This window comes from Pseudomonas sp. SWRI179, assembly GCF_014268705.1.
Classification (GTDB): domain Bacteria; phylum Pseudomonadota; class Gammaproteobacteria; order Pseudomonadales; family Pseudomonadaceae; genus Aquipseudomonas; species Aquipseudomonas zanjanensis.
Genome location: NZ_JABWRA010000020.1, coordinates 1 through 55026, shown reverse-complemented (window position 1 = coordinate 55026; position 55026 = coordinate 1). Strand labels below are relative to the sequence as shown.

Sequence of the window (55026 nt, the reverse complement as noted above, 5' to 3'; positions counted from 1 at the left end):
GGTGAGCAGCAGGTTTCCATCGACCCGGACAACCACTACAGCCGCGACAACCTGGCCCATGAGTGGGAGATTTTCCGCGTCGCCCATTCGGTGCCCTTCGAACTCATGGAAGCGGCGATTCTCACCGCCGTCGGCCACAACCTGCCGGTCATTGCCAGCGAGGGCTTTGCGCCGCTTTTGCCGACCCTGGTAGGGCGCGAGTTCGCCCTGATCGACCTGGGAGTGCTGAGCCCGCATTTCGAGGCCGGCAATTGGGAGCAGCCGGGGATCGACCAGCGCCTGCTGGATGAAGCCGCGGGTGTTCACGGCCTGGCGGCCAGCCGCTATGGGCAGTACCGCTTGTCTCGCACTCGGCCGGACAGCGCCGTCGAACCCGACACTTATCCCTTGCACGTGGCGTTGAGTGTGCCGCGGGGAACGCCGCTCGAATCTCCGTTCGCCGGGGTTGTGCACACGTCTGCCGACGGCATGTTGCAACTGGACAGTGCACAGTTGAGCGTGCGCTTGTGGGGGGTGACGTCGCCGCTGCATTCCGGCGCGGCGCTGGTCAAGGGGCAGGTGCTGGGCGAAGTGACGGGGTCGCTGTGTGTCCAGTTGTGCCGGGGCGCCCACGTGAATCCGCCACTGTTCTGCACGCCCTCCAGGGCCCTGGCCTGGCAGGCGCTTTGCCCTTCGCCGGCGGTGCTGCTGGGGCTGGCGTGCGATGCCGAGCCGGAGACCGATCCCGAGGCGCTGCTGGCTCGTCGCGATGCGAGCTTTGCCCGTTCGCAGAAACACTATTACGTCGATCCGCCGCGCATCGAGCGTGGCTGGCGCAACCACCTGATCGACATGCAGGGGCGCTCCTACCTGGACATGCTCAACAACGTCGCGGTGCTGGGCCATGGCCATCCACGCATGGCGGCGGTGGCTGCCCGGCAATGGTCGCTGCTCAATACTAACTCGCGTTTCCACTATGCGGCGATCGCCGAGTTTTCCGAGCGCCTGCTGGCGCTGTCGCCCTCCAACATGGACCGAGTGTTCCTGGTCAACAGCGGCACCGAGGCCAACGACCTGGCGATCCGCCTGGCCTGGGCCTACAGCGGCGGACGGGACATGCTCAGCGTGCTGGAGGCTTACCACGGCTGGTCGGTGGCCGCCGATGCGGTATCGACCTCCATCGCCGACAACCCCCAGGCCCTGAGCAGCCGCCCGGACTGGGTGCACCCGGTGACCGCGCCGAACACTTATCGCGGCGAATTCCGCGGCCCAGACAGTGCGCCGGACTACGTGCGCAGCGTCGAACACAAGCTGGCGAAAATTGCCGAGAGCAAACGCCAACTGGCCGGTTTCATCTGCGAGCCGGTCTACGGCAACGCCGGTGGGATCGCACTGCCGCCCGGTTACCTGAAGCAGGTCTACGCGATGGTGCGCGAGCGCGGTGGGGTCTGCATCGCCGACGAGGTGCAGGTCGGTTACGGGCGCATGGGCGAGTTTTTCTGGGGCTTCGAAGAGCAAGGCGTGGTGCCGGACATCATCACCATGGCCAAGGGCATGGGCAACGGCCAGCCGCTGGGCGCGGTCATCACTCGCCGGGAAATCGCCGAGGCGCTGGAGGCCGAGGGGTATTTCTTCTCGTCGGCCGGCGGCAGCCCGGTCAGTTGCCAGATCGGCATGGCGGTGCTGGATGTCATGGAAGAGGACAATCTCTGGGAAAACGCCCGGGTGGTTGGCGGGCATTTCAAGGCTCGACTGGAGGCCTTGATCGATCAGTATCCATTGGTCGGCGCAGTGCACGGTTCAGGGTTCTACCTGGGCGTGGAGCTGATCCGCGACCGCGACACGTTGGAGCCGGCCACTGAGGAAACCACTGTGCTGTGCAATCGCTTGCGGGAGCTGGGCATCTTCATGCAGCCGACGGGTGATTACCTGAACATCCTCAAGATCAAACCGCCGATGGTGACTACGCGCCAGAGTGTGGATTTCTTTGTCGATATGCTGATGAAGGTATTGGACGAGGGGCTGTAATCGATCTGGAATGCCGAGCTGTGAAGCTGTATTCCCCCTGTGGGAGCGGGCTTGCTCGCGAAAGCGGTGGTTCAGATGGCATTGATGCTGAATGTGCCGCCGCCTTCGCGAGCAAGCCCGCTCCCACAGGTTTTCTCGTCATAAAATCGATTTTTGTCGATGTTTTAAGAGGATTTTTGATTGATTTCGGTTTTTGTGACTTTATTAGTCGATATTTATCGTCTATAAAGTGACCACTGCCTATCGCCCAGGAGATGACCCATGACAACGTTGCACAGCACTCCGCGCGCGGATGGTTTCCACATGCCTGCCGAATGGGCGACCCAGACCCAGGTCTGGATGATCTGGCCAGAGCGCCCGGACAACTGGCGCCTGGGCGGAAAGCCCGCACAGGCTGCCCACGTGGCGGTCGCCAAGGCCATCGCCCGTTTTGAACCGGTGACCGTGGCGGTGTCCGCGGGCCAATACGAAAATGCCCGGGCGCGCCTCGACGTGCCGAATATCCGCCTGGTGGAAATGTCCAGCGACGACGCCTGGGTCCGCGATACCGGCCCGACGTTCGTGATCAACGACAGCGGTGAAGTGCGCGGTATTGACTGGGACTTCAATGCCTGGGGCGGCTTTGACGGCGGCCTGTACGCGCCGTGGAACCGTGATTCGCAAGTGGCCGGCAAGATCCTCGAGCTCGAGCGCAGCCCACGTTATCGCACCGAAGGTTTCGTACTCGAGGGTGGGTCGATTCATGTGGACGGCGAAGGCACCGTGATCACCACCGAGGAGTGCCTGCTCAACCGCAATCGCAACCCGCACATGAGCCGTGAGGAGATCGAGGCGGTGCTCAGTGCGCAATTGGCCGTGGATAAGATCATCTGGCTGCCGGACGGTCTGTTTAATGACGAAACCGACGGTCATGTGGATAACTTCTGCTGTTACGTACGGCCTGGCGAAGTCCTGCTTGCCTGGACCGACGACCCGCAAAACCCGAACTACACCCGCTGCCACGCGGCGTTGGACGTGCTGCAAAACAGCACGGATACCAAGGGGCGCTCGTTTACAGTGCATAAAATGCCGATCCCGGGGCCGTTGTATGCCACCGCAGAGGAATGCGCGGGCGTGGATGCGGTGGAGGGTTCCCAGGAACGCAACCCAAGCGTGCGACTGGCCGGTTCCTATGTGAACTTCCTGATCGTCAACGGCGGCATCATCGCGCCGAGTTTTGACGACCCGCTGGATGCACCGGCCAGGGAAATCCTGCAGAACCTGTTCCCGCAGCACGAAGTGGTCATGGTGCCAGGACGCGAACTGTTACTGGGCGGCGGGAATATCCATTGCCTTACCCAACAGCAACCCGCGCCGCGGGCAAAGTGAGTGGCGATGTAACAGCCTGGTGATATCGCCAGCGCCGGCTCTAAACCGGTGATTTTGGATCCATCCTGGCAAGCCCGCGGCCCGATTGGGTCGCGGGTTTTTTTGTGTCCGTTCGTGGGTGGGCAGGGATGGATTGGCATAGCTCTTGTATTGGATCAGCAGCAGTTCCGGGGAGGGAACTGAGTTGTTTTGTCATAAACCTTGGATAAATTAGCCGCTCATCAACCAGGAGAGGGCGCTGGAATGAATATGACAAGCGAGCGCACATGCCATCCCTTGGCCGTTAATGGTGAGTCGCTTCAAGCGTTGGCGCAGTGGTTGAAGTCCAACGGAACGCGTCAGATCAGAGAACCTGATCCGCGCCGGATGATCGTTGAGCGGTACCCTGCTGGCCTGTTCAGCGAGGCTGAGCTGGAAGCACTGTGGGATGTGATGCAAGGATAGAATTCGACGGATTGATAAAAAGCGCTGGCCGGGATGGCAGCGCTTTTTTTGTGTCCGCTGGATTTGTGGATTGATGCAATTTCCCTGTGGGAGCGGGCTTGCTCGCGAAGGCGTCGGGTCAGCTACCTATGCGGTGACTGACACACCGCTTTCGCGAGCAAGCCCGCTCCCACAGAGGATGGTGTTCAATTCTGGGCATTCGCCCGATCCACGAAACACACTGAAAGCCGTTCCGGCGTTTTTCCGCAGCGCTCGCGAGGCTACCCTGCTGCCATCGAATCCCCATGGCTAGCGGAGTTTCCCATGACCACTCTCCATTATATCTACGACCCGCTGTGCGGTTGGTGCTACGGTGCCAAACCGCTGGTGCAGGCGGCCCAGGCTGTATTGCCAGTGATCGCCCATGGCGGCGGCATGATGACCGGCACCAATCGCCAGCAGGTCTCGCCACAATTGCGCAATTATGTGATGCCCCACGACCGGCGCATCGCCGAATACTCCGGGCAGCCCTTTGGCGAGGCCTATTTCGACGGTTTGCTGCGCGACCACAGCGCGGTGTTCGATTCGGCGCCGCCGACCGCCGCCGTCCTTGCGGCCGAACAGCTCGGCGGCCATGGCCTGGAACTGCTAGGACGGCTGCAAACCGCACACTACGTCGAAGGGCGGCGCGTTGCGGACGAAACCGTCCTGCTGGAGCTCGCTCAATCCATTGGCCTGCCGGCCCAGGCGTTCCTGGCGGCGTTCCGCGCGGCTGATGTGCAGAGGCATATCAAGGCCAGTCGCGCCTTGCTCGCTCAGGTTGGCGGTCAGGGCTTTCCAACCTTGGCTCTAGAGCGGGACGGCCAGTTCACATTGATCGACATCGGCTCCTGGCTGGGCAAGCCCGAGGCATTCGCCCAATGGCTGAAGCGAGCCGTGCCGGAGCAGGCATCGGCGCCATCAGCGACTTGCGGTTTGAACGACTGTTCGCTTTGATCGATTCTTAGATGTTTTTCGCCTAATTACAGACGATTCACGAAATTGACACACCGTTGAGGGCGCGACTACGATTCGTCCTACGCCTGTGGCTGACAGCCATGACTCTTAAATAATAAAAAGGCCCGACACGATCAGACGTGGGCGGGCCTTTTCATTATTTCCAGGAGCAAGAGTCCGAAAAAGAGCGCAAAGCGCCATTTCGGCTGCTCGCCGCGGTGCGTATCAACCCGTACAAGGAAAATAATCATGTTGAACAAGCGCATCAGTTTGATCGCATTGGGGATCTTGAGCACGACACACGCCATGGCCAATGACCAGGCGGAGTCAAAGGGGTTCGTTGAAGACAGCAGCTTGAAAGTGCTGTTGCGCAACGCTTATATGAACCGCGACTACAAGGACGGCAGAGAAGACAAGGCCGAATGGGGCCAGGCGGCCATCGGTACGTTCTCGTCCGGTTTCACCCAAGGCACGGTGGGCGTGGGTGTCGATGCCTTTGGCCTGTACGCGTTGCGTCTGGATGGCGGCAAGGGGCGTAGCGGTGCGCAAGGCATCGACTTCTTCAAGCAAGGCGACAGCGGCAGCGCGGCCGATGATTTGTCCAAGTTCGGTGCGGCGGTCAAGTTCCGCGTTTCCAATACCGTACTGGCCTACGGTGACCAGATGCCGGCCCTGCCGGTGCTGAGCTATGACAATTCGCGCCTGCTGCCGGAAAGCTATACCGGCACGCTGATCACCTCCAAGGAGATCAAGGGGCTGGAACTGAACGCCGGCCGTTTCACCGCCGAATCGCGCAAGAGCGCCGAAGGCCATGACAGTGGTGGCCTGAAGTCGATCAACGTGTTGGGCGGCAGCTATCAGTTCACCGAGCAGTTCAAGGCTTCGCTCTACGCCTCGGATGTCGAAGATGTATTGAAGAAGCAATACGTAAACGCCAACTACGTGTTCCCACTGGCCAAGGATCAATCCCTGACCCTGGACTTCAACGGTTATCGCACCAAGCTGGACGACAGCTACGTTCGTGAAAACAACGTCACCGGCGACGACAACAAGATCTGGAGCCTGGCCGCTACTTTCGCCACCGGCCCTCACAGCTTCACGCTCGCCCACCAGCGCAGCACCGGCGACAGCAACCTGGGCTACGCCTACGGCGGCTATCAGCGCGAGCAGAACCGTGTGGGTGATGGCGGTAACACGATCTACCTGGCCAACTCCTACTGGTCCGACTTCAACGCTGAGGACGAGCGCAGCTGGCAGTTGGGCTACGGCCTGGACTTCACCACCTTCGGCGTACCGGGCCTGACCTATAACGTCGCTTACGTACGTGGCGATAACATCACCACGTCCACCAGCGAAGGCGGGACCGAGCGCGAGATCTTCAACCAGTTCAAGTACGTGGTCCAGAACGGCCCGGCCAAGGACTTGAGTGTCAGGTTGCGCAGCTCTGTGTTGCGGGTGTCGCAGAAATCCAGCGAGTACAACGTCAGCGGCAATGAGCTGCGGGTGTTCGTGGATTATCCGATCAGCGTCTTCTGATGCCTGATCAGGTTGTAAGTCGATAACGGTGGCGAGGGAGCAAGCTCCCTCGCCACCGTTGATTCATGCCTGCCTGAAGTGAACAGCATGGCGACGCCAAGCTCGGGTTCTTTTTGCTTTTAGCTCAAGAAAAGCCGCTGGAATCGCCTGTTTCCCCGAGAAAAAGTCGTCTTTATGTAACGTTGCCCGCCGTTTCAAGCGCCGCTTGAAATGCCTCAAATACTTTCTCATGGACGTAAATCCTGCACCTACTAGATTAGGCCGCTCAACGCAGTGGAGACCTATGAAAAATGATCGTTCTGAACAGGGAAGTGGGCGAAGCGCTGAGACGTGACAAATACGTCAACGTTCGCGGTGGGGACTTCAACCTCTACGGTCATTTCGGCGACTTTGTCCGGCTGACCAAAAGCTGGGAAAACATGGAGCCCGACAGTTACTACGGCCAGGCCGACTCAGGCATGCGTTTTCGCCGCTACAGCGACTTCGAATACAACCCAACGACCCGTGAGCTCACGCAGCTCGAACACCGGGCCTACGTTCAGTCCAAGGCCAACAACAGCTATGTCGGCGGACTGGAGCGGCACTTCGAGGACTTCTCCAACGAAGTGATCAACTCGCCGGTGATGCGCAGCCTGATCGACACGGACTTCGAGGTGTACAAGAACGTCCTGCCGCAGGAACTGCACGATGAAATCTGGCAGTGCCAGATCCATCAGATCCGCATCGAAATCAAGCCGGGCAAACAGCTGGAAATCACTCCTGAAGGGATTCACTGCGACGGTTATCCGTTCAGCGGCGTGCACTTCTGGGGCCGTCAGAATGTGGCGGGGGCGGAAAGCCGCTTGTACACCGCCCAGGAAGAACAGCTGGCGGCGACGACCTACGAGGACATTCTCGACACCACGTTTTTCCTGGATCGCGACATGCGCCATTACGTAACCCCGGCGCGCAACACCCATAGCCATGACATGGCGTACCGGCAGATCCTCGCCATTTCCTTCTCGCGGCCCGGGACCGCTTTCGACATTGTTCGCTGAACGGCTCGAACCCATGGACGACCTGACGCAGCAAGTCCTGTTGCGTCGGGCCATGGTCCGGGACGCCGAGCGGCTGGAGCGATTCTTTCGCGGTTTCGACGAAGTGTCGTTCTGCGAATGGCAGGATGCCCGATTCTTGCGCGGCGTGTTGTTGCAGGACACCACCACCGCGTACCTGGCCATCGATGCGAGCGGTGAAGTGGTGGGCGCGGTGATCGGCGGCATGCTCGGCACCCGCGGCACGATCAATCACCTGGCGGTCAGCCCGCAGCATCGCACCAAAGGCCTGGGCCAGCGTCTGGTCGAAGCGGCATCGGCAGACATGAAGCGGGTGGGCGTGCTGCGCATGTTCCTTTTCGTCGACGATGCTAATCTGGCCGGCAAGCGTTTCTGGGCCGCCCAGGGGTTCTGTGAGCCTCGGGGTGAAATCACCTTCGAGAGGGATTTATGAACAAGACTTCCAGCCAGCCGCTGGCGGTCGAACCACAAGCCTCGCGTACCTTTGCTGAAGCCAGTCCGGTGGTAGCGGGTTATTTCACGGTTTCGTTTGTGTTCGGTCTGATGGCGGTCAACGCCGGGCTGCCCCTGTGGTTGCCGGTGGCGATGTGCCTGTTCGTCTACGCGGGCGCTTCGCAATTCGCGGCGCTGGCGTTGATTTCCAGCGGTGCCTCGCTGACCACGATCGTGCTCACCACGTTTCTGATCAATGCCCGGCACATGCTGATGTCGGTCTACATGGCCAAGGCCCTGCGCGCGCTGGGGCTCAGTCGTTTCGAACGCTGGTGCTACGCGGCGGGGCTGACGGACGAGTCATTCGCGTTCCACAGCGTCAAGCTCGGCAGCGGGGCGCCGGTGAGCGTGCGCTACCTGGTCGGCTTCAACCTGTTCTGCCATACATCCTGGGTGCTCGGTGGCTTGCTGGGCGCAGTGTGTGCGCAATACGCGGCGCACCTCATCAAATACCAGCTCGACTATGCCCTGACGGCGATGATGCTCTATGTGCTGGTTTCGTTGTGCGACACCCGCAACAAACTGATCGCGGCCCTGGCGGCTGTCGTCTGCATGGGCGGGCTGAGCCTGCTGGGCAACTCGCCGTTCAACGTCTTCATCGCCACGTTCGTTGGCTGCGGGGTAGGCGTATGCCTGACCAAACGTTCCTGATCCTGGTCGTGGTCCTGATGATGGCCGTGACCTTCCTGCCGCGCGCCCTGCCGTTGCAGATCAATACCGACCACTGGCCGCCCTTCGTCGCCCGTGCCTTGGAATACCTGCCCGTGGCAATCGTCGCTGCCATCAGCCTGACCCCGTTGTTGATCAAGGACCAGCAGATACAACTCGATCGCCCTGAATTTTATGCCGCGATCCCGACGCTGTTATGTGCGTATTTCAGCCGCAACCTGTTTCTCAGTGTGGCGCTGGGCACGGCGGCGTACATCGCGCTCGGTTCGTTCCTGTAGCCTCAGGTCCACCACATCGTGCAGCGCCTGCCCAGATAACTCGGGATTGTTCACCGCCAGGCGGACCTCAAGGAAATCCTCGAAGTCCGGGAAAATCGCCAGGCCGTTGCCCAGCGCGGCCTCCCGGGACACCAGGCCCAGGCCGTCGAGCTGCGTGATCAGCGACAACGTCAGCGTTTCACTGCAGGAATAGACCATGCGCTGGCTCGACCCGTATTCGCCCAGGCCAGCGTCGAGAAAACGCAGGAAGCTGTGGGAATACGGACATTCTTCTGCCGGACGCACCTGGAACTTGTCACCGAGCAGGCCAAGGGAATCGTCCTCGTCGCCACAATGGGCACCGACCACCCGCACCTGCACATCCGGCATGGTGATGCTGGTAAAACCACCCTGTTGCTGCCCGATCAGGATCGCCAGGTCAAAATCTTCATTCCTGAGCTTGCTCAGGTTCTCCATCGACTCGGCGTAGCTGAACTCCAACTGATACTGGGGAAACACCGCGATCAATCGGTCGATCATCCGCCGGTTGAACTCCGCCGGCAGGGTGGTATTGAGCGCCACTTTGAGCGTGCGCTGTCGCGGCGTCTTGAGCGCTGCGACTTTTTCTTCCAATTGCCGGGTGGCAATCAGCACCTGATCCATGAAGGGGGTCAGTTCCGAGCCCTGGCTCGTCAACGTCAGGCCTTTGTTCGAACGCCGGAACAACCGGAAACCGAACTGCTCCTCGACCTTGTTCAACTGCGCCGCCAACGCCTGCACCGTGAGGCACGAATGCTCGGCCGCTGCCGACAACGAGCCGGTCTGCACGATACGCATGAGGTTGCGTAGGGTTCTGCTATCCATGAGGTAATGCCCTCTGCTTAAGTGGGCTCGCTATTGTTATGCATCTGAACCGGGCCAGATGGTCATGCTGGCTATCATCATGCACCTTGCCACGCTTGTCGCGATTTTGTGCCAAAAAGCGCCGGGAGGCGATGGTTGGAGCTTATGCGGGATTTGGGGGGTTTGCCGGTTTGGCGTGAATTGGCTTGCATCGTTCGCCTGGTTACCGCTTTGCCTGCAACTTTGTCAGAAATTTCCCAGGAAAGAAAAGACTCTGGCTGATATCCGCGCGTTGTTCGAACGGTTGAAATGTGGCGCTTACATTAAAGAGGCATCGCCACGTCTGGATCGGTTGGATAAAGGCAATTGCCGGCGTCTACGAAACATGCAAGTGGTTGCTGAAGGTCACTTGCATGAATCTTCCTGGGACGAAGGAGGTGTCTGGGCAAACAAGCTGGAAAGATCTTGGCTTGCCCGATATTCGAGATATTTCGATCGCGCCGACGGCCTCCCCAGTACGGGAGTTACCCGGTGCTGTTGACTTCGACAGTGCCCTGAAACAGGTAGCCTTGGGTTTTGGGCTGCAAGAAGATATGGATACCGTCTGGATAGATACACCATATGTGCCGGTGATTGTCAGGCGGCGCTACCTTTTACATATCGTGGAGAAACGACCCAACGCCCGGGAGCGCTTCACGGAATTTGCAGTGGATACGGTGCGCAACCCTTTAGAGATTTGGCGGGTTCTTTACTCTGACGGGTCGTATCGCCTCGCGTTCATAGGCGTGTACGCGGCGAAATACCAGATGCTTGTGGTGATCAATGTCGATCATGGGCACGTGCTCTGGAATTTCATGAACTGCGATAAGAAGGCGCTTAACAAGCACAGGCATGGCCATTTGGTTTATCAGCGAGGCTTGGGCCTCCATGAATAAAAGCAGCCCAAGGGCTGCTTTTATTAAAGAGTCGCTTGATATTGTGCTCCCTCAAGCAGGGGAGAAGAGGTCTCACCCGGGCGCTAATGTTCAGGTCATCAACGGGGTTCCTAACGCCGACTGTTGCCACCTGAAGGCAGTCGGTTTCGCGCTCTTGAAGCTGATTTTCTGACATGGTTAAGGTTTATGTCAATCCGTGCCGTGTTCTTCTTCAAGTCAGAAATGTAACAAGGGGAAGCCTGGAGAATTTATCCATTCAAGCTTTTTTGTTCGCATAAGAATAAAAACTTAAAAATAATCCATATCTGTACTATCCTCTAAGCACCACCCCGTTACAAAGGAGCCCAAACCCATGGCGACTTCCTCCATCACCCTCAACGCACAGCAACAATTGGATTCCCCGGACGCGGGTCGAGTCGCGTTGAAGTTTTTCTTCAACCTCATGGCGCTCTGGGGTTGCAGCGTCGAGCAGCAGCGCACCTTATTGGGCAAGGTGGGCAATACGACCTTCTACAAGTACAAGCAATTGCCGGAAAACGTGAGGCTGCCTCGCGATACGCTGGAGCGCATTTCCTACCTCATGGGTATCCACAAGGCGCTGAGCATCATCTTCAGCAACAGCCGGGACCGTGCCTATCAGTGGGTCAGCAGCCCCAACACCGCGGCCCCGTTCAACGGTCAGTCGGCGCTGTCCTACATGTTGACCGGTCGGGTGGTGGACATCGCTGATGTGCGGCGATACCTCGACGGAGTGCGCGGCTGATGGTGCCACCACTGGCGGACTCGCAATGGAAACGGGCCTATCGGATCGTCAACAGCAGCTTCCCGCCGATTTCGCTGTTTGAAGACGTACTCGACCCCGAAGACCTGCCCACCGCCTACGCCCTGGAAGCGTTGACCAACGATCGGCTGATGGAACAGGCTGGGGTGCTGTCCCGGGTACGCCCCGAGGACCGTATTTCCGGGCCCGGTTCCTCGCCGGTGATGGCGGCGTTTACTCACATCGGCAAGAGCAGCCGCTTCAGCGATGGCACCTTCGGCGTCTACTACGCCGCCAGCAGCCAGGAAGCGGCCATCGCCGAAACCTGCTATCACCAGGCACGATTCCTCGGCGCGACCAACGAGCCCGACCTTGAGTTGACCATGCGCACCTACGTCAACAAGGTCGTCAAACCCTTGCACGACATCCGCCACGACTATCTCCACCTCCACGACCCGGACCCTACCGCCTACGGTCCATCCCAAGTGTTCGCCCGACAACTGCGTGAAACCCTGTCATGGGGGCTGCTGTACAACAGCGTCCGATTGCCCGGCCACGAATGCGTGGCCGCGTTTCGCCCGCCGGCGGTTTCGATTCCGGTGCAGGGTAAACATATTCGGTATGTCTGGAGCGCCCAGAAGCGGGAGATTTCGTTTGTGTTTGAGGTGAGCGAGGTGTGAGGCAGGGTTTTTAGAGTGTTTTATGGCTGGGCAATAATTATTGCCCAGCCATAATTTTCAATAATTCGCGATTATTGAAACCAGAGGCTGCTATGCAGCCCACGGGAGCAAGCTCCCTCGCCACAAGAGCGTCTATTGATCAAATCTTGAACTGCTGCACCGAAGCCTGCATCGACCCCGCCGCATCGTTCAATTGATCCGCCGTTTGCGTCAGGTTGTGAATGGAACGGGTGTTCTCGCGAGACTGCTCGGCAATCGACTCCACACGCTGGGCCATTTCATCACTGGCTTTTGATTGCTCGGCAATGGTCTGGGAAATTTCCTCCACCACTTCGGCCGCATGCCGGGCACCGGTGCGGATTTCGCTGATGGACACCCCGGCCTGCTGGGCCAGGTTGACGCCTTCGTCCACACGGCTGACGCAGGCCTGCATGTTCGCCACCGCGTCCCGGGCGCTGGACTGGATGCGCTCGATCATCGCAGTGATTTCCTGGGTGGACTGCGTCGTGCGCGCCGCCAGGTTGCGCACCTCATCGGCCACCACCGCAAAACCACGGCCCGCCTCACCGGCGCGAGCGGCCTCGATGGCGGCGTTGAGGGCCAGCAAGTTGGTCTGTTCGGCGATGCTCTTGATCACCTGGATAATCGAATGAATGTCTTCGGATGAGGCGTCCAGCGCCGTAATCTTGCTGGATGATTGGTTGACCACCTCGGCGATCCGGTTCATGCCTTCCACCACCCCGAGGATCACTTGGCCACCGCTGCTCGCCAAATGCTCGGACTGCGCTGAAATCGTCCGGGCGCTGTCGGCGTGCTGATGGATCTGGCTGATGTTCGCCATCATCTGCTCCATGCTCGCGGCCATGCTGGTCGCGCTCTGGGCCTGTTGATCGGCGCTGGACACAATCTGCCGCGCCGTATTACCCAAATTCTGGGAGGTGCCGTGCAACTCATCGCTCTGGCTGCGGATCGTGGCGATCATCTGCCGTAGATTGGTCTGCATCTGCTCGATCACGCCCTGCAACTGACCCAGCTCGTCCTTGCTCTGGGCCCCCATCGAGCGCTGCAAATCCCCTTGGGAAATCGCCTGGGTATTGAGGATAATCTTGTTCAGCGGCGTCAGCACCGCCTTGAGCAGGCTCCACGACAACAGCGCCAGCGCCACGCAAGTGGCCAGCAACGTCGCGATCAGCCAGCGCTCCGAGGTGTGAATGCTGTGATCCTGATGCTCGCGTGATGACTGCGCCTGGTTCTCGATCAGCTCGCTCACCGCTTCGTTGCGCTCCTCCAGCGCCGAAAACGCCCCGTCGAACTCCGCCCGCAATGCCTGGCCATCCTGGGCGCCGTTCAGCGCCTTGCCAATGACTTGCTTGGCTTTATCGATGTAGGTTTCGACTTGGGGCTTGAGCTCGCCAATCGCCTTGGCGACATCCCCCGGCAACTTCGCCTCGGCATTTTCGGCGATGACCTTGCGCATTCGCTGCGTGTGCTCATCGAACGCCTCCAACACTTCCTTCGCCCCCTGGGCATCCCCCGGCTTCACCAGCAGGGCGGCGAGCACATCGGCACGAATGGCGTCGTGCATCATGTCCGCCTCCATGTGCTTGCGCATGGCCGAAATACTGGTCTCGTTCTGCACCAGGGCCTCGGTCATCGTGTGATAACCCCACAGCCCGATACCGCCAAGCAACAGCGCAAAAGAAAGACTGACCAACCCCGAGCCTATGACCTTGGTGCGGATTTTCATCGCTTACTGCTCCTTGGAGCGGGGGAATTCTGGGAAGTGTAGTTGAGCGCAAGCGGAGCCTTGGAACAGGCAATGCCCTTATTCGAGGCTATCGGCGGGGGGAATGATTAGATGAGCCGTGGCGAGGGAGCTTGCTCCCGCTGGGCTGCGCAGCAGCCCTTCTTTATTTCGTGGTGACTGAGGAAAGCCCAACGCTGCCCCGCTCGTGAGCAGCATTGCGCCTGCGGCCCTTAAGCCGGATTGCTCCCCGGCGCCTCCAGCACCTTCACCACATCATCGATGACGGCCTTGCTCATATCCTGCAAATAACACGACGCCCAGGCATACCGATCCGTACTGCGAATCATCGCCGCGTCCTCGGCCAGGACCTTGGCAACGTGGAGCAGGTCGGAGGCGTGGGACAGGGCTTCGCCGATGGGTATGCCGCTGTTGACGCGGAAGAGCGGGCGGTCGGAGTGGTAGCAGAAGGGGGTTAGGCCTGGGGTTTTGAGGTCTTGCGGATTTGGCATTGTCTGGCTCCTTGACTGTGAGAGCCGCAACCGTCCTTTCCTACGGGATTGGGTGGCGGCCATGCACGGGGTAGGAAAACCGGGAATCAAGGCACCCGGCACACCCGAAGGTGTCCCGCGCACAGCCGCCATAACGCATATCGCAGACACAAAAAAAGCGCCTGCAATAGTAAGCGAGGCGCAGCTGATGCGCCTTGATTTACTTCGGGTTTCCTACGCCCGGTCGCTGAATTGGCAGCGACGGTTGGAGAGTAGCTGGCGATTGGGGAGGGTGCAATCGTGGCGCGATGCTGGCGGGTGAGGTTTAGGTACGCTCAGGTAATAGTTTGGCTCTCCATCGAGATCGATCCGACGTCGGATGCAAGAAAAACGGGTGAAAAAACCAGCAATAGGGCTTGCTCGCATCCATGCATAATCTGACAGTCGAAAAACGGATCATCTGACTGAGCGAGTTGAAACAGAGGACCACAATGGAAAAGAATCTATTCAAGCGTCTGGTCGAGAGCATGACCCAGATGAGCGAAATTGAGCGTGACGAGCGCCCAGCGGCTCGGGTATCCCGCGTCGAAGTGAAGCGAGTCGACAGGCTCCTGGGTCTTCCCGGCTCCCGTGAAATAGACGAATGTTCATCCGGTGATTCCCAAGCAGGCGCTGCGAAGCAGATGAGCCTGAAACGAAAAGCGCCGTGAGCACGAGTTGGAAATTCAAGCGAACGTCCGCAGCCCCGCGGCGGGTTAAGGTTTCGCTAGACGACTTATAGCCTCGCCTGTTTGGTTGATGACGATCGGACACGTGGCCTATTTCATTCCTCGCCGGTGATCTCGATATCCGATGGTCATTTGGACCATCGGAGACTGACGGGCGTCGCCCGGCGAATCGATGCGCAACATAAATGTTGCTGGTGCAACTTTTTTGTTGCACGATTGCTTCGCTGAAACGGCGAGGTATGCAAATGAAATACAGCGAGTTTCGGCGATGGTTGAAAGCCCAAGGGGTTGAGTTTCAACCCGGGAAGGGCAGTCATTTCAAGGTTTCCTTGAATGGCAGGTCAACTGTGTTTCCCGACCATGGAGCCAAGGAAATGGGCGAAGGGTTGAGAAAGTCGATAATCAAACAACTGGGCCTCAAGGACTGAGGCCTAGCTGTACGTAGTTGAGGCAGAGGAGAAGCGGCATGTTTGAATATGCGTTGGAAATTCACGAGGAGCCGGGCTGCGTCTGGCTGTCGTGCGCGGAAATTCCGGAAATGCACGCCGCTGGCGATAATCTCGCAGACGCCTTGGACGGTGCCCTTGATGCGATCGAGACAGCACTGTCCATCTACGTCGATGAACGTCGGGCAATCCCCGACGGTAAGCCAGATGGGAAGACAGACCATTTCCTGCTCCGCCTGCCTGCTCTAACTGCAGCCAAGGTTGGGCTGTGGAATGCGCTTCTGGAGTCTGGAATGAGCAAAGCCGAACTGGCGCGCCGCCTGGACGTACAAAGGCCTCAAGTAGATCGTCTGGTCGACTTCTTGCACCACTCCAAGATCGAGAACGTCGAGCGCGCCTTGGAACAACTCGGTCGCCGCCTCTCGCTTTCAGTGGAAGCAGCCTAGGCCCAGTGGCTGATCGCTGGTGACAAGCCCCCACAACGCCGCTGTCGGGGGCATTTTTGTACCTGGACATTGGGAGGCGGGTGCTTCGATTGCCATTGTGGGTGAGGATCATTGGCAAAAGATGCTGTTAGGTTGAGCGGGTCCAGGAAAGGCTGCCCGTTGTCTTGGCTGGAAGATTGTCGATGGGTTTGATGGCCTTATCGCGAGCAAGCTCGCTCCCACAGGTTTTCAGGGGGTGGATGAAAAGTTGAATACCCAGAAACAACAAAGCCCTCGCATTTCTGCGAGGGCTTCGTCTTGTATGGTGGCACCAGACGAACGGTATGTTTCGGCGAGAGTAGGTTTTTCGGGCATCTGGTGTTTGCTGGAAAATTCGGCGTACCGCTCGTATGGCGACTTCGACACGTTCGATAGCATCCATGGTGATGCGCCGCAATGAACCATCGAAGCGGTAGATGTCGACGATTGCCTTCAGTGTGCTGCCGGGCTTGAAAGTATGTTCAGGGCCTGGCTCCTGAAAGGGGCGCATGTAGGGACTCAGGCGAAACAGCGTGACCACTTCGGGAAAACGCATGGCTCGATCATCGTTGGCGATGTGCAAGCCTCGTTGTTTTAGCAGTTCCAATTGCTGTTCTACGCTGAGGGCCGGTTTGTCGAAGGGCCTCATGTAGTTTTCTCCAGGCAAAAAAAAACCGCACGATTTGAGCTTGCTGACTGGGTCAACCTAGGCTTGGCGGGTGTGTTGGGATGCATTATAGGTAGGTGTAAGAGACCGTCAACGTTGCACTGACGTGAAATTGTAACGAGCAGACGGTCGAGCAACGCTGGGCTGTCGATGCTGATAAGGCGGTGTTGGCCTTTATCCGGCTTTCAGGAGATTTGAATTCTTCCAGAAACAACAAAGCCCTCGCATTTCTGCGAGGGCTTTGTTTTGTATGGTGCGGCACCAGACGAACGGTAGCTTGCTGCGAGGCCAGGTTTTCTGCGGATCTGGAATTCGCTGGAAAATTCGGCGTACCCCAACTAGTAACTATAAATAAATCAGCTAGTTATGGCGTTCGGTGGAATCGAACTCGGAATTTTTTAGAGATCAGCACGTTGTCAGTCTGCAAGTAATTCAGAGCCACATACGGAATGGTAAGCCTCCTGAACTCGAACGTTGTCGATCATCCCCTCCGTAGAGAATAGGCAGGAATCCGCCAAAAACTGCCGTGGTGACAGACAGCAGACGGCCATGAGCGGACGTCCAGATTCGGGAAAAATAATTCTGTCCCCGCTTGCTACCGTTTGCTGCTGCCGTGGGCATCGGCTCTGCAGGCGTGCCGAGTAAGGTCAGAGCGAAGCACACTTGCATCTCCGCTTATCACAAGCGAGGATCCACGTAGGCACATCGCCATCAACGGAGCATCACCTATGCCTCTTCAGACACGGAACGTTTTCATTGACACAGAGTTCTTCGTAAAAGCAGGACTAGAGCTCCTCCAAACAACTTCATATATTAGTAGCCTATTTGATTCGAGGGGCAAGTAGTGGCAACATCAAACCTGGAAAGACTTGAGAAGATTCTTGAGGGTTTAGGGCCTGGGATGGAGTCTATTCCTATATCGGTGAGGGAGTTGATAAGCTGGTTTGGAGCAGAGCGAAGAGGCTATATGGTGGCCTATAAAATCCGTAAAGTTCTAGATGCGTTAGGGGTAATAACTAAACCGGACTTCGATAGCGTACCCTTGGACTCAAAAGTGACACTCTATGCACCACTCCAAGAAGAAATCCAGACGCCGATAACTGATCAGAGCAATAATACAGCAGCGAACATCGAAAGCTCCCCAGTAGAACAAACTGAGGACACGACTCCTCCTCAAAATGAGTTTATATCTGGGGCTATTTCTGAACCTGCTTTTCGAGTAAGCCGGCTTGAAGCCGCAGATGTAAAGCTTATCACGGTCAAACCCGATAGCAGTCTTATCGAGGCTATCACGCTGATGTTAAGACATGACTTCTCTCAGTTGCCTGTGATGACAAACGAACGAGATGTGAAAGGTGTTATCAGCTGGGAAAGTATCGCACCAAGGCTTGCGTTGACAAATACCGAGTCTGATCGTGTACGAGATTTTATGAAACCTCATAGAGAAATAAATTCTACCGATTCGATTTTTGCGGCTTTACCTAGAATAGTTGAATACTCATACGTTCTTGTGCGCTCAACCGATCAACGTATTAGTGGAATCATTACTACTACTGACCTTAGCATCCAATTCAAACAGCTATCTGAACCATTCCTTCTGCTCGCGGAAATTGAGAATCACATCAGAACATTGATAGATGGAAAATTTACAAAGGAGGAGCTATCCAAATTAGTCAACCCCTCTGATAGCGAACGCACAATAGAATCAGTTGCAGATCTTACTTTTGGTGAGTACATCAGGCTCTTTGAAGATCCGGCTTTATGGTTAAAAACAAAACTGCAGGTTGATAGAAAAACGTTTATCAAAGAGCTCGACAAAGTTCGTATCATTCGTAATGACGTAATGCACTTCGATCCTGATGGCATATCAGAGGAGGATCACGAGCTACTGCATCATTTCGTGCGATTTATTCATACCATACAAAGTTTGTCGAACAGTAGTTAAAAAACACGACGTACGAATCATGTTGACTTCGTTCCTGATGGCAGGGTGCCCTTACTTAGAATGGGCGCTTGGGCCATAGCTAACCAATAATTCTGGCTCATCTTGCTCCTAGCTCAAGGAAAATATATGGGTAAATATCATATACTTAAATCAAGCAACGGTAACTATTATTATGTTTTGCGAGCGCCAAATGCCGAAACAATTTTAGTAAGCGAACAGTTTGAAAGCCACAGCGCGGTTAAGTCTGCCATTCAACAAGCCATGGCCAGCGCCAACAATCCTGAGAGGTTTAGAAAAATTGAGTCGCGCGATGGGAAATTGTACTTCCAATTGATCGGCGATAATGGCGGCTTGCTAGGGTCAAGCGCGTTATATTCAAGCATGAAATCTTTAGAGCGTGGAATCGCGGCAGCTATAAAGTATGGAGCAACTGACGCAACGATACATGATGCACTAGCAAGCTCTAAAACCGCACAAAAAATTGGTAGTGTAAGAACGTATATAACCTCTATTGAGTTGTTGCCTCAAGAAGCTGAGGCGGTAATTTTTTACAGAGGGCATGGGGACGTTGCCTACAAGCTTGTGCCAAGTCTTTATAGGAACCCAGGATGGATAAGGAATGAGCATATAATATTTCAAGAGTTGGTTCTGCGCTGCTCAAATGATTTCAAGTTGTCCGGGCCGACCTTTAATGCCCTAGTAAAAATGCAACATTATGCGCTGCCAACCAGACTCTTAGACATTACCACAAATCCATTAATCGCCTTATACTTCGCATGTGCTGGCGGAGGCTCAGCTGATGCCGAAGTTATCGTTTTTAAAATTCCAAAAAATGAAATCAGATACTATGATAGTGATCGAGTTAGCTTGATTTCCAACATTGGCCGCCTCCCTGAGCACACCCGCTTCCCTAAAGATCTGGATATTGAGCATTTTAACCAAAATGAAGACGTAGTTAAGCTTGTCAGGGAGACGCAAAGAGAGAAGCCATACTTTGAAGCAAGAGTTAACCCAGTCGATATCTCATCAGTGGTTTGTGTTAAGCCAGTACTGGATAATCCAAGAATCATAAAGCAGGATGGCGCCTTTCTACTTTTCGGAGTCGATGGGGGAAAAGGAAAGCCTGCTTCCGTCCCAGAAAGATACTTATTGACAAGCGACGAATTCAAAATAATTGTTCGAGGTGGTGACAAAATTAAAATACTGGAACAACTAGAGTCACTGGGGATAACTAGATCCACTAGGTATCCTGAGATTGAACATGTTGCGGGATTCCTAAGGGATAGGTACGGGGACAAATAAAACGTAACGATTTTCTAGCCCTAGAGTGCGACTGACTGCTTCTGGCCGATTTTTGCCGTTTGTGACGGGCAGCAATCTGCCAAAAGCGACCGTTCAAAAAGTGTCTAGTTAAAGCCAGGCGATCCTTAGTGGCATGCCCTCAGAACATCCCGCCCGGCCTATAATTCGTGCTCGCCCAAGCGACATCCCCAGTTTTCAGCTAAGGCATAGGCCACGGCACTAGAGTAGTCCTATGGTGTAACTACTTTCATTAGTTCATCATAGACAAGTTTCAAATGCTGAGAGCTGCTTTCATCAACACAAGGCTTCCAATTAGACACTACACTATGAGCTTCTCGCAGGTCGGAAGGTTCAACGCTTTTTAACGTGTCGATTACAAACATGGCGTGACCATAAAACTCCAGCCAATAATTGACATGACTCCCTTTTACGCCTTGGTAGTACTCGATGCCCTGATAACCTCTCATTTCAAAGTACATCCCGAGAACTTCACACCAAGCCTTATTGGTCTCGTTCTTTGAAAGCTGGAATTTTTCTGGGATCGCCTCCCAGTTCAGCTTGCGTAGAGCCATATTGAGTTCTGCGTACTCGTATGCTGTGAATTTCGGTTTTAGATTTATCTTTATACGATACTTCTCAACTTCATCATAAGCCTCTCGAATTGTTTTAATCCCTCTCAAGGGCTCGCCACTATCATCTTGTAGCCTGCTCCTGTATGAGTCCAACGCCTGTTTCAGGTCGCTAGCAAATTCTGCGCATATTGCTTCTGTAATTGTGACGCACAGCGAACTAAGGAAAAACATATCTGCAATAGAATTTGGATTTTCCTGATTCCTGGTGTAATCACTAAGCAAAATAACTTCTTCCTTATTTTTTTCCTCTCTAAAGTTGTGGGCGGCAAGTGCGTTTCTATAAGATCTCAAACCCTTCAGCTCTTCGATTCTTTCCAGTGCCGGCTTGGTGATTCTACATAACTCCTTCACTCTTTCACTATCTTTTGCCAATGATCTGAATGCTCTAAATTCATCCAAAAACGCACATACATCAATGACTTGCTTTAAGAACAGCGATCGCTTGAGCTCTTCATTGAAGTGATCAAGATCCTTGCATCGCCTACCATATTTTTTCGCCAAGGAAACGGATGACTCAATTAAATAAAAGTCTCTTTCGAACTTTTGCTTAAGTAGGTTGAAAACGATCAAGCTGTCATATATTTTTTTCATTCAAATCCCTTTAAGATAATTTTAAATATTTAACCAAACGATTGTTTAGTTGTAATGATGCTCTGCCTATAAATTCCAGAGCTAAACGTCGCTTATACGCTAATCGGAGAGGCTACCAGAATTCGACAACACGTAGCTAGATGAATCGGCACTCTTCCGTAGACGCTTTCAAAAGACTGCTCCTGGCCGATTTCTGCCCGTCACCAAGGGTCGTATCGACCCAAAAAGGTCGCTGAGAAACGGCTATTTTCGACCTAGAACTGCCTTTCAAAGAGATAAGGCTGAGGTGTCAGTCGTCAGACAGAGTCCAGCCATGGAAAATGCAGTCAAAGTCTTTTGCCGTAGAAAATAACACAAGTTCCTCTGGGTCAAATTTTGTGTACAGCCAGTACCCAGGAAAAGGGCCTCTCGTTATCATGTATTCCAAGCGGTACTTTTGAACAGCTACAGAACTGAGAGAAGCTGAATTCAACTCAAATCTGTCACCTTGATTGAGCGCCTATAGCTTTAGAACGAGGCTATCATCAAGTACTACCTGTTCAGCTGCCTCCATCAGATGCCGTGTATGCAGTTTCTTTTGAAGCCTAACGCTTCTGGCCATAGATCAACCTATCTATAAACAGTCCTAAGATCGCCATAATAATACTGGAACGCGGAGATGACCGTTTTAGGGCGATTTCAGCCGATTCCGACAGGCAGCTATTGGCCGTTTTCTAACCTTCGTTTAGCGGTTGAACTGCCAAGGTTTTCCTAAGCGATGAGTGAGTAATTGCATGGTCAGCAAATAGTAATACCGCGTCGATTCAGCGTGCTGGTTTAGGTGGTGATTCAAAAACCACGCCATGTGTTTTCTTTGCCAAGTCCATGGATTGTCGCGTTGCCAGCGCTCAGCGATTGCTGTTTGGATAACCTTCGCATGACGTAGGTGGCGTTGGCGGGTGGTATGCGACCCGGTCAGGACGCCTGACAGGAACAGCTCCATATCGAATGGCTTGCTCATGCTCGACCACCAATGTAAGCCGACACCACGTCGATACGGCCATGCCCCAGCTCATAGCTGATTTGTACTCGGGCATCCTGATCTAGGCGTCGGTCGAGTTGATAGCAATGGCCTCCGTTGATGGGGGCGGGATGGCGGGTGATTTGCTCATAGCGTTCGCACGCATAAGCCGCGCGCAGTTCGTGGAAGCCTTTGAGGTTGTGCGTATGGAGGATATCTCGGGCGGGGCGGACGATCCCCTGCAAGAAATCGAGGTAGCTTTCGTTCGGTGCCAGCAGGTTGCGGCCACCATCGGGCGAAACCTGTTCGGCAAACCTCAGAGCTTCTCGAATATGGTCGTCCACCGTAATCCAGCGAGGTGCTGACGCACCGGATCGGCCGCCTTTGGTGCCGTCCTGGATGTTGATCTTGTCGTAGTGTTCGGCTTCACGCTTGAGTCGCGGTAGGTCGGCCAGAATCGCTTCGCGCAGACGCATGCCAGTGGCTCGCGTTAACTTAGCGATGGCCGCGGCGCGCGGCTGCTGATGTTTGCAAAGTACCTCTACGATCCGCTTCACGTGTTCGCGGTCTTGGCCTTGTGGCACCGAGCAACGAACGCTGGTGCGCCGCGTTCCCAGCGCCTTGCTCGGACTCGGTACTTTCACATACTGATCACCGCGAAGCGCGGCCATGGTCCGGTTGACGCTGGACAACCGGTTTAGCGCGGTGGCGATGGCGAGCTCACCTTGGTCAACTTGCTGACGCAGATGTCCGGCGTAGTCCAGCAAGGTCTGCCAATTAATTTGCCGTGCATCGTTAAACCCCGGCCCTTCCTCCGACCGACACCAGCGTACAAACGCTTGCCACCGATCACTGTGCGCCTTGACCGTGCCGTAATGCCCGCCGCCAAACAGGTCTTTCAGTGCCTGCGGTCCTGCATAGCTCAGTTGCCGGCCATAGCCAAAATTGCGCCCATCTCGTCTAGCTACTAATCCCATGACCATATTCCTCTCGAAGCCAAACCTTCGAAACCATCCCCACGTCATCCCGCCAAGAATGTTGAGTGTTATCAGGGATCAAGGCCCCTGCGACCTGTGAGGGTTGTCCACTAACGCGGGACTGACGGCTCTTTACGACCGGGAGCTTGGGCATCTCAAGATCTGTAGCCTCCTGAACACTTCCGAAGAAGTGGGCGGGTGGAGGCTGCGCTGGCTGACGAGACCAGCGCCGCGAGATCCTGAGTCGTGTGAAGGTAGTGAAGCGATGACCGGGGCATGCCCGACTGTCAGTCAGGTGCAGCCCATTCCTGGGCTGCGGCACCATCATCGGCATCCCTGTTGCTAGTGACTTCGGTGTTTGTCACGCCGATTGTCACGAGGGGGAATGCCGCAAAGCCTTGTACGAGTTGGGCTGCAGCAGCGGTTGGAGCGCCCGTCTCTTTCCGGGAGAAAGAGACGGGCGCAGGTTGGCGCAATGAAATGGCCAAGCGGATAGGTTGCTGCAGGGCAGTTGGGGAGGGGGATGTATTTGCCGCAATGGCAATGATCTGAAGTAGGCATCCATCACTCGGTGAGTGACCGTGCGAGCCGCCGGACGCTAATCGCACTTTGGGAGAACCACCACGGTGTGGCGTAACCTTAAAGGTCCTGGCTACCTGGGTTGCTGTCAACGACAGCGCTTGCCCGATCTTTTCTACGCCTGTGGATAATTTGGGTCAAGGCTCGGATTTTCGGGAATTCTGCGGCTGTGGATGAAATTATCCACCGGTGGAAATCTATGGTTTTCCACAGACAATTAGCGTGGGCTTTAGATTTTTTAAGTGAGGTCCATCCAAGCAGGGCGGCTTTGCAGCCCCGCTTGGATGGACCCGCGTGGAAGGGCGGACAACGGTGATCTCACAGGCTTACCCACGTTTGGATGCGCCACGGCTATTTTGTAGGGCCGTGATGTTGTCGCCGACTGGGTGAGCGAATTCGTGGGGTGTCACATGCCCATGGCGGTTGGCGTCGATGTAGTTGCTCCACCACGCCATGATTAGCCTGCGTTGTTCGAGGAATTCAGCCTTGTGGATATACGCGGCGCGCACGCGGTTGCGTTCCTTATGGCTCATTTGTCTTTCGATGGCTGCGTCGGTCCATAACCCGGACTCCAGCAGGGCGCTACAGGCCATAGTCCTGAAGCCGTGGCCGCACACGTCCTTGCTGGTGTCATAGCCGACGTTGCGGAGCACGGTGTTCACCGTGTTCTCGGACATGGGCTTCCAGTACTTGTGGTCTCCCGGTAGCACTAACTCTGAGAAACGACTGAGGCTGCGCAGGCGCTCCAGTATTTCCATGACCTGCGGCGATAGCGGAACCATTTGAATGTCGCCGTTCATCTTGGTCCCACGTGTGGAGTTGCGTACCCCTTCAATCGGTGCGCGTGTATCGGGGATTTCCCACATGGCGCGTTGGAGGTCGAACTCACTCCATCGCGCGAAGCGCAATTCGCTGGAGCGGACGAATACATGCAGCGTGAGCAGCACGGCAAGGCGGGTCAGCTCGCGGCCGTTGTAGTTGTCGATACGGTGTAGCAGTTCGGGTAGGCGGTTGAGAGAGAGGGCCGGGCGATGGATTGTGCGCGGCGCGTGAATCGAGCCTGCCAGATCCAGTGCAGGATTCATGGTGATCTGCCGAGCCCTTTTGGCCCCGCGCATGATGGTGGATAAGTAGTTCTGTACCCGTAACGCCACATCCATGGTGCCGCGTTCCTTGATGCGTTGGGTGATCTCTAGCAGGTCATGGGTATCGAGTTCAGCGATGGGTCGTTGGCCGATCAGCGGGAAGACGTGGGTACGTAGTCGGCTCATCACGGTTTTTGCGTGTCCTTCGGTCCAGCGACGGGACATGTCGGCATGCCACTCCAGAGCAACGGTTTCGAAAAGCAGTGCCGCCCGCTGGGCTACGATCTTGGCCTTCTTCTTTTCTTCCATTGGGTCGAGGTTGTCGAGCAGCAACGCCTTGGCTTCGTCTCGCTTACGTCGTGCGACGGAAAGGGTAACGATGGGGTAATTGCCGATGATGAGCGTACCTTCCTTGCCGCTGGGCTTGGTGTACTTCAAGCGCCAGGTCTTCACGCCATTGGGTTTGACGAAAGGTACATGCCGCCGCCGTCGAACAGTTTGTAGGCGCGTTCGCGGGGTTTGGCCGTGCGGCATTGCAGGTCGCTGAGGGGGATCGCTAGACGTGGCATAGGGGTACGCGCTCCTGACCGGGAAATCGCAGTACCCCTAACATACCCTTGGGGAAGGGGGATTTTGTTGGATCCCGACAGAGGGTCCTGGAACGAAAAAACCCGCCAAAGGGCGGGTTTTCGGGGCTTCCAGAGCATTCAGTAGAATGCAATGGAGCCTAATGTGGTGCCGGCACCAGGAGTCGAACCCGGGACCTACTGATTACAAGTCAGTTGCTCTACCAACTGAGCTATACCGGCGTGTGGGCGACGATTATAGCGATTGGGCGCGTTCTGTAAACCCCTGAATTCTGACTATTTTTGCATGACCCATGCTCAAGCGCGGCGCAGCAGGGTGCGTACTTTCTGCAAGGCTCGCCACGCACGGCTGTTTTGCATGGCGTGAAGTTGGGCTTCGGCCTGTTCCGCCCGTTGCACTGCGGCGCTGAGCTGTAGGTCTGCATCGTCGACGGGGTGGCTGAGTTTGTGGCCTTTGCAAAGTTGAAAGCCGTCGAGGTTGCACGGGGGGATGTCGAAGGCGGGTTTGAGGGCCAGGTGTTCTTCGGCGAGGTAGTAGGTGTTGATGCCGTCGAACAGGATGGATTGGTAGCCGGCGTCGGTTACCAGGTTTTCCCAGGTCTGGTCGCGGGCCCATGGGGTTTCGATGAGGATGATCCAAGGGCGCCAGCGGCTGAAGTCCATGCCGCGCAGCACGGTTTCTTCATGGCCCTCGACGTCGATTTTCAGGAAGTGGATGGGGCGGTCCTGGGCGTATTGCTCGCAGATGGAGGCCAGGGTGCGGGATTGGACGGTCTGGGTACGCACGTCCATGCCGGCGTCGCGGTGTTGTTGGGCGACGCTGGTTTCTACTGTGGATAAGCCTGTGTCGGCGATGGTGTAGAAAGTCAGGCTGTCGGCGTTTTCGCCGGCCACGCATTGCAGGTTGATGTCGTCCGGGCGTTGTTGGCAGAGTGCGTCGTGGTAGGCCGGTACCGGTTCGATGTTGATGCCGCGCCAGCCACGATCGTAAAACGCGCGGGTGACCGAATCATCTGTCGGATGGTTGGCGCCGACGTCGAGGTAAAAGCCGTTTTCCACCGATTGAAGGGCGCGCCACAGGCGTATGTCTTCGAAGTTTTGTGCGTAGGAAATGAACGTCACGGCCAGTCCTTGAGTGTGTCGGCATTGTGTCAATCACGATACGTGGGGCTGTTGTATAGCACGGGCGCGGTGGACGCAATTATTGGCGCGGGGCAGCACTGAATTCGGCGGTTATGTCGTTTTGCTTAGACGCTTATGCACAACGGGCTGGATGACGCGCAGGGTATCTTGCGATTTTGTGACCGCTTTCGCGTTTCGTCGCAAATGCCTGTTTTCATGGTTTTTTATCCATATGAACAAAAAATGACCAATGCTGATTCGGTCAGGAAATCGCGGATTTCTTGGATCCGAGTTTATTTCATCAACAGAGTTATCCACAGGCTGTTTCAGCTCAGTAACGCTCTGCCAGCAACAGAAGATTGCGCGGCGTCAGGGGTGTTTCGCAGAAGGTACCAAGGCGAACGTCGTAGCCCTTTTGCGTGAGAAAAAGTGCTCGGTCCAGCACCAGCCAAAGCTCCAGTGGCCGTCGGAAAAGGCCTCGCAGCAACTCCAGGTTGCGCACCTCGGCCAGGCGCTGGTGACCTGCTGCTTCCAGAGCGACCCAATCAGGCGTGCCGACTGTGGATAAGTCTTTCAGGGCCGCCAGATCGGTGCAGTACTGGGCGAAGGATTTTTCCAGCCAGGCGCTGGGCAACGACGGGGTGGGCAGGTAATCGTCGCACCCTCTGATCTGCCGTTGCAGGAGGTCGAAACCCAGGCGCCAGGCCATCGATTGGTCCCGTTGTCTTCTTACACGGGCGCCAGCGGTGACGGTTTCGGTTTGCGGCAGGCCGAGATCGTCGAGTGATAGCTGTAGGGCAGAGACTTTGGCTGCGTCGGACAGTGCTTGATAGCTCTCGCTGCTGACGCGGTTGTAACAGCATGGCGCGATAGCCAGTTGTGCACAGCCAGCGGCGCTGGCCAGGTGCATCAGCCGCACATGCAGGTCGCCGCAGGCGTGCAGGGCCACGGGGGTGTGTCCCGGATGCAGCGCCTGGGCCGCGTCCGCCGCGAGCACATCTTGTTGCCGGTGTGTGGCGGGCAGGTGATGGCGCTGGCTCAACAATTGGCCGCTGGCGACCAGCGTAGGATCGTACTCCAGGCAGGTCAGTTGCTGCTCACCTTGCACCAAGCGGCGACCGAGATGGCCTTTGCCGGCGCACCAATCGAGCCAGTGAGTTGGCGGGGTGGTGAAGCGCAGGCGGCTGGCGAAGGCTTCGATCTGTTGCCATTTACGCCCGGGTACGTCGACGTTCAGGCGATGGCTTGGCGCTTCGAGCGTGCTGGCGGGTAATGCTGCGACAGCGCTCAACGCGCGAGAGGTAGCGGCCAGTTCCGGGAAGGGCGCTGGCGCGTCTTCCATCAACCATGGCTGGTGATGATCGTGTTCCGCCGCTTCCAGCGATCGCTGGCGTAGCCATTGGGCCAATTGCGGGTGGGATGTTTCCCAAGGCAGATGCAGATGGGTGAACGGACGTGGTTTCCACAGTGCCTGGTGCGCTGTGAGAAAAAACTCCAGCGCCGTGAAGCGGGCGAGCAGTGCCTCGCCCGTCAGAACGTCGCTATCAGCGTCCTTGGCAGGCATCGACACGCAACCAGCGTTCCAGTTGCTTGAAACCTTGAACCAGGACGAAGGACATCAGCAGGTAGAACATACCCGCCGCGAAGAAGATCTCCACCGGCATATAGGTCCGGGCAATGATGGTGCGGGCCATGCCGGTGAGTTCCAGCAGGGTCACGGTGCTCGCCAGGGCGCTGGCCTTGAGCATCAGGATCACTTCGTTGCTGTAGGCCGGCAGGCCGATGCGCGCGGCGCGGGGCAGCATGATGTAGAACAGCGCCTTGGGCCGCGACATGCCCAAGGCCCGCGCGGCTTCGATCTCGCCACGGGGGATGGCCTGGATCGCGCCGCGCAGGATCTCGGCGATGTAGGCAGCCGTGTGCAGGGTCATGGTGGCCGTGGCGCACCAGAACGGATCCCGCAGGTACGGCCACAGCGCACTGCTGCGCACGGCATCGAATTGCGCCAGGCCGTAGTAGACCAAAAACAGCTGGACCAACAGCGGTGTGCCACGGAAAAAGAAGATGTAGGCGTAGGGCAATGCCCGCACCTGCCACAGGCGCGAAGAGCGGGCGATGCCCAGGGGAATCGCCAACAGCAGCCCGGCGATCACGGCGATGGCCACCAGTTCCAGGGTCAGCGTCGCGCCCTGGGCCAGCTTCGGCAGCCACTTGATGATGACGTCCCAGTTCATTGGGTGCTCCTGGCAAATCCACGGGCGGCGCGTCGTTCCAGCAGGTGCATGCCGATCATGGCGAGCACCGTCAGGCCCAGGTACATGAAGGCGGCGACCATATAGAAGGTGAACGGTTGCTTGGATACGGTCACGCCGATTTGCGCATGGCGCATGATTTCTTCCAGGCCGATCACCGAGACCAGCGCGGTGTCCTTCATCAGGATCATGAACAGGTTGCCCAGGCCAGGCAGGGCGATGCGCCACATTTGCGGCATGATCAACCGGGTGAAGATCCGCCACTTCGACAGGCCGAGGGCGACGCCGGCCTCGCGGTGGCCCTTGGGGATCGCCAGGATCGCGCCGCGAAACACTTCGGTGGCGTAGGCGCCAAAGCACAGGCCCAGGGCAATGACCCCGGCGGCGAAGGCGTCGAGGGCGAGGTCGGGGTTGCCGAAATACTCACCCAGGGCACGCATCAGGTTGACGGTACCGAAATAGATCAGCAGTACCCAGAGTAATTCCGGGATGCCGCGAACCAGTGTCGAATAGGTGCCGCCCAGCCATTGCAGCGGCTTGTGCGGCGAGGTCTTGGCCAAGGCGCCGAGCAGGCCGAGCACCAGCCCCAGGCAGAGGGCCGTGAGCGCCAACTTGACGGTCATCAGCGCGCCGGCGGCAAGCGCCGGGCCGAATCCGTAGAGATCGATCATCATGGGTAGGAATTCATATCGCGGCAGGCTTTGCTAAGGGCCGGCGCCGCCAGAGAGCTGCGCCGGCCAGGCACGTCAATATCAATAGATATTGAACGGGAAGTACTTGTCGTTGATCTTTTTATAGGTGCCGTCGGCCACGATTTCTTTCAGGGCAGCGTTCAGCTTGTCGCGCAGCGGATCACCCTTGCGCACGGCGATACCGATCTTGTCGCTTTCCACCACCGGGTCGCCCTTGAATTCGTAAGCACGGCCAGCATCGGTTTTCAGCCAGTCGTAGTTCACGTATTTGTCCGCCAGGATCGCGTCGACGCGGCCGGAGGTCAGGTCCAGGTAGGCGTTATCCTGGGTGTCGTAAAGCTTGGTGGTGATGTCGCTGCCCATTTCATCTTCCAGCCAGGTGCCGGCGAGGGTGGAGCGTTGTGCCCCGATGACCTTGCCGTTGAGTGAGGCTTTATCGGTTTTGAAGTCGACATTTTTTGGCGCGATGAATTGCAGTTTGTTGGAGTAGTACGGGTCAGTGAAGTCCACGGCCTGCTTGCGTTCTTCAGTGATCGACAGCGACGAGACCAGGAAGTCGAACTTCTTGGCGTTCAGGGCCGGGATGATGCCGTCCCAGTCGGAAGTGACCACTTCACACTCGACTTTCATCTTGGCGCACAAGGCATCGCCAATGTCCTTATCGAACCCCACGACCTGGCCGCTGGCGTCCTTGTTGTTGAACGGCGGATAGGCCGCTTCGATGCCCATCTTCAGTTTTTCGGCCGCCATGGCGCTGGCCGAGAAGACCAGGCTGGCCGCTGCGGCCATGAGGAATTTCTTGTAGGTCTGCATGTGTACTGCTCCGTTAGCGGTTGCTGGACATGAATTGTTTGCAGCGCGCCGAAAGCGGGTTCTCGAAGACCTGCTGTGGCGATCCTTGCTCCTCGACCAGGCCTTGATGAAGAAACACGATTTCGCTGGAAACCTGACGGGCGAAGCCCATTTCATGGGTGACCAGCAGCATGGTGCGTCCTTCTTCGGCCAGGGCGCGGATCACACTAAGTACTTCCTGGACCATTTCCGGGTCAAGGGCGGAGGTGGGTTCGTCGAACAGAATCACCTTGGGCTGCATCGCCAGGGTGCGGGCGATGGCGGCGCGTTGTTGCTGGCCGCCGGACAGCTCGGCCGGATAGGCGTGGCGCTTGTCGGCGATACCGACCTTGGCCAGCAGCGCTTCGGCCACTTCGACGGCTTCGGCCTTGCTCTGGCCAAGCACCCGGCGCGGGGCTTCGATGATGTTATCGAGCACGCTCATGTGCGGCCAAAGGTTGAAGTTCTGGAAGACAAAACCGATCTCGCTGCGCAGGCGATTGATCTGTTTGCCATCGGCGGCCACCAGTTCGCCGTTTTTCGCGGCCTTGAGCTTGAGCTCTTCGCCAGCCACCAGGATCTGGCCCTGGTTGGGGTTTTCCAGCAGGTTGATGCAGCGCAGGAATGTGGACTTGCCGGACCCGGAGGATCCGAGGATCGAGATCACATCGCCGTCGCGGGCGGTCAGCGAGACGCCTTTGAGCACCTCCAGCTGTCCGTAGCGTTTGTGCAAATTGCGGATTTCAAGCGCGGGCGTGGCCTGGGCCATGTGCGGTCCTCATGGTATGTGCTCCCTTGCTGTTGGCAGCCTTCCTTGGCGAGGCGGCCAAGCTAGCATGCGTCCGAATGGCCGCCAACAGCGCGACGGGCGGTAAACCGGTGATGTGCGGCAGGTTGTCGCATCGGCACAGCAGACTGTCGCGCCATCAACAACCGAACGGCCGTTTGAACCTTGTTTACCGGTGAAAGGCCCGGGGAGTCGCGTAAAAAAAGGCGCGATGGTGCCAGCTTTGGGCGGGGGTTGGAAGGGTTAACCGGATGAGCGTTGCCGCAATCAAAAGTCTGTTGGGTTATTCGGGAGCGTCCTCCAGATCCCACAGTATTTTGAGCACCTCTTTGAAGCTGGCTTTTGCAGTTACGAAATCCGCCTGCACTTCAGGGCTGTGAAGCCAATCCTCCGCTGCTTCCTGATCGATATCGTCAGCCCACTTTCGGTAAGCGACCAGGGTGTTTTCGGTCAGAATCTGGACCGCCATGGCTTCGTTTTCAGCATTTTCATTATCCAGCAGCTCGGGCTGTTCATTGGTCATGGCAAGAAGTAATGCCATCATCCTGACCATCATGTCGATGCGCCCCGCCTCTTCTTCGGCGTCTCGCATTTCATAAAACAGCGACAGGAAATCTCTGGGGGATTCTTCGAATTCGTCTTGCAGGGCATCAAGGAAGTACGGATCGTCGTATTCGGGAAGATCAAACGTGGCGGCAGCAGGTTTTGCACGACTGACGCGTATTTGCTTGGCTTTTGCTTTTGCACGCTTGGCGCGTTTTTGTTGCTTGTTCGCGGAGGCCATGGGTGTGGTTCCGTTACTCGTTAAAGAAAAGTGACCATAAAACCTGTGGGAGCGAGCTTGCTCGCGATAGCGGCAGAAAAGCCAACGCAGATGTGAAGTTGATGGCTTTATCGTGAGCAAGCTCACTCCCATAGGAGGCTCGATGGAGCTGTTTTTTTAACTTCAAACCACCGAAGTTACAACCCCGGCTTCGGCGCAGTGGTCCAATCTTCGATGCGCAGTCCCGGAACTCTTTCGAATTCTTTCAGGTTATTAGTGACCACGATCAGCCCGAGGGAACGGGCATGGCCAGCAATCATCTGGTCGTAGGGGCCGATTGGTCTGCCAATCTTTGCCAACTCTGCCCGGATCATTCCGGTATGTGCTGCAGCCTCATAACCAAAAGGTAAAACCTCAAGTCGGGCACAGAACCCTTCGATGACGCCGAGATTTTTCTCTGGGGCGGATGATTTTTCTGCACCGTAGATCAACTCCATCAGCGTGACGGCGCTGATGCAGAGCTGGCCGTGATGACGATTGAAGGCTTCTCTAACGACCTGAGGTTTGTTCTTGATGGTGAAAATACAGACGTTGGTGTCGAGCATGAATTTGATCATCAGAAAGACTCGCGCTCCTGATCGGCAGGCTGCTCACGCTCTGCCATGAAGTCTGCTGTCGCGCTATCGCCGTCGAACCAGCTGTCCCACGCTTCGCCGGCCGGTGTAATGATGCGCGCTCTGCCTATGGCGATCACATCTACACGCTTTACGTCGCTTGGCATCGCCACTGCTTTGGGGAGCCGGACCGCTTGGCTGCGGTTGCTCATGAAAAGGGTGGTTTGTTCCATGTGCAGTCCTCCACTAAATGCAGTGGGAAGCATAGGATAATGAAGGGATATGTCAATGGGATATACCGGCTGCAGGAATGATCTCGTCCTAGCCAATAGTCCTAATCGATCTAAACCTCAACGCGCAGCTGTGCTCCAACAAAAAACTCATGTGAGTTATTTCCAGAACCTGGAGCCCTCGCCATGAAGCTCATTCATTACTTGGTGTTGCCCTTCATCGCCATCAGCTTCCTGCTGTTGCCGATCGCACTCAACGCCACCAACCTCGCTCCTGTAGACAACACAGGCGTCCAAGTCCAACCCATGCAGCAGAACGGCATCACTTATCTGTCCGGCGGTATCGGCGAGGACGAAGCCCGAGCCATCGAGCAGGCCCAGGGTTACAACTTGCACATGGCCTTTGCGATCGGCCCGGAAAACAAATACGTCCCGGATGTGGAGGTCACCGTGCAAAGCGCATCAGGACAGACTTTGCTGACCCTCAGCGATGCAGGGCCGCTGGTTTATGTGCAACTGCCACCGGGCAAGTACAACGTGGTGGCGACGCGCAATGGTGAAGCGCGGCGCGACACGGCTGAGGTAGGCAGCGGGGCCGCGCGCAAACTGGTGTTCCATTGGAACAGTGACGAATAGCCGGCCGGCTTATTCGGCGGCGGATTCTTTTTCCAGGACTTGGCGATAGCGGTCCAGCGCCTCGCTGAAGTCCTTGATGAACTCCGGCGTGCTAAGCCAGCGCTGGGCGGTCTCGCGGTCCATCTCATCGACCCACATGCGGTAGTCCACCAGCATGTCGGCGGCCAGGTTGGTCGCCGCCATGCTTTCGTTTTCGGCGTTTTTCAGGTCGAGCAGACCCGGGCGTTCGATGATCATTTCGCTAACATTTGCCAGCAGCGTATCGAGCATTTCACTGCGGCTGACGGCCTCGGCGTCGCGCAGCTTGGCGAACAGCTCCAGCACGTAGACCGGTGGCTGGGCGGTGGCGTGGGCCGGGTCGCCATACATCGGGATCGATTTGCGCCCGGTCATGCGGATTTGCTTGGCTTTGTCTTTGGCGCGCTTGGCGCGTTTTTGCTGTTTGTTCAATGAGGCCATTGGGCTTCGGTTTCCAATTCGTTAGGGGACGGTGCCCGGCTCAGTCGATTTTCGGCACGGTAAAGCGGAATTCGCTGCCCTGGCCTGGCCGGCTTTCGGCGTGCAGTTTACCGCCATGGGCCTGGACAATCCCCTTGGAAATGTACAACCCCAGCCCGGTGCCGTTCGGGTTGCCTTCCTTGGTCGTCCAGTAGCGCTCGAAAACATGAGGCAATTGCTCTGGTGCAATTCCTTCACCGGTGTCGCGGACACTGAACACGATCTCGTTACCGACGGACATCGCACTGATCCCCACCGAGCCCTGTTGCGGCGTGAACTTGATGGCATTGCCGATCAAGTTGGACAGTACCTGGAACAGCCGCTCGGGGTCGGCGTTGATCCGCAGGTTGGGTTCGGCATGGAAGGACATGTCGATGGCCTTGGCGGTGGCCAGCGGTGCCAGCAGCGAACAGGCGTCTTCGAAGATCTGGCTGACATTCATCGGCTGGGGATTGATGGTGTAGCGCCCGGCATCGATGCGCGAGGTGTCGAGCAGGTCTTCCAGCAGCGCGTTCATGCGGCTGGTGGCCTGCTGCATGGTATCGATGGCGGAAGAGATTCGTTTGGAACTGTGGGAGCCGTCGGAGCTGAAGGCCTTTTGCATCATGCCGCAGAGCATGGAAATGACCGTCATCGGGCTGCGCAGGTCATGGGACACCACGGCCACCAGTTCATCGCGGGCTTGCACGGCCTGGCGTTCCTTTTGCACCTGACGGGCCAGGTCGTTTTCCAGGGCCGAGCGCCGCAGGTCGTTGGCGGCGAACAGATCGCCATGGGTCCATTGGGTGCTGATGCCGGCCATTTCGACTTTCCAGATCTCGAAGGATGTCCGGGGCCGCAGGCGCAGGCCGGTCTCGCTGTTTTCCAGGTCCAGGGGTTTTTGCGGGTCGCCGCTCCATTGGAGGGTTTGCTTCACTTCGGGACGGAACCACAGCACGCCGTTTTCCACCGGTTTGGGCAGGTGGATCGCCAACACGCCGCTCGCCACATCCTGATAAGCCTTGGCAGGTGCGAAGACGCTGCCCAGGTTGTGGTGGGCGAATACCGGTTGGCCGGTTTCCAGAATCCATTGGTGCAGCTCGCGGATTTGCTCAGGTTCCGGGCATTGGCCGTGGCGATGCAGCTTGTTGTCCTCGAAAATAGCCACACCGCTGGCCCCGGTCAGGTCCATGAGGCGTTGCGGCTCGTGGGACAAGCCATCGAAGACATTGTCGCTGGACTCGACCATGGCAGTGGCGAGGACCTTGAGGTCTTCCAGCTTGGCGTCCCGTTGCCGGGTGAGTTCCAGCGCCTGCATGGCGCTGATCTGCAGCGACAGCACCTGACCGATAGTCTGGCAGGCCATGCGCATTTCATGGGGCACCAGCAATGGCTGGCGATTGCCGCAACTGATCAGCCCCCACAAGCGCTCGCCGTCCATCAACGAGATGCTCATGGACGACAGCACGCCCATGTTTTTCATGTACTGACGGTGGATCGGCGAGACGCTGCGCAATGTGGCAAAGCTCAGGTCCAGGGGCGCCAGGGTGTCGGGCCGCGCCTCCGGGACCAGCGGCACCGGTGCGTAGTCGGCGTTGGGGATGATCCGCAGCCAGTTGGTGCGATACAGCTCACGGGCCTGTTCGGGAATATCCGAGGCTGGGAAAAACAGCCCTTTGTAGAGTTCCATTGAAGGTGCGCTGGCCTCGGCGATCACCTGGCCGTGGCCTTCTTCCTCGAAGCGATAGATCAGCACCCGGTCGTAACCGGTCATGGCCTGGATTTCCCGCACGCTGATTTCATACAAGGCCTGGAGGGTCTTCGCACTTTGCAGGCGTTGCAGCATGCGGCCCAGGTTGGCCTCGCCGCTGACGCCTTCGGGGCGATAGTCGCTCAGGTGCTGTTCCAGTTCGACGATCAGGGCCCCCTGATGGCGATGCACCAGGGCATCAAAGCGCTGCTGGTTGACGACAATGGCCACGGGCACGTTGTCGCTATCCGGGGCAGCGCGACAGGCGACGAGGATCGCCTCGGCCTGTTCCAACCCCAACAGTGCGTCGAGGGTCTGGCCCAACAGCCTGTGGGGATCGTGCGCCATCAATTGCAACACGTTGGCACTGACCTGACGGATCACGAAGTCGGGCTCGGACAGCATCAACAACACACCATGAGGCTGGATGGCCCCGGGGAAGCGAATCGGTTCGTCTGCGCAATTGGCCAGCAGTTCTTCGAAGGCTTCCTGGTTTTCCGAGGTCATAACAGTACCTTTTGGCTGTCCAGCCAGTGTTCAAAATGAGTGAACGTCGCCTTGGCGGCGCGTGTGACTTCGAGCGTCCGGGCCTCGCCAAGGTTCCTGTCGTCCAGGTATTGGAGGAAATCCTTCCAGCGTCGGCCGGTGAGTTCGCCATACACATCGAGAAAGGCCGCGCCACTGGACGCATCAAGACCGAGCTGCTCGGCCACCCTGCGCCGCAGGATCTGCCCGCCGAGGGTTGCGCCTTCCAACACATAGGAAACGCCCAGGGCGGCGGCTCGGGAGTCGATTCGTGGCAGTGCCTGGCAGGTGGGCAGTGCCTCGATAGCGCCGTCATCCAGGCCCAGAGCCGCGAGATCGGCCCGCAATACAGGGAGTTTGATGCGCAAGGATTGGTCCAGCCCGGTTGGAATCAGCGCCAGCCTGTGAAGCCGCTGCTCCAGGGGCTGATAAAAACCGTAGTAGGCCGCCATCAAGCGCCGGTATAGATCCAGGTCCAACTCTGGCGAGAAAAACGGCAGGCGTTTTTCCAGGGCGACGTGCAGTTCCGCGGTTTCGGTCCGCAATGTCTGGATCAGGGAAGAGGGTGAAGAGGCCGGTGACATGCAAGATGGAGCTCATTGACTGGAGCGTTGCTGGAAAAAAAACGCATCAAGCTTACATGGGTTTTCTGAGTGCACGATCAGCTTTTATTCCTTGAAGTCACTGCGCCCGATTGCCCCTTCCTCAAGGCGTGCCTGTTCGCGATCCAGCGCGTTGCGCAGCTCTTCTTCGGTGGGGAGCACCAATTGATACTGGCTGGCGAATAGCTGTTCATTGCCCTGCAACACGGAATAACGCACCACCGACTCATCCTTTTGAGCGCAGAGAATGATGCCCACGGTAGGTTTCTGGCGAGCCTGACGAATCAGCTCGCCGAGGTCGTTGATCAAGGGGGCAAGCTGTGGGTCATCCTGGGGCAGCAGTGGCGTCATCGCGGTATCCAGCCATTGAGAGGGGGCGGACCGCAAGGATGCTCCAGGCGACGTCTCGATGATGCCGGACGGGGCTGATTGCTTAGAGGGAAAAATAACTGATTTATGCAGGACGGGGATGAGGCCGTCCTATGTCCGTTGGCCTTGGTGTGTAGGAGCTATCCCTACAGCCTGTAGTCAAGCGCGAGTCCCTTCGCTGCTCAGACCTTACCTTGCGCCAGAGCCTGGGAGGCGGCGACATAATCAGCCTGGAATTGCTTGCTCTCCACCCAGTCCAGCGCCGTCTGCTCATCGACACCCGTGGTCAGGCGGCGATATTCGATCAGGGCGGTAATGATGAAGTCAGTGGCTTCTTCCTCACCTTCCTGCTCCAGCACCAACTCCAGCAGTGGATGGCCCAGGAAGGCCGTGCACATGGCCTGTTGGCTGATCTTTTCGGCGGCACCCATCAGTTGGAACAGGTCCGATAGGTCCACGGTTTCCAGATCGATGCGCTCATCGTTCGGGTCGAGGAAGTCATTCGGCGCAGTGGAGCGCTTAACCCGGTTCTGCTTGGCTTTCACCTTGGCGCGCTGGTTTCGTTTCTGCTGTTTGTTGACCGATGCCATGGGTCGGTTCCTTGCTGGAAAATAAGGCCACCTATCCTACAGCTTCAACGCGGACGCTTCGAATCTCAATCCACGATGAAGAGCGTAGCTCCCGATGAAGTGGAGGAACGATGGGGTTCGGCCTGGTCGGCGACCTGGTAGCTCATGCCGGCCTTGAGCAAAAATTGCCGACCGTCTTCGAGTTCAGTATTGAGCTCGCCCTTGAGGCAAAACAGGATATGGCCCTTGGTGCACCAATGGTCGGCCAGGTAGCCGGCCGTGTATTCCACCATCCGTACCCGAATATGCCCGAATTGCCGTGTGCGCCAATAAGCGGTTCCGGTGATGCCCTTGTGCTCGGTGGGTTCGATGGTTGACCAATCGGTGGTGCCGAAGGGAATGCCCGTGATGTCCATGTCGACTCGCTTGCTGGAGGGGAGCGGACGAATGTAGCTGAGTCGTTAAGGCGGAGGAAGAAAATCCAGGCAATAAAAAAACCCGATCAATTGCTTGATCGGGGTTTTCGGTATTTGGTGCCCAGAGACGGAATCGAACCGCCGACACGGGGATTTTCAATCCCCTGCTCTACCGACTGAGCTATCTGGGCAACGGGGCGCATTAAACGGGTTTTTCAGGGGGGCGTCAAGCAAGTTTTCAAAAAATATTTAATTATTACCGTCGCTTACGATTCGCCCCCACGCTGAACAGCTTATTCGGACGGCGGTACGTAGCCTTCGGCCTTGGCGTAATCTTCGCCGGAAAAGAACTTGTCCATCTCGCCCTGAAGGTATTTGCGATCTTCGGCGTTCATCATGTTCAGGCGTTTTTCATTGATCAGCAGGGTCTGGTGTTTCTGCCAGTCGGCCCAGGCCTTGGCCGAGACGTGGTCAAAAATATCCTGGCCCTTGGCGCCCGGGAATGGAGCACGTTCCAGGCCTTCCAGTTCTTCTTTGTACTTGCGGCACATGATGGTGCGGGTCATTGCAACTCTCCTGCGTTCATTACGGCGGCCGCGCGTTCGAGCAAGGTTTTGACCGGGGCGGCAAGGCCCAGGCGCGGCGGGGTGGCGAGGTTATACCAGAGCCAGTCGGCCTCGGCCACGTGATGGCCGGTTTCCCGGACCCGGACCAGCCAGGGCTCGATCGCCAGCTGGAAGTGGCTGAAGGTGTGCACCAGGCCCGGCATTTCGTGTTGGCTGCCCAGTTCCAGCGAGTGTTGCAGGGCCAGGTGCTGCAAGTCGTCGAGGTCGTCGAGTTCCGGCAGGCTCCACAGCCCGCCCCACAGCCCGGTGGAAGGGCGACGGTAAAGCAGGATCGCGCCCTCGTGGTTGGCCAGCATGGGCATCAAGGTGCGCTTTTTCGGCACCTCCTTGCGCGGCTTGGGGATCGGGTAGCGGGTTTCCAGGCCCAGCATGTGGGCCTCGCAACCTTGCTTCAGCGGGCAGAGCAGGCAACTGGGTTTGCTGCGGGTGCAGAGCGTGGCGCCAAGGTCCATCATCGCCTGGGTGTAGGCGTTGACCCGGTCCTGCGGCGTGAAGCGCTCAGCGGTGGCCCAGAGCTGTTTCGCCACCTTGGGTTCGCCTGGGTAGCCTTCCTGGGCGGTGAAACGCGCCAGCACCCGCTTGACGTTACCATCGAGGATCGGCGCCCGCAGGCCCATGCTGATGCTGGCGATGGCGCCGGCGGTGGACAGGCCGATGCCCGGCAACTCGGTGAGTTTTTCCACGTCCCGGGGGAATTCGCCGCCGTACTGCTCGACGACGATTTTCGCAGTCTTCTGCAAGTTGCGCGCACGGGTGTAGTAACCCAGCCCGGTCCACAGGTGCAGCACTTCGTCCTCCGGCGCGGCGGCCAAGGCTTGAACGGTGGGCAGCGAGGCCATGAACCGGTCAAAGTAATTGAGCACGGTACTGACCTGGGTCTGTTGCAACATGATTTCCGAGACCCACACCCGATAGGGCGAGATGTCTTGTTGCCAGGGCAAATCGTGACGCCCGTGGCGGTCGAACCAATCCAGGACGGCCGTGGAAAACTGCTCGGCTCTCATCGCTTGAACAGCCCCTTGAGCGCATCTTTCAGTTCGGGGCTGACCTTGTCGCCGAGCTTCTCATCGATCTTGTCGCCGAGCCGGTCGCCGGCCAGCTTCGCCGCGACCTTGCCCAGCCCGTCGTTGTCCAGGCGGCAGGCCTTCGCCCCCAGCTCCAGGGGACCGCGGCAGCGCAACGGCCATTCGACGTCGACATAGCGCTCGTTGACCTGGCAGGCCGGGTCGGGCATGTCGCTCTTGTCGCCTTCGACGATGACGCCGACGCGATAGTCCATGCCCAGCACTCGCAAGTCGATATCACCGTTGCCGTTGACGGTCATGCCGGGGATGCGGACTTTCAGGTCCGGGTTGTTGGCAACGCCATTGTTGAAGGTGAGATTGCCGTTGAGTTGCTGGAACGGCGTGTCCTTGCCCCGGGGTTCGCCGCTGAGGGATTTGCGATTGAGAGTGGCGATGCCTTTGCACAATTGCTGTTCGAGATTGGCATTGAGCAGCACGCCATCGTTGATGACGAACCCGGCGTTGCCGTTGAGGCTGTCGATCAGGGCCTTCTGGCTATTGCCATTGGCGGTGATTGCGCTGTTGAGCGTGACCAGGCCCTTGACCGGCGGATTCTTGCCCTGGCTTTCGATGATCTTCTCGGCGGGAACCCGGTTGATGCGGGTTTGCAGGCTCAACTGTGGCGTAGGCTGGCGCACATCCAGGGTGCCCTTGGTTTCGAAGTTGCCGCTGTACAGGTCACCCCGCAGGTTCTCCAGGGTCAGCAGGCCACCCAGGCCGGTGGCCTTGAGCGCGGCGTTCTGGATCGGCAGTTTATCGAGGGTCAGTTGTCCGAAGGTCAGGTCGGCATCGAGGTCCAGCTTGCCCAGGCGCTCCACCGGAAACAGCCGATCGTTACTCCAGGCACCCTGGGTCGGAGCGCTCGGCAGCGGTGTGCTGCCGGCACCGGCCATGGCGCTGGCTTCGGTGTTGCTGACTTCAGCCTCACGGGCCGCCTTGGAACTGTCGGCTTCGGCGGATTTTGGCGGCAGGTAACGGTCGACGTTGAAGGTGTCGGCCTTGAGCTGCACGCGCAGGGCCTGTTTGGCAAAGTCTGCCACGGCGATACGACCGCTGAAGTGGCTGTCGTCGAGCTTCAAGTTGATGTCGTTGAATTCGACGCTGCTTGGCGTGCCGGCAATGCGGCTGGCCAATTCGACCTTGCTCAGGCTGCCTTCGGCCATGGCCGGGAGTGTCTGGCCGACGCTGTCGACGAATTTCGCCAGGTCGAACTGGGCGATCGATATTCCGCCATTCAATTGCGGGGTCTTGTCGAGGTCGTTGACCTTCAGCTCACCGAGGGCGCGCAGTTGGTTGAGCGACAGCTTGATGCCGGTCCATTCGGCGACGTTGGCCGCCTTGTCCAGGAACAGTTGGCCTTGGGCGGCGAAATTCAGGGTCTTGCCCTGCAACGGGTCGCCGGTGGCCTCGCCGGACAGTTTCAGGTCTTCGAACTTGTAGCGCTGCAAGGCGCGCTCGAAGCGCAGTTCGCCGGTCACTTCGGTGCGTACGCGCACGGCCGGCTGGTTGCTGGACAGGAATGCAGTCAGGGTCACCGGAATATTGGTGGAGTCGTGGACCGGGCCGGTGCTCAGTTGGATGCTTTCGGCGGTGAACAGCTTGCCGGTCTGCTCGTCGGTGTATTCGACCCGGGCGTTGTTCACGGTCAGGCTGTCGATGTCCAGGCGGGTCGGCTGGGCAGGTTTTTCTGCCGGGGTGCTAGCAGGCGGGGCTGGCTGTTCGGCCGGCGTCGGTGCCGGGGTGTTCGCCGTCGTCGCGGAGGCCGGCGCTTTACCGATGTCTTCCCAGTTTCCGTGACCGTTCTTGTCACGGTTGAGCCGCAGGTTCAGGCCTTCGACGCGCACATCGCTCATCTGCACTTCCCGGCGCAGCAGCGGGATGACCCGGACCGAAAGACCGAGCATCTGCAGGTCGGCGAAAGGTTGGGTTGGATTGGCCAAGGTCGCGACGCTGGCGTCGTGCAACTCCAGGCCCAGCCATGGAAACAGGCTCCAGCCGATATCGCCATTGAGGGTCAGCTCGATGTGGGCCTTGTCGCGGGCTATCTGGCGGATCTCTTCTTTGTAGTCGTTGGGATCGAACAGGTGGGTCAGGGCAAAGCCCAGGGCCACAATGATCAGCAACAGCCCGAGAAGTACCAGACCCAGGATTTTGCCGAACGCTTTCATGGGCGAATCCTTGTAGGTTGAGTTCAAAATTTAGCCGCGAGTATAACGCCCCGAGTTGGTGGCGCGTTGAGTGATCGTTCTTCCGGCAGGCCTGCCGAACAAAGACCCATGGGGACGGGGCTGGTTTCAGCCGCGGAAAAAATAAATCGTTAGTCCCCTACAGAAAGCGAGCAAGCGTGCGATAAGACAGATGGCACGAAAAAGGTGATATCACTTTGGTTTTTCTGCCACGAGCAAATGGTAACCTTTGCCCGTTCGTCCGTCCTTCTGCGACTTGATGTCGCACACTATGGAGCTTCACCAGAAAATACAGCCATGCCTGCGTGCAATGAAGGCTGAGGGTGATGCGTGGCTGACGAACCATTCCAATAACTGGGGGATACACAATGAGCACGAGCATCACGGCGGGCGGCGTCGCCGACCAGCCAGCGTTCCTCTCCAAGGAGCGCATCATCGCCAAGCCGGGTTTCAACCGGTGGCTGGTTCCACCGGCCGCACTGGCCATTCACTTGTGCATCGGCATGGCCTATGGCTTCTCGGTGTTCTGGTTGCCACTGTCCAAAGCCTTGGGGATTACCAAGCCTGTGGCCTGTGCACCGGATATGAGCTTCATCTCGCAAGTCTTTTCGTCCCAATGTGACTGGCCGATCTCGATGCTCGGCTGGATCTACACCCTGTTCTTCATCTTCCTGGGCTGCTCGGCAGCGATCTGGGGCGGCTGGCTGGAACACGCCGGGCCACGCAAGGCCGGCGTTGTATCGGCCTTGTGCTGGTGCGGTGGCCTGCTGATTTCCGCGCTGGGTATCTATACCCATCAGATCTGGCTGATGTGGGTCGGTTCCGGGGTGATCGGCGGTATCGGCCTGGGCCTGGGCTACATCTCGCCAGTGTCCACGCTGATCAAGTGGTTCCCGGACAAGCGCGGCATGGCGACCGGCATGGCGATCATGGGCTTCGGCGGTGGTGCGATGGTCGGTGCTCCGCTGGCTGCGGCGCTGATGAACCACTTCGCTTCGCCGACTGGCGTGGGCGTCTGGCAGAGCTTCCTGGTCATGGCTGCGATCTATTTCGTGTTCATGATCGGTGGCGCCTTGTCGTACCGCGTGCCGCCGACTGGCTGGAAGCCTGAAGGCTGGACCCCGGCACCGAAGAAAGCCGCGAACGCGATGATCACCCATCGCCACGTTCACGTGAATGTCGCCTGGAAAACCCCGCAGTTCCGTCTGGTATGGCTGGTGCTGTGCCTGAACGTATCGGCGGGTATCGGCATCCTCGGCATGGCTTCGCCATTGTTGCAGGAAGTGTTCGGCGGCAAGCTGCTGGGCAATGACCTGCCGTTCGGTCAGTTGGACGCTGTGCAACTGGGCCAGATCGCGGCCATCGCGGCCGGCTTCACCGGTCTGTTGAGCCTGTTCAACATCGGCGGTCGGTTCTTCTGGGCCTCGTTCTCGGATTACCTGGGTCGTAAAAACACCTATTTCGTGTTTTTCGCCCTGGGCTTTGCCCTGTACGCGCTGATCCCGAACCTCGGTCATCTGGGCAGCGTCGCGCTGTTCGTGGCGGCGTTCTGCATCATCCTGTCGATGTACGGCGGCGGTTTCGCCACCGTGCCAGCCTACCTGGCGGACCTGTTCGGTACGCAAATGGTTGGCGCAATCCACGGTCGTCTCCTGACTGCCTGGGCTGCTGCGGGCGTGCTGGGTCCGGTATTGGTGAACTACTTGCGTGAATATCAGTTGAGCATCGGTGTTGAACGTGCCGCGGCCTATGACATCACCTTGTATATCCTTGCCGGCCTGTTGGTGCTGGGTTTCCTGTGCAACCTGCTGGTCCGTCCGGTCGCCGACAAGTACTTCATGACCGACGCCGAACTGGCCGCCGAACAGGCGCTGGGCCATGACAAGGGCGCCGACAGCACCACTTCGCTGGAATGGAAAGCCGCACCGGGCACCAAGCCCTTGGCGATCGCCGCCTGGCTGGTGGTGGGCATTCCGTTGGCGTGGGGTGTGTGGGTGACCCTGCAGAAGACGGCGGTGTTGTTCCGCTAAGACCGTTGCCCTGACCGTCAGGCCAGGGCAACCCTAAATGTGGGAGCGGGCTTGCTCGCGAATGCGGTGTGTCAGTTAACGATGATGTCGACTGATACGCCGCCTTCGCGAGCAAGCCCGCTCCCACATTTGCTTTTGGGTGACCTTGAAAGCTTGTATGGACATGTCTATCACCGACAGCCCGGGATTCAGCCCGTCAGTGATGTCACCTCTTGTGTTTCTGTTTGCCGCTCGCGCCCCTATAATGGCTGCCTTTTTCGCCCAATGATTTTGCGGAGCTGGTGATGGCCGAACGTAAGGCGTCTGTCGAGCGCGACACTCTGGAAACCCAGATCAAAGCCTCGATCAACCTGGATGGCACCGGTAAGGCCCGGTTTGATATTGGTGTGCCTTTTCTTGAGCACATGCTGGACCAGATCGCCCGTCACGGGCTGATCGACCTGGACATCGTCAGCAAGGGCGACCTGCATATCGACGACCACCACACGGTGGAGGACGTCGGTATCACCTTGGGCCAGGCCTTTACCAAGGCCATCGGCGACAAGAAGGGCATCCGTCGCTACGGCCATGCCTACGTGCCGCTGGATGAAGCGCTGTCGCGCGTGGTCATCGACTTCTCCGGTCGCCCTGGCCTGCAAATGCATGTGCCGTATACCCGTGCCACCGTCGGCGGCTTCGACGTTGACCTGTTCCAGGAATTCTTCCAGGGCTTCGTCAACCACGCCAACGTGACCCTGCACATCGACAACCTGCGCGGGCACAACACCCACCACCAGATCGAAACCGTGTTCAAGGCGTTCGGCCGCGCGCTGCGCATGGCTGTGGAACTCGATGACCGCATGGCCGGCCAGATGCCTTCCACCAAGGGCGTCCTGTAATGCAGACGGTCGCGGTAATCGACTACGGCATGGGCAACCTGCACTCGGTGGCCAAGGCCCTCGAACACGTGGGCGCCGGCAAGGTGCTGATCACCAGCGATGCCGACGTGATTCGCGAAGCCGACCGAGTGGTGTTCCCCGGCGTCGGGGCGATTCGTGATTGCATGGCCGAGATTCGTCGCCTGGGCTTCGACAAGCTGGTGCACGAAGTCAGCCTGGACCGTCCATTCCTCGGTATTTGCGTGGGCATGCAGGCCTTGCTCGATCGCAGTGAAGAGAACGACGGTGTCGATTGCATTTCGCTGTTCCCAGGCCAGGTGAAGTTCTTTGGCAAGGGCCTGCATGAAGACGGCGAGCACTTGAAAGTCCCGCACATGGGCTGGAACGAAGTGAAGCAGGCGGTGGATCACCCGCTGTGGCACAACATTCCGGACCTGGCGCGTTTCTACTTCGTGCACAGCTACTACATCGCCGCCGGCAATGCGCGGCAGGTGGTGGGCAGTGGTCACTATGGCGTCGATTTCGCCGCGGCCCTGGCCGACGGTTCGCGCTTCGCCGTGCAATTCCACCCGGAGAAGAGCCATACCCACGGCCTGCAACTGTTGCAGAACTTCGCGGCATGGGACGGGCGCTGGTAATGGCCCGCAAGAAACCGCCGATCCTCACCCTCACGCCCGAGCAGGAGAGTGAAGCGAACCGCAAGATCCAGCGGTTCATGGAGGAACGTTTCGAGCTGGACCTGGGCTCGTTCGAGGCGGCGGAAATTCTTGACCTGTTTACCCGCGAAATTGCTCCGCATTATTACAACAGGGCGATTTTCGATGTGCAGGCGCACCTTAAAGAAAGGTTCGAAAGCATTGAAAGCGACTTGTGGGCGCTCGAGAAGAATTAGAGCAGCGGCAAGCTTCAAGCTTGAAGCTGCAAGTATTGGAATGCGTGCCTGCTTGCAGCTTATGGCTTGCAGCTTGCAGCTCTTTGACGAAGGAAAAGCATGCTAATTATCCCCGCTATCGATCTCAAGGACGGCGCTTGCGTACGTCTGCGCCAGGGCCGCATGGAAGACTCCACGGTGTTTTCCGATGACCCGGTGAGCATGGCCGCCAAGTGGGTGGAAGGCGGCTGCCGTCGCCTGCATCTGGTCGACCTCAACGGCGCCTTCGAAGGGCAGCCGGTCAATGGCGAAGTGGTTACGGCCATCGCCAAGCGCTATCCGAACCTGCCGATCCAGATCGGCGGCGGCATTCGCTCGCTGGAAACCATCGAGCACTACGTCAAGGCTGGCGTGAGTTACGTGATCATCGGCACCAAGGCTGTGAAAGACCCGGCTTTCGTCGCCGAAGCCTGTCGCGCGTTCCCTGGCAAAATCATCGTTGGCCTGGATGCCAAGGACGGTTTCGTCGCCACCGATGGCTGGGCTGAAATCAGCACCGTGCAGGTCATCGATCTGGCCAAGCAGTTTGAAGCCGACGGCGTGTCCTCGATCGTTTATACCGATATCGCCAAAGACGGCATGATGCAGGGCTGCAACGTGCCGTTCACCGCTGCACTGGCCGCTGCCACCAAGATCCCGGTGATCGCTTCCGGTGGTATCCATAACCTGGGTGACATCAAGTCGCTGCTCGACGCCAAGGCGCCGGGCATCATCGGTGCAATCACCGGTCGTGCGATCTATGAAGGCACCCTCGACGTCGCTGAAGCGCAAGCTTTCTGCGATTCGTACAAAGGCTGAGGACTGACCATGGCGCTGGCCAAACGCATCATCCCTTGCCTGGACGTGGACAACGGCCGGGTGGTCAAGGGCGTCAAGTTCGAGAACATCCGTGATGCCGGCGACCCGGTGGAAATCGCCCGTCGCTACGATGAGCAGGGTGCGGACGAGATTACCTTCCTCGACATCACGGCCAGCGTCGATGGCCGCGACACCACATTGCACACCGTCGAGCGCATGGCCAGCCAGGTGTTCATCCCGCTGACCGTGGGCGGTGGCGTGCGCACCGTGCAGGACATCCGCAACCTGCTCAATGCCGGGGCGGACAAGGTGTCCATCAACACTGCGGCGGTGTTCAACCCGGAATTCGTCGGCGAAGCGGCCCAGCACTTCGGCTCGCAGTGCATCGTCGTGGCCATCGACGCGAAGAAAGTCTCCGGCCCGGGCGAAACCCCACGCTGGGAAATCTTCACCCACGGTGGGCGCAAACCTACGGGCCTGGACGCCGTCGAGTGGGCGAAGAAGATGGAAGGCCTCGGGGCCGGTGAAATCCTGCTGACCAGCATGGACCAGGACGGCATGAAGAACGGCTTTGACCTAGGTGTCACCCGCGCCATCAGCGATGCCCTGGGCATTCCGGTGATCGCGTCCGGCGGCGTCGGCAACCTGCAACACCTGGCCGACGGCATCCTCGAAGGCCATGCCAGCGCGGTGCTGGCGGCGAGTATCTTCCACTTCGGTGAATACACCGTGCCGGAAGCCAAGGCCTACATGGCTCATCGCGGTATCTGCATTCGCTGATCGCTGGACACCATGGCGGGCCCAAGGCACTCTTGGGCACACCATGGATTGCGGTAGCCCGACATGCTCAAACGCCTCGTTCTTGCCTTTGCCGGTGCCACGTTGCTGCTCGCAGGCACCGTCCGTGCCGCTGATACATCGCTGGTGTTGCTGACGGAAAACTTCCCCCCGTACAACATGGCCAAGAACGGCAAGAACTTCGCCCAGGACGAGAACATCCATGGCATTGCCGTGGACATCGTCCGGGAAATATTCAAGCGTGCCGATATCTCCTACAGCCTGACGCTGCGTTTCCCTTGGGAGCGCATCTACAAACTCGCCCTGGAAAGTCCGGGTTACGGTGTGTTTGTCATGGCGCGGTTACCGGAGCGTGAAAAACTATTCAAATGGGTCGGCCCCATTGGTCCGGACGACTGGATCTTGCTCGCCAAGGCCGACAGCAAGATCGCCCTCGACTCGCTGGAGCAGGCGCGCCAATACAAGATCGGTGCCTACAAGGGCGACGCGATCGCCGAGACGTTGGCCAAGCAAGGGCTGAAGCCGATGGTCGTGCTGCGTGACCAGGACAATGCCCGCAAGCTGGTCAATGGCCAGATCGACCTGTGGGCCACCGGTGACCCGGCCGGGCGGTACCTGGCGCGACAGGAAGGGGTGAGCGATCTCAAGACTGTGCTGCGCTTCAACAGTGCCGAGCTGTACCTGGCCTTGAACAAGGACGTGCCTGACGACGTGGTTGCCCGGCTGCAAAAGGCCTTGGATGAGCTGCGCAAGGAAGGTGAAGTGGACGCGATCATGGCGCGGTATCTCTAGAACTTCAGCCGCCGCGCTGCCGCCTTCGTCGGATCGCCGCCCGGAGCAGGCTCGCTCCCACAGGTATCGGGGCGACCCCAGATACTGCATTCACCACAGATCAAAATGTGGGAGCGGGCTTGCTCGCGAAAGCGGTGAATCAGCTTGCAGAGGTGTTGAGTGTGCTGGCCCCTTCGCGAGCAAGCCCGCTCCCACAAAGTTGCCTGGGTGTTCACAGATACGATGCCCACCTCAGAATCCCTGTGGGAGCGAGCCTGCTCGCGAATGCGGTGGATCAGCTTGCAGAGATGTTGAATGTGCAGCCTTCATCGCGAGCAGGCTCGCTCCCACAGGGGATCTGCTGTGAACACAAATCTTGTGCCCGATGCAGAACCACTGTGGGAGCGAGCTTGCTCGCGATGGGCTGCTACCGATAAACCCCATCTTTCCCATGCCCAACCATCGCCCGGTTGCTGCGCAGGCTGATCATCGATTTGATGTCGATCCATTCGATGCCCTGGGCCTTGAGCTTGGGCAGTTCGCGTTCGAGCACGGCCAGGGTCTGCGGGTAGGGATGGCCGATCATCACGGCCGAGCCTTGCCGGCGGGCCAGGTCAATGGCGATCTGGAGCTGGCCGGCTATGGCGGCTTCGGTGCGCTCGTCATCCAGGAACACATCCCGCGACACACTGGCGAGGCCGATCTTCTGCGCCTCGGCGGCGGCGGCGGTCTGGGCGCTGGTGCGGCTGTCGACGAAAAACTTGTGACGCTGCTGCAAATTCGCCATCAGCCAGGCCATGGCCTGGGGTTGGGCGGTCATGCGGCTGCCCATGTGGTTGTTGATCCCGCTGGTATAGGGCACGGCGGCGAACGCGGCGTCCAGGCGTTTGCCCAGTTCTTCGATGGGCAGTTCCGGATGCCAGGCGAATGGCCCGGTGGCCGGGTCCATGGGCATGTGGAGCATGACCAGCTTGCCGGCGCGATGGGCTTCGCGGGCGAATTCGGCGGCATGGGGCGTGTCGGGCATGATCGCGGCGGTGACCGGACCAGGGAGGGCCAATACCCGGCGATCCCGAGGCAGGTTCTGCCCCAGGTCGTCGATGATCAGGCTCAGGTACGCCTTGTGCGGCGAAGAAGGTGTGGCGGGGGCCGCGTTAACGGCTCCCGCCAGCAGGCACAGCAGGACGAAGGTGAAGCGCAAGCCCATCTCAGCGGCCGGACGTGATGTTCAACCCCTTGAGCAAGCTCAAGGCCTGGGCCAATTGATAGTCGTCGTCCTGCGGCATTGGCTTGGCCTTGGCGCCGGAGCCGGTCGGTTTGTCGGCGCCGCCGTTGCCATTGCCCAAGTGACCTTGCAGGTCGGCTTCCTTGAAGTATTCGCTATCCGCCTCGCTAGTGATCTTGGCCTTGCGCACTTCGATGTCCGGGACGATGCCCTGGGCCTGGATGGAGCGGCCGTTAGGCGTGAAGTACAGCGCGGTGGTGATCTTCAGGGCGCGCTCGTTGTTCAGTGGCAACACAGTCTGCACCGAGCCCTTGCCGAAGCTGGTGGTACCCATGACCACGCCGCGTTTCTGGTCCTGCAGGGCGCCGGCGACGATTTCCGAGGCCGAGGCACTGCCGCCGTTGATCAGCACCACCAGTGGCACGGCTTCGCTCAAGTCGTTGCCAGTGGCCGAGAAACGCAGTTCGGAATTGGCGATGCGCCCCTTGGTGTAGACGATCAGGCCCTTGGTGATGAAGTGGTCCACCACTTCCACGGCCGATTGCAGCACGCCGCCGGGGTTGTTGCGCAGGTCCAGGACCAGGCCGTTGAGTTTCTTGCCGTTGTCCTTGCGCAGCTTGGCCAGGGACTTGGCGACTTCTTCGCCGGTCTTGACCTGGAACTGAGTGATACGGATGTAGCCGTAGCCCGATTCCAGCAGCTGGCTCTTCACGCTCTTGACCTGGATGACCGCCCGGGTCAGGGTCACATCGAACGGCGTGCCGCCGTCGCGTACCAGGGTCAGGGTGATCTTCTGGCCGATCTTGCCGCGCATCTTGTCCACGGCTTCGGTCATGCTCTGGCCGCGGGTCGGTTGGCCGTTGATCTTGACGATGAAGTCACCTGCCTGGATGCCAGCCTTCGAGGCAGGCGTGTCGTCGATCGGCGAGACGACCTTGACGAAACCGTCTTCGCTGCCGACTTCGATGCCCAGGCCGCCGAACTCGCCGCTGGTGCTTTCCTGCAATTCGGCAAAATCTTCCGGCCCCAGGTAGGCCGAGTGCGGGTCAAGGTTGCTGAGCATGCCTTTGATGGCGTTCTCCAGCAGCATCTTGTCATCCACGGGCTCGACATAGGCGGCCTTGATCCGGTCCATGACCTCGGCAAAGGTGCGCAGTTCGTCCAGCGGCAGCGGGGCCTTGGTGGTCGCGGCGGTGGCGGCGGGTGCCGATGGGGCCGGTTCGGCGGCAAAAGCCAGGGGCGCACCGATCACGAGGGCGATCGTCAGGGCCAGCGAGGTGAGGCGGGACAAATGCAGCATGTCGAACGAACTCCTTAATAGGATGGGCGCGCTATCCTTGCGCACGACACCATTGGGCCGGGTCACTGGGGCGACCCTGCTGACGAATAGCGAAATACAGCGCTGGCGTATCCTGCCCGCCACTGTTGCCGACCGTGGAGATGGACTCACCGGCCTTGACCACATCGCCCGCCGCCTTGAGCAGCGTCTGGTTGTGGCCGTACAGGCTCAAGTAACCGTTGCCGTGATCGAGGATCACCAACAGGCCGGCGCCACGCAACCAGTCGGCGAATACCACGCGACCGCCATGCACGGCATGCACCTGGCTGCCGGCGGAAGCGCTGATCATGACCCCGTCCCACTTGGTGCGGGTGTCGTCGCCGCGGGTTTCACCGAAGCGCGCAAGCAATCGACCATTGACCGGCCATGGAAGTTTGCCTCGGGCTGAAGCAAAAGCACCGCCGAAGGTTTCGCCATCACTGGAAACCAGCGCGCCGGGGCTGGTTTTTGCCGGTTTGCGCGGGGCGTCGCCGGCGTCTGCGTCGGCCTGGGCTTCACGTAAGCGCTTTTTTTCGGCTTCCTGCTGGGCGATCAGCGCTTTCTGACGCGCTTCTTCTGCCTCTCGAGCCTGACGGGCCAGGGTTTCCTCGATGGTTTTCAACACATTGGCCAGTTCGGCCTGGTCCTGCTCGCGAGCCTTGAGCTTGCTGTCGCGGGCCTTCACGTCGTCATTGAGCTTGGCCAGGGCCACCTGGCGCTCCTTGCGAACCTTCTCGAGTTCTTCACGCTGGGTGTCGAGGCTGCTTTTCTGCACCAGCAACTGGGCTTGCTGCAGCTCGATGTCTTTTTCGACATTGGCCAGTTGGCGCAGGGTTTCGTTGAAATTCTTGAGTTGCTCCAGGCGGGCCTGGCTCAGGTAGTCGTAATAAGTGAGGGTGCGGGCGAATTTCTCGGGGTTCTGTTGGTTGAGCAGCAGCTTGAGGTATTCCTGGCGGCCGTTCTGGTAGGCGGCCCGGGCCTGGATGGCGATCAGCTTTTGCTGCTCAGTGCGCGCGCCCTGGAGTTTTTTTTTCTCTCCATCGAGCCGCTGCAGCTCGGATTCGCTTTTCTTCAGCTCTTTTTGCAGGGCGTCGACCTGCTTCTCCAGCTTGCCCATCTCGGTTTCGGTGCCGCGCAGGTCTTTCTGCACGCTGGATTTTTCTTCCTGCAACTTGCCCAGCAGTTTTTTCAGCTCGGCAATGTCCTGGCGCGTGGCTTCCAACTGCTGTTGGGTTTGCGCGCGCTCGTCGGCAAAGGCCGGTTGAAGCAGGCAGGTCAGAGCGAGGGCTATCAGGACGCGAAGCATAGAGGCGGGCGACACCAGGGAAAGGGACGGCCTAGTATGCCCGCCCCACGCTGCAAAAAAAACGCCCATTTGGGGCTGTGTGATAACTGGAGCAGGGCAAGGCACTCATTTCCCGCCAAACCCCTGTGGGAGCAAAGCTTGCTCGCGATGACGTCGGCACATCCAACGAAGATGTAAATGGTTGGATTGCTATCGCGAGCAAGCTTTGCTCCCACAGGTTTGCGGGATTTGTGTTTCGTCAGACGAGGATCGACGTCCCGGTCATCTCCGCCGGCTTCTCCATGCCCAGCAACATCAGCATGGTCGGCGCTACGTCAGCCAGCACGCCGCCGTCGCGAACCTTGAAGTCACGCTTGCCGACATAGATGAACGGCACTGGCTCGGTGGTGTGGGCGGTGTGGGCCTGGCCGGTGGATTCGTCGGACATTTGCTCGACGTTGCCGTGGTCGGCCGTGATCAACGCTTCCCCGCCGACTTTTTCCAAAGCCTCGACGATGCGACCCACGCAGGCATCCAGGCATTCCACGGCCTTGACCGCCGCCTCGAACACGCCGCTATGGCCCACCATGTCGCCGTTGGCATAGTTCACAACGATGACGTCGTAGCGCTGGTTCTCGATGGCATCGACGATGCGGTCGGTCACTTCCGGCGCGCTCATTTCCGGTTGCAGGTCGTAGGTGGCGACTTTTGGCGACGGGATCAGGATGCGTTCCTCACCCGGGAAAGGTTCTTCACGGCCACCGGAGAAAAAGAACGTCACGTGGGCGTACTTTTCGGTCTCGGCGATGCGTAGCTGGGTCTTGCCGTTTTTCGCCAGGTAGTCGCCGAGCACATTTTCCAGGCTGCCGGCGGCGAAGGCCGATGGCGCGGGAATGCTGGCGGCGTATTGAGTCAGCATCACGAAACCGGCCAGTTTCGGCTGGCGGGCGCGTTCGAATTCCTGGAAATCGTCTTCGACAAATACTCGGGTCAGTTCGCGGGCGCGGTCGGCGCGGAAGTTCATGAACACCACGGCATCGCCGTCTTCGACTTTAACCGGCGCGCCGAGGGTGGTGGCCTTGACGAATTCGTCGCTTTCGCCGCGCTCGTAGGCGGCTTGCAGGCCTTCTTGCGCGGTGGCGGCGTGAAACTCGGCATTGCCATCGACGATCAGGTTGTAAGCCTGGGCGACTCGGTCCCAGCGGTTATCGCGGTCCATGGCGAAGTAGCGACCGATCAGGCTGGCGATCCGGCCTTTGCCCAGCGCCTTGAACGCGTCGTCCAATACTTTGATCGACGACTCGGCGCTCTTCGGTGGCGTATCGCGGCCATCGAGAAAGGCGTGCAGATAAATATTTTCAGCACCACGCCTGGCAGCGAGTTCGGCCATGGCGACCAGGTGATCCTGGTGGCTGTGCACGCCGCCGTCGGACAACAGGCCCATGAAATGCACGGCCTTGCCGGCGGCCACGGCTTTATCCACGGCGGCGCAGATGGTCGGGTTTTCGAAAAATTCGCCGTCGCGGATCGATTTGGTCACGCGGGTGAAGTCCTGGTACACCACACGGCCTGCGCCGAGGTTCATGTGGCCGACTTCGGAATTGCCCATCTGCCCGTCCGGCAGGCCGACATCCATGCCGCTGCCGGAGATCAGGCCGTTGGGCACGGTGGCCCATAAACGGTCCAGCACCGGCTTGTTGGCCGAATACACGGCGTTGGATTCGTGGCTGTCACTGTGACCGAAGCCGTCGAGAATCATCAGGACCAAAGGTTTAGGCGTGGTAGTCATGGAATCCACTCGTGGCGGGTTAAAAGAAGACGATGGAAAAGGGACGGGCAGTTTAAAGGTAAGTTCCGACGGCGTCACCGCCGGGCGGGGTTTGGCCGGCCTTGCGTGCTGTGTATACTGGCCGACATTTTAACGCCCTGGAACCTCCTTCGATGGTTGCTCACCTGATTGAATTTGCCACTAACCACTACATTCTCGTCGGTATCTTCGTCGTACTGCTGGCGTTGCTGGTTGCCCACACGATGCAGGGCGGCGGACGCAGCCTGAGCACCGGCGAGCTGACCGCGCTGGTCAACAAGGACGCCGGCGTCGTGGTCGATATCCGCCCGAGCAAGGACTACGCCGCCGGTCACATTGTCGGCGCGCTGAACATTCCCCAGGACAAACTGATCGCTCGTGCGGCCGAACTGGAAAAACACAAGGCCAAGACGCTGATTCTGGTGGACGCCCAGGGCCAGCAGGCCGGTACCCTTGCCCGCGAACTGATGAAGTCCGGCTTCACCGCCGCCAAACTGTCCGGTGGCGTTGCGAGCTGGAAAGCCGACAATCTGCCCCTGGTGAAGTGACATGCCCCACGTAGTTGTCTATTCCAGCGATTACTGCCCCTATTGCTCCCGAGCCAAGCAATTGCTCGCGCACAAGGGCGTGGCTTTCGAAGAGATCAAGGTCGACGGCAAGCCGCAACTGCGCGCCGAAATGACCCAGAAGGCCCGGCGCACCTCCGTGCCGCAGATCTGGATCGGCGACACCCACGTGGGCGGTTGCGATGACCTGTTCGCCCTGGAGCGCGCCGGCAAGCTCGACGCGCTGCTCAAGGCCTGAATTCCCAATTAATAGAACCTGAAAGTAAGAAGGATCTGCGATGACTGACCAACAGAACACAGCTGCCACTGAAGAAGAAGCCGCACCGCAATTCTCCTTGCAGCGCATTTACGTTCGCGACCTGTCCTTCGAAGCCCCGAAAAGCCCGGCGATCTTTCGCCAGCAGTGGGAGCCGAGCGTAGGCCTGGACCTGAACACCCGTCAGAAAGCCCTGGAAGATGACTTCCACGAAGTGGTGCTGACCCTGTCGGTGACCGTGAAGAACGGTGACGAAGTGGCGTTCATCGCCGAAGTGCAACAGGCCGGTATCTTCCTGATCAAGAACCTGGACGCCGCTTCGATGAGCCACACCCTGGGCGCGTTCTGCCCGAACATCCTGTTCCCTTACGCCCGTGAAACCCTGGACAGCCTGGTGACCCGCGGTTCGTTCCCGGCCCTGATGCTGGCTCCGGTGAACTTCGATGCCCTGTACGCGCAAGAACTGCAGCGCATGCAACAGGAAGGCGGCGCGACCGTTCAGTAAACCGGTCGGCGCAAGTCCAATGTGGGAGCGGGCTTGCTCGCGAAAGCGGTGTGTCAGGCGACATTGATGTTAACTGACACACCGCTTT

General features: G+C 58.4%; 58 protein-coding genes, 2 tRNA genes and 1 pseudogene (1 of these 61 only partly in view). 29 read left to right on the top strand and 32 right to left on the bottom strand.

Going from position 1 to position 55026, the window contains the following annotated elements; all coding sequences use genetic code 11:
* From HU767_RS13695 to HU767_RS13650, 10 genes are all read left to right on the top strand, one after another.
* Positions 1 to 2007, top strand: partial view of an aminotransferase gene (locus tag HU767_RS13695; RefSeq protein ID WP_186729754.1) — the 3' portion only. 906 nt of this gene lie to the left of the window's left edge; 2007 of the gene's 2913 nt are visible here — the last part of the coding sequence; its start codon lies beyond the left edge, outside the window; the stop codon is at positions 2005 to 2007.
* A gap of 20 nt (positions 2008 to 2027) precedes the next feature.
* The gene (locus HU767_RS13690) at positions 2028 to 2240 is read left to right on the top strand and encodes a hypothetical protein (RefSeq protein ID WP_186729753.1); all 213 of its coding nucleotides are present in this window, start codon (positions 2028 to 2030) and stop codon (positions 2238 to 2240) included.
* A 28-nt stretch (positions 2241 to 2268) separates the two neighbouring features.
* Positions 2269 to 3375, top strand: a complete 1107-nt coding sequence (gene aguA, locus HU767_RS13685; RefSeq protein ID WP_186729752.1) for an agmatine deiminase — start codon at positions 2269 to 2271, stop codon at positions 3373 to 3375.
* 243 nt (positions 3376 to 3618) lie between these two features.
* Positions 3619 to 3819, top strand: coding sequence for a hypothetical protein (locus tag HU767_RS13680; protein WP_057449186.1), 201 nt, complete (start codon positions 3619 to 3621; stop codon positions 3817 to 3819).
* A gap of 303 nt (positions 3820 to 4122) precedes the next feature.
* On the top strand, positions 4123 to 4794 hold the full coding sequence (locus tag HU767_RS13675) for a DsbA family protein (RefSeq protein WP_186707277.1): 672 nt from the start codon (positions 4123 to 4125) through the stop codon (positions 4792 to 4794).
* Positions 4795 to 5043: 249 nt separating this feature from the next.
* Complete coding sequence (locus HU767_RS13670; RefSeq protein ID WP_186707276.1) at positions 5044 to 6330, top strand: OprD family porin; 1287 nt, start codon at positions 5044 to 5046, stop codon at positions 6328 to 6330.
* Between the two features lie 290 nt (positions 6331 to 6620).
* Positions 6621 to 7367, top strand: a complete 747-nt coding sequence (locus HU767_RS13665; protein WP_186729751.1) for a 2OG-Fe dioxygenase family protein — start codon at positions 6621 to 6623, stop codon at positions 7365 to 7367.
* Between the two features lie 13 nt (positions 7368 to 7380).
* Positions 7381 to 7818, top strand: a complete 438-nt coding sequence (locus HU767_RS13660) for a GNAT family N-acetyltransferase (RefSeq protein ID WP_186707274.1) — start codon at positions 7381 to 7383, stop codon at positions 7816 to 7818.
* A complete protein-coding gene (locus tag HU767_RS13655; protein ID WP_186707273.1) occupies positions 7815 to 8528 on the top strand; it encodes an AzlC family ABC transporter permease in 714 nt (237 codons plus the stop codon). Before HU767_RS13660 ends, HU767_RS13655 begins: the two co-directional genes overlap by 4 nt.
* On the top strand, positions 8507 to 8824 hold the full coding sequence (locus tag HU767_RS13650; protein WP_186707272.1) for an AzlD domain-containing protein: 318 nt from the start codon (positions 8507 to 8509) through the stop codon (positions 8822 to 8824). Before HU767_RS13655 ends, HU767_RS13650 begins: the two co-directional genes overlap by 22 nt.
* On the opposite strand, the gene HU767_RS13645 is transcribed toward HU767_RS13650, so the two are convergent.
* On the bottom strand, positions 8741 to 9667 hold the full coding sequence (locus tag HU767_RS13645; RefSeq protein ID WP_186729750.1) for a LysR family transcriptional regulator: 927 nt from the start codon (positions 9665 to 9667) through the stop codon (positions 8741 to 8743). The genes HU767_RS13650 and HU767_RS13645 overlap by 84 nt on opposite strands.
* Before the next feature lie 392 nt (positions 9668 to 10059).
* Here HU767_RS13645 and HU767_RS13640 point away from each other — a divergent pair, with 392 nt between their 5' ends.
* The 3 genes from HU767_RS13640 (at position 10060) to HU767_RS13630 (ending at position 12021) form a co-directional block, all read left to right on the top strand.
* Positions 10060 to 10581, top strand: coding sequence for a PBECR2 nuclease fold domain-containing protein (locus HU767_RS13640; RefSeq protein ID WP_186729749.1), 522 nt, complete (start codon positions 10060 to 10062; stop codon positions 10579 to 10581).
* Positions 10582 to 10933: 352 nt separating this feature from the next.
* Positions 10934 to 11344, top strand: a complete 411-nt coding sequence (locus tag HU767_RS13635) for an MbcA/ParS/Xre antitoxin family protein (protein ID WP_060739641.1) — start codon at positions 10934 to 10936, stop codon at positions 11342 to 11344.
* Positions 11344 to 12021: an RES family NAD+ phosphorylase gene (locus tag HU767_RS13630; protein WP_186729748.1), complete on the top strand. Its 678-nt coding sequence runs from the start codon at positions 11344 to 11346 to the stop codon at positions 12019 to 12021. The genes HU767_RS13635 and HU767_RS13630 overlap by 1 nt, the downstream gene beginning before the upstream one ends.
* A 139-nt stretch (positions 12022 to 12160) precedes the next feature.
* Here the strand turns inward: HU767_RS13630 and HU767_RS13625 are convergent, their stop codons facing one another.
* On the bottom strand, positions 12161 to 13768 hold the full coding sequence (locus HU767_RS13625) for a methyl-accepting chemotaxis protein (protein ID WP_186729747.1): 1608 nt from the start codon (positions 13766 to 13768) through the stop codon (positions 12161 to 12163).
* Positions 13769 to 13998: 230 nt separating this feature from the next.
* Positions 13999 to 14277, bottom strand: a complete 279-nt coding sequence (locus HU767_RS13620; protein ID WP_024619250.1) for a DUF3077 domain-containing protein — start codon at positions 14275 to 14277, stop codon at positions 13999 to 14001.
* A 470-nt stretch (positions 14278 to 14747) separates the two neighbouring features.
* Between HU767_RS13620 and HU767_RS13615 the strand changes: the two genes are divergently transcribed.
* The 3 genes from HU767_RS13615 to HU767_RS13605 all read left to right on the top strand — a co-directional run bounded on the left by HU767_RS13615 (position 14748) and on the right by HU767_RS13605 (position 15876).
* Positions 14748 to 14966 carry a transcriptional regulator gene (locus tag HU767_RS13615; protein WP_186729746.1) on the top strand — a complete coding sequence of 73 codons (219 nt, stop codon included), beginning with the start codon at positions 14748 to 14750 and terminating at the stop codon, positions 14964 to 14966.
* Between the two features lie 263 nt (positions 14967 to 15229).
* Complete coding sequence (locus HU767_RS13610; protein ID WP_186729769.1) at positions 15230 to 15412, top strand: type II toxin-antitoxin system HicA family toxin; 183 nt, start codon at positions 15230 to 15232, stop codon at positions 15410 to 15412.
* A gap of 38 nt (positions 15413 to 15450) precedes the next feature.
* Positions 15451 to 15876 carry a type II toxin-antitoxin system HicB family antitoxin gene (locus HU767_RS13605; protein WP_186707265.1) on the top strand — a complete coding sequence of 142 codons (426 nt, stop codon included), beginning with the start codon at positions 15451 to 15453 and terminating at the stop codon, positions 15874 to 15876.
* A gap of 127 nt (positions 15877 to 16003) precedes the next feature.
* Here the strand turns inward: HU767_RS13605 and HU767_RS28815 are convergent, their stop codons facing one another.
* A complete protein-coding gene (locus HU767_RS28815) occupies positions 16004 to 16543 on the bottom strand; it encodes an Abi family protein (protein ID WP_238349467.1) in 540 nt (179 codons plus the stop codon).
* Between the two features lie 862 nt (positions 16544 to 17405).
* Here HU767_RS28815 and HU767_RS13595 point away from each other — a divergent pair.
* Both HU767_RS13595 and HU767_RS13590 read left to right on the top strand, forming a co-directional pair.
* The gene (locus HU767_RS13595) at positions 17406 to 18506 is read left to right on the top strand and encodes a CBS domain-containing protein (RefSeq protein WP_186729745.1); all 1101 of its coding nucleotides are present in this window, start codon (positions 17406 to 17408) and stop codon (positions 18504 to 18506) included.
* Positions 18507 to 18632: 126 nt separating this feature from the next.
* Positions 18633 to 19808, top strand: a complete 1176-nt coding sequence (locus HU767_RS13590) for an FRG domain-containing protein (RefSeq protein WP_186729744.1) — start codon at positions 18633 to 18635, stop codon at positions 19806 to 19808.
* A 230-nt stretch (positions 19809 to 20038) separates the two neighbouring features.
* On the opposite strand, the gene HU767_RS13585 is transcribed toward HU767_RS13590, so the two are convergent.
* The 14 genes and pseudogenes from HU767_RS13585 to vapB form a co-directional block, all read right to left on the bottom strand.
* The gene (locus tag HU767_RS13585; RefSeq protein ID WP_186729743.1) at positions 20039 to 21031 is read right to left on the bottom strand and encodes a hypothetical protein; all 993 of its coding nucleotides are present in this window, start codon (positions 21029 to 21031) and stop codon (positions 20039 to 20041) included.
* A 724-nt stretch (positions 21032 to 21755) separates the two neighbouring features.
* A complete protein-coding gene (locus HU767_RS13580) occupies positions 21756 to 22031 on the bottom strand; it encodes a hypothetical protein (RefSeq protein WP_186729742.1) in 276 nt (91 codons plus the stop codon).
* The gene (locus HU767_RS13575) at positions 22028 to 23008 is read right to left on the bottom strand and encodes an integrase domain-containing protein (RefSeq protein ID WP_186729741.1); all 981 of its coding nucleotides are present in this window, start codon (positions 23006 to 23008) and stop codon (positions 22028 to 22030) included. The genes HU767_RS13580 and HU767_RS13575 overlap by 4 nt, the downstream gene beginning before the upstream one ends.
* Before the next feature lie 905 nt (positions 23009 to 23913).
* Positions 23914 to 25241: pseudogene (locus tag HU767_RS13570) on the bottom strand (integrase arm-type DNA-binding domain-containing protein).
* A 164-nt stretch (positions 25242 to 25405) separates the two neighbouring features.
* A tRNA-Thr gene (locus HU767_RS13565) sits at positions 25406 to 25481 on the bottom strand.
* A gap of 75 nt (positions 25482 to 25556) precedes the next feature.
* Positions 25557 to 26381, bottom strand: a complete 825-nt coding sequence (locus HU767_RS13560) for an FkbM family methyltransferase (RefSeq protein ID WP_186729740.1) — start codon at positions 26379 to 26381, stop codon at positions 25557 to 25559.
* Between the two features lie 331 nt (positions 26382 to 26712).
* Positions 26713 to 27945, bottom strand: coding sequence for a methyltransferase (locus tag HU767_RS13555; RefSeq protein ID WP_186729768.1), 1233 nt, complete (start codon positions 27943 to 27945; stop codon positions 26713 to 26715).
* Positions 27926 to 28615 carry an ABC transporter permease gene (locus tag HU767_RS13550; RefSeq protein WP_039592683.1) on the bottom strand — a complete coding sequence of 230 codons (690 nt, stop codon included), beginning with the start codon at positions 28613 to 28615 and terminating at the stop codon, positions 27926 to 27928. Before HU767_RS13550 ends, HU767_RS13555 begins: the two co-directional genes overlap by 20 nt.
* Positions 28612 to 29307, bottom strand: a complete 696-nt coding sequence (locus HU767_RS13545) for an ABC transporter permease (protein ID WP_186707263.1) — start codon at positions 29305 to 29307, stop codon at positions 28612 to 28614. The genes HU767_RS13550 and HU767_RS13545 overlap by 4 nt, the downstream gene beginning before the upstream one ends.
* A 78-nt stretch (positions 29308 to 29385) precedes the next feature.
* Entirely contained in the window at positions 29386 to 30138 is a 753-nt protein-coding gene (locus HU767_RS13540; protein WP_186707262.1) for an ABC transporter substrate-binding protein, read from the bottom strand.
* Between the two features lie 13 nt (positions 30139 to 30151).
* Positions 30152 to 30925 carry an ABC transporter ATP-binding protein gene (locus HU767_RS13535; RefSeq protein WP_079301527.1) on the bottom strand — a complete coding sequence of 258 codons (774 nt, stop codon included), beginning with the start codon at positions 30923 to 30925 and terminating at the stop codon, positions 30152 to 30154.
* 301 nt (positions 30926 to 31226) lie between these two features.
* On the bottom strand, positions 31227 to 31727 hold the full coding sequence (locus tag HU767_RS13530) for a hypothetical protein (RefSeq protein WP_186729739.1): 501 nt from the start codon (positions 31725 to 31727) through the stop codon (positions 31227 to 31229).
* A 176-nt stretch (positions 31728 to 31903) separates the two neighbouring features.
* Positions 31904 to 32323 (bottom strand): tRNA(fMet)-specific endonuclease VapC, encoded by a 420-nt coding sequence (vapC, locus tag HU767_RS13525; protein WP_186707260.1) that lies wholly within the window; start codon positions 32321 to 32323, stop codon positions 31904 to 31906.
* The gene (vapB, locus tag HU767_RS13520; RefSeq protein WP_058546214.1) at positions 32323 to 32553 is read right to left on the bottom strand and encodes a type II toxin-antitoxin system VapB family antitoxin; all 231 of its coding nucleotides are present in this window, start codon (positions 32551 to 32553) and stop codon (positions 32323 to 32325) included. The genes vapC and vapB overlap by 1 nt, the downstream gene beginning before the upstream one ends.
* 183 nt (positions 32554 to 32736) lie before the next feature.
* Between vapB and HU767_RS13515 the strand changes: the two genes are divergently transcribed.
* Positions 32737 to 33186: a carboxypeptidase regulatory-like domain-containing protein gene (locus HU767_RS13515; RefSeq protein ID WP_186729738.1), complete on the top strand. Its 450-nt coding sequence runs from the start codon at positions 32737 to 32739 to the stop codon at positions 33184 to 33186.
* A 9-nt stretch (positions 33187 to 33195) separates the two neighbouring features.
* Here the strand turns inward: HU767_RS13515 and HU767_RS13510 are convergent, their stop codons facing one another.
* From HU767_RS13510 to HU767_RS13465, 10 genes are all read right to left on the bottom strand, one after another.
* Positions 33196 to 33645: a hypothetical protein gene (locus HU767_RS13510; protein ID WP_186707258.1), complete on the bottom strand. Its 450-nt coding sequence runs from the start codon at positions 33643 to 33645 to the stop codon at positions 33196 to 33198.
* Between the two features lie 40 nt (positions 33646 to 33685).
* Positions 33686 to 35920, bottom strand: a complete 2235-nt coding sequence (locus HU767_RS13505; RefSeq protein ID WP_186729737.1) for an ATP-binding protein — start codon at positions 35918 to 35920, stop codon at positions 33686 to 33688.
* Positions 35917 to 36522 (bottom strand): biliverdin-producing heme oxygenase, encoded by a 606-nt coding sequence (locus HU767_RS13500; protein WP_186729736.1) that lies wholly within the window; start codon positions 36520 to 36522, stop codon positions 35917 to 35919. The genes HU767_RS13505 and HU767_RS13500 overlap by 4 nt, the downstream gene beginning before the upstream one ends.
* Before the next feature lie 84 nt (positions 36523 to 36606).
* The gene (locus tag HU767_RS13495) at positions 36607 to 36891 is read right to left on the bottom strand and encodes a PDDEXK nuclease domain-containing protein (protein WP_238349466.1); all 285 of its coding nucleotides are present in this window, start codon (positions 36889 to 36891) and stop codon (positions 36607 to 36609) included.
* 200 nt (positions 36892 to 37091) lie between these two features.
* Positions 37092 to 37499 carry a hypothetical protein gene (locus HU767_RS13490; protein ID WP_186707255.1) on the bottom strand — a complete coding sequence of 136 codons (408 nt, stop codon included), beginning with the start codon at positions 37497 to 37499 and terminating at the stop codon, positions 37092 to 37094.
* A 65-nt stretch (positions 37500 to 37564) separates the two neighbouring features.
* Entirely contained in the window at positions 37565 to 37894 is a 330-nt protein-coding gene (locus HU767_RS13485) for a DHCW motif cupin fold protein (RefSeq protein WP_186707254.1), read from the bottom strand.
* Between the two features lie 115 nt (positions 37895 to 38009).
* Positions 38010 to 38085: transfer RNA gene (locus HU767_RS13480), tRNA-Phe, on the bottom strand.
* Positions 38086 to 38187: 102 nt separating this feature from the next.
* On the bottom strand, positions 38188 to 38460 hold the full coding sequence (locus HU767_RS13475) for an oxidative damage protection protein (protein WP_186707253.1): 273 nt from the start codon (positions 38458 to 38460) through the stop codon (positions 38188 to 38190).
* Positions 38457 to 39524 (bottom strand): A/G-specific adenine glycosylase, encoded by a 1068-nt coding sequence (mutY, locus tag HU767_RS13470; protein WP_186707252.1) that lies wholly within the window; start codon positions 39522 to 39524, stop codon positions 38457 to 38459. Before mutY ends, HU767_RS13475 begins: the two co-directional genes overlap by 4 nt.
* Entirely contained in the window at positions 39521 to 41752 is a 2232-nt protein-coding gene (locus HU767_RS13465; protein WP_186729735.1) for an AsmA family protein, read from the bottom strand. The genes mutY and HU767_RS13465 overlap by 4 nt, the downstream gene beginning before the upstream one ends.
* A 386-nt stretch (positions 41753 to 42138) precedes the next feature.
* Between HU767_RS13465 and HU767_RS13460 the strand changes: the two genes are divergently transcribed.
* From HU767_RS13460 to HU767_RS13430, 7 genes are all read left to right on the top strand, one after another.
* On the top strand, positions 42139 to 43800 hold the full coding sequence (locus HU767_RS13460; protein ID WP_186707250.1) for an OFA family MFS transporter: 1662 nt from the start codon (positions 42139 to 42141) through the stop codon (positions 43798 to 43800).
* A gap of 284 nt (positions 43801 to 44084) precedes the next feature.
* Positions 44085 to 44678 (top strand): imidazoleglycerol-phosphate dehydratase HisB, encoded by a 594-nt coding sequence (gene hisB / locus HU767_RS13455; RefSeq protein WP_003186751.1) that lies wholly within the window; start codon positions 44085 to 44087, stop codon positions 44676 to 44678.
* Positions 44678 to 45316, top strand: coding sequence for an imidazole glycerol phosphate synthase subunit HisH (hisH, locus tag HU767_RS13450; protein ID WP_186707248.1), 639 nt, complete (start codon positions 44678 to 44680; stop codon positions 45314 to 45316). Before hisB ends, hisH begins: the two co-directional genes overlap by 1 nt.
* On the top strand, positions 45316 to 45570 hold the full coding sequence (locus tag HU767_RS13445) for a DUF2164 domain-containing protein (RefSeq protein ID WP_030141479.1): 255 nt from the start codon (positions 45316 to 45318) through the stop codon (positions 45568 to 45570). Before hisH ends, HU767_RS13445 begins: the two co-directional genes overlap by 1 nt.
* A 99-nt stretch (positions 45571 to 45669) precedes the next feature.
* Entirely contained in the window at positions 45670 to 46407 is a 738-nt protein-coding gene (hisA, locus tag HU767_RS13440; RefSeq protein ID WP_014336098.1) for a 1-(5-phosphoribosyl)-5-[(5-phosphoribosylamino)methylideneamino]imidazole-4-carboxamide isomerase, read from the top strand.
* Between the two features lie 9 nt (positions 46408 to 46416).
* On the top strand, positions 46417 to 47187 hold the full coding sequence (hisF, locus tag HU767_RS13435) for an imidazole glycerol phosphate synthase subunit HisF (RefSeq protein ID WP_003196830.1): 771 nt from the start codon (positions 46417 to 46419) through the stop codon (positions 47185 to 47187).
* Between the two features lie 63 nt (positions 47188 to 47250).
* On the top strand, positions 47251 to 47997 hold the full coding sequence (locus HU767_RS13430; protein WP_186707247.1) for an ABC transporter substrate-binding protein: 747 nt from the start codon (positions 47251 to 47253) through the stop codon (positions 47995 to 47997).
* A gap of 406 nt (positions 47998 to 48403) precedes the next feature.
* Here the strand turns inward: HU767_RS13430 and HU767_RS13425 are convergent, their stop codons facing one another.
* From HU767_RS13425 to gpmI, 4 genes are all read right to left on the bottom strand, one after another.
* Positions 48404 to 49183, bottom strand: coding sequence for a divergent polysaccharide deacetylase family protein (locus HU767_RS13425; protein ID WP_186729734.1), 780 nt, complete (start codon positions 49181 to 49183; stop codon positions 48404 to 48406).
* A 1-nt stretch (position 49184) separates the two neighbouring features.
* On the bottom strand, positions 49185 to 50501 hold the full coding sequence (locus HU767_RS13420) for a S41 family peptidase (protein WP_186710854.1): 1317 nt from the start codon (positions 50499 to 50501) through the stop codon (positions 49185 to 49187).
* 31 nt (positions 50502 to 50532) lie between these two features.
* Complete coding sequence (locus HU767_RS13415; protein ID WP_186710853.1) at positions 50533 to 51825, bottom strand: murein hydrolase activator EnvC; 1293 nt, start codon at positions 51823 to 51825, stop codon at positions 50533 to 50535.
* A gap of 238 nt (positions 51826 to 52063) precedes the next feature.
* A complete protein-coding gene (gpmI, locus tag HU767_RS13410; RefSeq protein WP_186729733.1) occupies positions 52064 to 53593 on the bottom strand; it encodes a 2,3-bisphosphoglycerate-independent phosphoglycerate mutase in 1530 nt (509 codons plus the stop codon).
* A gap of 152 nt (positions 53594 to 53745) precedes the next feature.
* Here gpmI and HU767_RS13405 point away from each other — a divergent pair, with 152 nt between their 5' ends.
* Genes HU767_RS13405 through secB form a run of 3 tightly spaced genes read left to right on the top strand, consistent with a single transcriptional unit; the run spans position 53746 to position 54938 of the window.
* Positions 53746 to 54159, top strand: coding sequence for a rhodanese-like domain-containing protein (locus HU767_RS13405; RefSeq protein WP_186710851.1), 414 nt, complete (start codon positions 53746 to 53748; stop codon positions 54157 to 54159).
* Position 54160: 1 nt separating this feature from the next.
* A complete protein-coding gene (gene grxC / locus HU767_RS13400) occupies positions 54161 to 54415 on the top strand; it encodes a glutaredoxin 3 (RefSeq protein ID WP_186729732.1) in 255 nt (84 codons plus the stop codon).
* Positions 54416 to 54455: 40 nt separating this feature from the next.
* On the top strand, positions 54456 to 54938 hold the full coding sequence (secB, locus tag HU767_RS13395; protein ID WP_058546235.1) for a protein-export chaperone SecB: 483 nt from the start codon (positions 54456 to 54458) through the stop codon (positions 54936 to 54938).
* Positions 54939 to 55026 lie beyond the last annotated feature (88 nt).

Excerpts from the sequence above, each read along its gene's own strand:
- HU767_RS13545 (WP_186707263.1), bottom strand. The coding sequence starts at position 29,307 with ATGATGATCGATCTCTACGGATTCGGCCCGGCGCTTGCCGCCGGCGCG.
- HU767_RS13660 (WP_186707274.1), top strand. The coding sequence starts at position 7,381 with ATGGACGACCTGACGCAGCAAGTCCTGTTGCGTCGGGCCATGGTCCGG.
- HU767_RS13415 (WP_186710853.1), bottom strand. The coding sequence starts at position 51,825 with ATGCTTCGCGTCCTGATAGCCCTCGCTCTGACCTGCCTGCTTCAACCG.
- HU767_RS13675 (WP_186707277.1), top strand. The coding sequence starts at position 4,123 with ATGACCACTCTCCATTATATCTACGACCCGCTGTGCGGTTGGTGCTAC.
- HU767_RS13495 (WP_238349466.1), bottom strand. The coding sequence starts at position 36,891 with ATGACGCCACTGCTGCCCCAGGATGACCCACAGCTTGCCCCCTTGATC.
- HU767_RS13485 (WP_186707254.1), bottom strand. The coding sequence starts at position 37,894 with ATGGACATCACGGGCATTCCCTTCGGCACCACCGATTGGTCAACCATC.
- HU767_RS13580 (WP_186729742.1), bottom strand. The coding sequence starts at position 22,031 with ATGAGCAAGCCATTCGATATGGAGCTGTTCCTGTCAGGCGTCCTGACC.
- HU767_RS13575 (WP_186729741.1), bottom strand. The coding sequence starts at position 23,008 with ATGGGATTAGTAGCTAGACGAGATGGGCGCAATTTTGGCTATGGCCGG.
- HU767_RS13645 (WP_186729750.1), bottom strand. The coding sequence starts at position 9,667 with ATGGATAGCAGAACCCTACGCAACCTCATGCGTATCGTGCAGACCGGC.
- HU767_RS13540 (WP_186707262.1), bottom strand. The coding sequence starts at position 30,138 with ATGCAGACCTACAAGAAATTCCTCATGGCCGCAGCGGCCAGCCTGGTC.
- HU767_RS13430 (WP_186707247.1), top strand. The coding sequence starts at position 47,251 with ATGCTCAAACGCCTCGTTCTTGCCTTTGCCGGTGCCACGTTGCTGCTC.
- HU767_RS13505 (WP_186729737.1), bottom strand. The coding sequence starts at position 35,920 with ATGACCTCGGAAAACCAGGAAGCCTTCGAAGAACTGCTGGCCAATTGC.
- grxC (WP_186729732.1), top strand. The coding sequence starts at position 54,161 with ATGCCCCACGTAGTTGTCTATTCCAGCGATTACTGCCCCTATTGCTCC.
- HU767_RS13535 (WP_079301527.1), bottom strand. The coding sequence starts at position 30,925 with ATGGCCCAGGCCACGCCCGCGCTTGAAATCCGCAATTTGCACAAACGC.
- HU767_RS13585 (WP_186729743.1), bottom strand. The coding sequence starts at position 21,031 with ATGAAAAAAATATATGACAGCTTGATCGTTTTCAACCTACTTAAGCAA.
- HU767_RS13490 (WP_186707255.1), bottom strand. The coding sequence starts at position 37,499 with ATGGCATCGGTCAACAAACAGCAGAAACGAAACCAGCGCGCCAAGGTG.
- HU767_RS13625 (WP_186729747.1), bottom strand. The coding sequence starts at position 13,768 with ATGAAAATCCGCACCAAGGTCATAGGCTCGGGGTTGGTCAGTCTTTCT.
- HU767_RS13465 (WP_186729735.1), bottom strand. The coding sequence starts at position 41,752 with ATGAAAGCGTTCGGCAAAATCCTGGGTCTGGTACTTCTCGGGCTGTTG.
- HU767_RS13610 (WP_186729769.1), top strand. The coding sequence starts at position 15,230 with ATGAAATACAGCGAGTTTCGGCGATGGTTGAAAGCCCAAGGGGTTGAG.
- HU767_RS13615 (WP_186729746.1), top strand. The coding sequence starts at position 14,748 with ATGGAAAAGAATCTATTCAAGCGTCTGGTCGAGAGCATGACCCAGATG.
- aguA (WP_186729752.1), top strand. The coding sequence starts at position 2,269 with ATGACAACGTTGCACAGCACTCCGCGCGCGGATGGTTTCCACATGCCT.
- HU767_RS13515 (WP_186729738.1), top strand. The coding sequence starts at position 32,737 with ATGAAGCTCATTCATTACTTGGTGTTGCCCTTCATCGCCATCAGCTTC.
- HU767_RS13590 (WP_186729744.1), top strand. The coding sequence starts at position 18,633 with ATGGGTAAATATCATATACTTAAATCAAGCAACGGTAACTATTATTAT.
- mutY (WP_186707252.1), bottom strand. The coding sequence starts at position 39,524 with ATGAGAGCCGAGCAGTTTTCCACGGCCGTCCTGGATTGGTTCGACCGC.
- secB (WP_058546235.1), top strand. The coding sequence starts at position 54,456 with ATGACTGACCAACAGAACACAGCTGCCACTGAAGAAGAAGCCGCACCG.
- HU767_RS13620 (WP_024619250.1), bottom strand. The coding sequence starts at position 14,277 with ATGCCAAATCCGCAAGACCTCAAAACCCCAGGCCTAACCCCCTTCTGC.
- HU767_RS13605 (WP_186707265.1), top strand. The coding sequence starts at position 15,451 with ATGTTTGAATATGCGTTGGAAATTCACGAGGAGCCGGGCTGCGTCTGG.
- HU767_RS13630 (WP_186729748.1), top strand. The coding sequence starts at position 11,344 with ATGGTGCCACCACTGGCGGACTCGCAATGGAAACGGGCCTATCGGATC.
- HU767_RS13425 (WP_186729734.1), bottom strand. The coding sequence starts at position 49,183 with ATGGGCTTGCGCTTCACCTTCGTCCTGCTGTGCCTGCTGGCGGGAGCC.
- vapC (WP_186707260.1), bottom strand. The coding sequence starts at position 32,323 with ATGATCAAATTCATGCTCGACACCAACGTCTGTATTTTCACCATCAAG.
- hisF (WP_003196830.1), top strand. The coding sequence starts at position 46,417 with ATGGCGCTGGCCAAACGCATCATCCCTTGCCTGGACGTGGACAACGGC.
- HU767_RS13405 (WP_186710851.1), top strand. The coding sequence starts at position 53,746 with ATGGTTGCTCACCTGATTGAATTTGCCACTAACCACTACATTCTCGTC.
- HU767_RS13670 (WP_186707276.1), top strand. The coding sequence starts at position 5,044 with ATGTTGAACAAGCGCATCAGTTTGATCGCATTGGGGATCTTGAGCACG.
- HU767_RS13510 (WP_186707258.1), bottom strand. The coding sequence starts at position 33,645 with ATGGCCTCATTGAACAAACAGCAAAAACGCGCCAAGCGCGCCAAAGAC.
- hisB (WP_003186751.1), top strand. The coding sequence starts at position 44,085 with ATGGCCGAACGTAAGGCGTCTGTCGAGCGCGACACTCTGGAAACCCAG.
- HU767_RS13635 (WP_060739641.1), top strand. The coding sequence starts at position 10,934 with ATGGCGACTTCCTCCATCACCCTCAACGCACAGCAACAATTGGATTCC.
- HU767_RS13550 (WP_039592683.1), bottom strand. The coding sequence starts at position 28,615 with ATGAACTGGGACGTCATCATCAAGTGGCTGCCGAAGCTGGCCCAGGGC.
- hisH (WP_186707248.1), top strand. The coding sequence starts at position 44,678 with ATGCAGACGGTCGCGGTAATCGACTACGGCATGGGCAACCTGCACTCG.
- HU767_RS13460 (WP_186707250.1), top strand. The coding sequence starts at position 42,139 with ATGAGCACGAGCATCACGGCGGGCGGCGTCGCCGACCAGCCAGCGTTC.
- HU767_RS13530 (WP_186729739.1), bottom strand. The coding sequence starts at position 31,727 with ATGGCCTCCGCGAACAAGCAACAAAAACGCGCCAAGCGTGCAAAAGCA.
- HU767_RS13445 (WP_030141479.1), top strand. The coding sequence starts at position 45,316 with ATGGCCCGCAAGAAACCGCCGATCCTCACCCTCACGCCCGAGCAGGAG.
- hisA (WP_014336098.1), top strand. The coding sequence starts at position 45,670 with ATGCTAATTATCCCCGCTATCGATCTCAAGGACGGCGCTTGCGTACGT.
- gpmI (WP_186729733.1), bottom strand. The coding sequence starts at position 53,593 with ATGACTACCACGCCTAAACCTTTGGTCCTGATGATTCTCGACGGCTTC.
- HU767_RS13500 (WP_186729736.1), bottom strand. The coding sequence starts at position 36,522 with ATGTCACCGGCCTCTTCACCCTCTTCCCTGATCCAGACATTGCGGACC.
- HU767_RS13640 (WP_186729749.1), top strand. The coding sequence starts at position 10,060 with ATGAATCTTCCTGGGACGAAGGAGGTGTCTGGGCAAACAAGCTGGAAA.
- HU767_RS13555 (WP_186729768.1), bottom strand. The coding sequence starts at position 27,945 with ATGCCTGCCAAGGACGCTGATAGCGACGTTCTGACGGGCGAGGCACTG.
- HU767_RS13680 (WP_057449186.1), top strand. The coding sequence starts at position 3,619 with ATGAATATGACAAGCGAGCGCACATGCCATCCCTTGGCCGTTAATGGT.
- HU767_RS13420 (WP_186710854.1), bottom strand. The coding sequence starts at position 50,501 with ATGCTGCATTTGTCCCGCCTCACCTCGCTGGCCCTGACGATCGCCCTC.
- HU767_RS13665 (WP_186729751.1), top strand. The coding sequence starts at position 6,621 with ATGATCGTTCTGAACAGGGAAGTGGGCGAAGCGCTGAGACGTGACAAA.
- HU767_RS13650 (WP_186707272.1), top strand. The coding sequence starts at position 8,507 with ATGCCTGACCAAACGTTCCTGATCCTGGTCGTGGTCCTGATGATGGCC.
- vapB (WP_058546214.1), bottom strand. The coding sequence starts at position 32,553 with ATGGAACAAACCACCCTTTTCATGAGCAACCGCAGCCAAGCGGTCCGG.
- HU767_RS13655 (WP_186707273.1), top strand. The coding sequence starts at position 7,815 with ATGAACAAGACTTCCAGCCAGCCGCTGGCGGTCGAACCACAAGCCTCG.
- HU767_RS13475 (WP_186707253.1), bottom strand. The coding sequence starts at position 38,460 with ATGACCCGCACCATCATGTGCCGCAAGTACAAAGAAGAACTGGAAGGC.
- HU767_RS28815 (WP_238349467.1), bottom strand. The coding sequence starts at position 16,543 with ATGAGGCCCTTCGACAAACCGGCCCTCAGCGTAGAACAGCAATTGGAA.